At 65.5% G+C, this 53,464-nt stretch carries 59 protein-coding genes, 1 tRNA gene and 1 pseudogene (2 of these 61 running past the window's edge); 31 read left to right on the top strand and 30 right to left on the bottom strand.

All coding sequences use genetic code 11. The features are described from left to right. The 4 genes from purH to htpX all read right to left on the bottom strand — a co-directional run. On the bottom strand, positions 1–1,188 hold the 5' portion of the coding sequence (gene purH / locus AC1DWU_RS02275; RefSeq protein ID WP_477148331.1) for a bifunctional phosphoribosylaminoimidazolecarboxamide formyltransferase/IMP cyclohydrolase. Its footprint begins 402 nt before the window's first position; only the first 1,188 of its 1,590 coding nucleotides appear in the window; it begins with the start codon at positions 1,186–1,188; its stop codon lies off the left edge, out of view. Between the two features lie 69 nt (positions 1,189–1,257). Then, positions 1,258–2,892 carry a heparinase II/III family protein gene (locus AC1DWU_RS02270; protein ID WP_477148330.1) on the bottom strand — a complete coding sequence of 545 codons (1,635 nt, stop codon included), beginning with the start codon at positions 2,890–2,892 and terminating at the stop codon, positions 1,258–1,260. Between the two features lie 81 nt (positions 2,893–2,973). Next, positions 2,974–4,272: an RsmB/NOP family class I SAM-dependent RNA methyltransferase gene (locus AC1DWU_RS02265; protein ID WP_477148329.1), complete on the bottom strand. Its 1,299-nt coding sequence runs from the start codon at positions 4,270–4,272 to the stop codon at positions 2,974–2,976. Positions 4,273–4,276: 4 nt separating this feature from the next. Beyond that, a complete protein-coding gene (htpX, locus tag AC1DWU_RS02260; RefSeq protein WP_477148328.1) occupies positions 4,277–5,263 on the bottom strand; it encodes a zinc metalloprotease HtpX in 987 nt (328 codons plus the stop codon). 95 nt (positions 5,264–5,358) lie between these two features. Here htpX and AC1DWU_RS02255 point away from each other — a divergent pair, with 95 nt between their 5' ends. Genes AC1DWU_RS02255 through AC1DWU_RS02245 form a run of 3 tightly spaced genes read left to right on the top strand, consistent with a single transcriptional unit; the run spans position 5,359 to position 6,230 of the window. Continuing rightward, positions 5,359–5,550 carry a DUF1674 domain-containing protein gene (locus AC1DWU_RS02255; protein WP_477148327.1) on the top strand — a complete coding sequence of 64 codons (192 nt, stop codon included), beginning with the start codon at positions 5,359–5,361 and terminating at the stop codon, positions 5,548–5,550. Between the two features lie 55 nt (positions 5,551–5,605). Further along, on the top strand, positions 5,606–5,842 hold the full coding sequence (locus AC1DWU_RS02250; protein WP_477148326.1) for an AbrB/MazE/SpoVT family DNA-binding domain-containing protein: 237 nt from the start codon (positions 5,606–5,608) through the stop codon (positions 5,840–5,842). Beyond that, a complete protein-coding gene (locus AC1DWU_RS02245) occupies positions 5,829–6,230 on the top strand; it encodes a PIN domain-containing protein (RefSeq protein WP_477148325.1) in 402 nt (133 codons plus the stop codon). Before AC1DWU_RS02250 ends, AC1DWU_RS02245 begins: the two co-directional genes overlap by 14 nt. Here AC1DWU_RS02245 and AC1DWU_RS02240 read toward each other — a convergent pair. The 5 genes from AC1DWU_RS02240 to tsaD form a co-directional block, all read right to left on the bottom strand. Further along, positions 6,227–6,652: a DUF1761 domain-containing protein gene (locus tag AC1DWU_RS02240; RefSeq protein WP_477148324.1), complete on the bottom strand. Its 426-nt coding sequence runs from the start codon at positions 6,650–6,652 to the stop codon at positions 6,227–6,229. The genes AC1DWU_RS02245 and AC1DWU_RS02240 overlap by 4 nt on opposite strands. 103 nt (positions 6,653–6,755) lie before the next feature. Next, complete coding sequence (locus tag AC1DWU_RS02235; protein ID WP_477148323.1) at positions 6,756–7,181, bottom strand: EVE domain-containing protein; 426 nt, start codon at positions 7,179–7,181, stop codon at positions 6,756–6,758. Between the two features lie 2 nt (positions 7,182–7,183). Next, a complete protein-coding gene (locus tag AC1DWU_RS02230; RefSeq protein ID WP_477148322.1) occupies positions 7,184–7,477 on the bottom strand; it encodes a YciI family protein in 294 nt (97 codons plus the stop codon). Beyond that, entirely contained in the window at positions 7,477–8,445 is a 969-nt protein-coding gene (locus AC1DWU_RS02225) for an NAD(P)H-dependent glycerol-3-phosphate dehydrogenase (RefSeq protein ID WP_477148321.1), read from the bottom strand. Before AC1DWU_RS02225 ends, AC1DWU_RS02230 begins: the two co-directional genes overlap by 1 nt. Then, positions 8,435–9,493 (bottom strand): tRNA (adenosine(37)-N6)-threonylcarbamoyltransferase complex transferase subunit TsaD, encoded by a 1,059-nt coding sequence (gene tsaD, locus AC1DWU_RS02220; protein WP_477148320.1) that lies wholly within the window; start codon positions 9,491–9,493, stop codon positions 8,435–8,437. Before tsaD ends, AC1DWU_RS02225 begins: the two co-directional genes overlap by 11 nt. A gap of 70 nt (positions 9,494–9,563) precedes the next feature. On the opposite strand from tsaD, the gene hemC reads away from it, so the two are divergent. The 5 genes from hemC (at position 9,564) to AC1DWU_RS02195 (ending at position 14,110) form a co-directional block, all read left to right on the top strand. Further along, positions 9,564–10,499, top strand: coding sequence for a hydroxymethylbilane synthase (gene hemC / locus AC1DWU_RS02215; protein ID WP_477148319.1), 936 nt, complete (start codon positions 9,564–9,566; stop codon positions 10,497–10,499). Between the two features lie 15 nt (positions 10,500–10,514). After that, positions 10,515–11,237: a uroporphyrinogen-III synthase gene (locus AC1DWU_RS02210; protein WP_477148505.1), complete on the top strand. Its 723-nt coding sequence runs from the start codon at positions 10,515–10,517 to the stop codon at positions 11,235–11,237. Between the two features lie 27 nt (positions 11,238–11,264). Beyond that, entirely contained in the window at positions 11,265–12,557 is a 1,293-nt protein-coding gene (locus AC1DWU_RS02205; protein ID WP_477148318.1) for a COG4223 family protein, read from the top strand. Beyond that, a complete protein-coding gene (locus tag AC1DWU_RS02200) occupies positions 12,554–13,945 on the top strand; it encodes a heme biosynthesis HemY N-terminal domain-containing protein (protein WP_477148317.1) in 1,392 nt (463 codons plus the stop codon). The genes AC1DWU_RS02205 and AC1DWU_RS02200 overlap by 4 nt, the downstream gene beginning before the upstream one ends. 89 nt (positions 13,946–14,034) lie before the next feature. Continuing rightward, positions 14,035–14,110, top strand: a tRNA-Thr gene (locus tag AC1DWU_RS02195). A gap of 12 nt (positions 14,111–14,122) precedes the next feature. Here the strand turns inward: AC1DWU_RS02195 and AC1DWU_RS02190 are convergent. Both AC1DWU_RS02190 and AC1DWU_RS02185 read right to left on the bottom strand, forming a co-directional pair. Further along, entirely contained in the window at positions 14,123–14,431 is a 309-nt protein-coding gene (locus tag AC1DWU_RS02190) for a hypothetical protein (RefSeq protein ID WP_477148316.1), read from the bottom strand. 9 nt (positions 14,432–14,440) lie between these two features. Beyond that, positions 14,441–14,818: a GFA family protein gene (locus tag AC1DWU_RS02185; RefSeq protein ID WP_477148315.1), complete on the bottom strand. Its 378-nt coding sequence runs from the start codon at positions 14,816–14,818 to the stop codon at positions 14,441–14,443. A gap of 203 nt (positions 14,819–15,021) precedes the next feature. On the opposite strand from AC1DWU_RS02185, the gene AC1DWU_RS02180 reads away from it, so the two are divergent. Both AC1DWU_RS02180 and AC1DWU_RS02175 read left to right on the top strand, forming a co-directional pair. Beyond that, entirely contained in the window at positions 15,022–15,444 is a 423-nt protein-coding gene (locus tag AC1DWU_RS02180; RefSeq protein WP_477148314.1) for a DUF1236 domain-containing protein, read from the top strand. Between the two features lie 115 nt (positions 15,445–15,559). After that, positions 15,560–15,742 (top strand): hypothetical protein, encoded by a 183-nt coding sequence (locus tag AC1DWU_RS02175; RefSeq protein ID WP_477148313.1) that lies wholly within the window; start codon positions 15,560–15,562, stop codon positions 15,740–15,742. Positions 15,743–15,745: 3 nt separating this feature from the next. On the opposite strand, the gene AC1DWU_RS02170 is transcribed toward AC1DWU_RS02175, so the two are convergent. Next, positions 15,746–15,988 (bottom strand): DUF2188 domain-containing protein, encoded by a 243-nt coding sequence (locus AC1DWU_RS02170; RefSeq protein ID WP_477148312.1) that lies wholly within the window; start codon positions 15,986–15,988, stop codon positions 15,746–15,748. 99 nt (positions 15,989–16,087) lie between these two features. Further along, positions 16,088–16,834 carry a GntR family transcriptional regulator gene (locus tag AC1DWU_RS02165; RefSeq protein WP_477148311.1) on the bottom strand — a complete coding sequence of 249 codons (747 nt, stop codon included), beginning with the start codon at positions 16,832–16,834 and terminating at the stop codon, positions 16,088–16,090. Between the two features lie 185 nt (positions 16,835–17,019). On the opposite strand from AC1DWU_RS02165, the gene AC1DWU_RS02160 reads away from it, so the two are divergent. Further along, positions 17,020–17,580, top strand: a complete 561-nt coding sequence (locus AC1DWU_RS02160; RefSeq protein WP_477148310.1) for a hypothetical protein — start codon at positions 17,020–17,022, stop codon at positions 17,578–17,580. Here the strand turns inward: AC1DWU_RS02160 and AC1DWU_RS02155 are convergent. Then, positions 17,577–17,747 carry a hypothetical protein gene (locus AC1DWU_RS02155; protein ID WP_477148309.1) on the bottom strand — a complete coding sequence of 57 codons (171 nt, stop codon included), beginning with the start codon at positions 17,745–17,747 and terminating at the stop codon, positions 17,577–17,579. The genes AC1DWU_RS02160 and AC1DWU_RS02155 overlap by 4 nt on opposite strands. A gap of 311 nt (positions 17,748–18,058) precedes the next feature. On the opposite strand from AC1DWU_RS02155, the gene AC1DWU_RS02150 reads away from it, so the two are divergent. The 7 genes from AC1DWU_RS02150 (at position 18,059) to AC1DWU_RS02120 (ending at position 25,642) form a co-directional block, all read left to right on the top strand. After that, positions 18,059–18,220, top strand: a complete 162-nt coding sequence (locus tag AC1DWU_RS02150) for a hypothetical protein (RefSeq protein ID WP_477148308.1) — start codon at positions 18,059–18,061, stop codon at positions 18,218–18,220. 51 nt (positions 18,221–18,271) lie between these two features. Beyond that, complete coding sequence (locus tag AC1DWU_RS02145) at positions 18,272–19,168, top strand: phosphotransferase family protein (protein WP_477148307.1); 897 nt, start codon at positions 18,272–18,274, stop codon at positions 19,166–19,168. Between the two features lie 257 nt (positions 19,169–19,425). After that, a complete protein-coding gene (locus tag AC1DWU_RS02140) occupies positions 19,426–20,691 on the top strand; it encodes an ABC transporter substrate-binding protein (RefSeq protein WP_477148306.1) in 1,266 nt (421 codons plus the stop codon). 146 nt (positions 20,692–20,837) lie between these two features. Next, positions 20,838–21,716: a carbohydrate ABC transporter permease gene (locus AC1DWU_RS02135; protein ID WP_477148305.1), complete on the top strand. Its 879-nt coding sequence runs from the start codon at positions 20,838–20,840 to the stop codon at positions 21,714–21,716. After that, a complete protein-coding gene (locus AC1DWU_RS02130) occupies positions 21,713–22,615 on the top strand; it encodes a carbohydrate ABC transporter permease (RefSeq protein ID WP_477148304.1) in 903 nt (300 codons plus the stop codon). Before AC1DWU_RS02135 ends, AC1DWU_RS02130 begins: the two co-directional genes overlap by 4 nt. Before the next feature lie 8 nt (positions 22,616–22,623). Then, complete coding sequence (locus tag AC1DWU_RS02125) at positions 22,624–23,688, top strand: LacI family DNA-binding transcriptional regulator (protein WP_477148303.1); 1,065 nt, start codon at positions 22,624–22,626, stop codon at positions 23,686–23,688. 49 nt (positions 23,689–23,737) lie between these two features. After that, a complete protein-coding gene (locus tag AC1DWU_RS02120; protein ID WP_477148302.1) occupies positions 23,738–25,642 on the top strand; it encodes a glycoside hydrolase family 127 protein in 1,905 nt (634 codons plus the stop codon). 65 nt (positions 25,643–25,707) lie between these two features. On the opposite strand, the gene AC1DWU_RS02115 is transcribed toward AC1DWU_RS02120, so the two are convergent. The 7 genes from AC1DWU_RS02115 to AC1DWU_RS02085 all read right to left on the bottom strand — a co-directional run bounded on the left by AC1DWU_RS02115 (position 25,708) and on the right by AC1DWU_RS02085 (position 34,008). After that, a complete protein-coding gene (locus AC1DWU_RS02115) occupies positions 25,708–26,499 on the bottom strand; it encodes an N-acyl amino acid synthase FeeM domain-containing protein (RefSeq protein ID WP_477148301.1) in 792 nt (263 codons plus the stop codon). 153 nt (positions 26,500–26,652) lie between these two features. Continuing rightward, positions 26,653–28,983 carry a putative bifunctional diguanylate cyclase/phosphodiesterase gene (locus AC1DWU_RS02110; protein WP_477148300.1) on the bottom strand — a complete coding sequence of 777 codons (2,331 nt, stop codon included), beginning with the start codon at positions 28,981–28,983 and terminating at the stop codon, positions 26,653–26,655. A gap of 236 nt (positions 28,984–29,219) precedes the next feature. Continuing rightward, complete coding sequence (locus AC1DWU_RS02105) at positions 29,220–29,699, bottom strand: VOC family protein (RefSeq protein ID WP_477148299.1); 480 nt, start codon at positions 29,697–29,699, stop codon at positions 29,220–29,222. Between the two features lie 68 nt (positions 29,700–29,767). Further along, complete coding sequence (locus AC1DWU_RS02100; RefSeq protein WP_477148298.1) at positions 29,768–31,033, bottom strand: ABC transporter substrate-binding protein; 1,266 nt, start codon at positions 31,031–31,033, stop codon at positions 29,768–29,770. Between the two features lie 48 nt (positions 31,034–31,081). Further along, a complete protein-coding gene (locus AC1DWU_RS02095; protein ID WP_477148297.1) occupies positions 31,082–32,179 on the bottom strand; it encodes an ABC transporter ATP-binding protein in 1,098 nt (365 codons plus the stop codon). A gap of 3 nt (positions 32,180–32,182) precedes the next feature. Continuing rightward, a complete protein-coding gene (locus AC1DWU_RS02090) occupies positions 32,183–33,115 on the bottom strand; it encodes a carbohydrate ABC transporter permease (RefSeq protein ID WP_477148296.1) in 933 nt (310 codons plus the stop codon). After that, positions 33,112–34,008, bottom strand: coding sequence for a carbohydrate ABC transporter permease (locus AC1DWU_RS02085; RefSeq protein ID WP_477148295.1), 897 nt, complete (start codon positions 34,006–34,008; stop codon positions 33,112–33,114). The genes AC1DWU_RS02090 and AC1DWU_RS02085 overlap by 4 nt, the downstream gene beginning before the upstream one ends. Before the next feature lie 208 nt (positions 34,009–34,216). Here AC1DWU_RS02085 and AC1DWU_RS02080 point away from each other — a divergent pair, with 208 nt between their 5' ends. Then, positions 34,217–35,032 (top strand): aldo/keto reductase, encoded by an 816-nt coding sequence (locus AC1DWU_RS02080; RefSeq protein ID WP_477148294.1) that lies wholly within the window; start codon positions 34,217–34,219, stop codon positions 35,030–35,032. 174 nt (positions 35,033–35,206) lie between these two features. Then, positions 35,207–36,226: a LacI family DNA-binding transcriptional regulator gene (locus tag AC1DWU_RS02075; RefSeq protein ID WP_477148293.1), complete on the top strand. Its 1,020-nt coding sequence runs from the start codon at positions 35,207–35,209 to the stop codon at positions 36,224–36,226. Here AC1DWU_RS02075 and AC1DWU_RS02070 read toward each other — a convergent pair. Further along, the gene (locus tag AC1DWU_RS02070; protein ID WP_477148292.1) at positions 36,223–36,666 is read right to left on the bottom strand and encodes a MarR family winged helix-turn-helix transcriptional regulator; all 444 of its coding nucleotides are present in this window, start codon (positions 36,664–36,666) and stop codon (positions 36,223–36,225) included. The genes AC1DWU_RS02075 and AC1DWU_RS02070 overlap by 4 nt on opposite strands. Before the next feature lie 85 nt (positions 36,667–36,751). Here AC1DWU_RS02070 and AC1DWU_RS02065 point away from each other — a divergent pair, with 85 nt between their 5' ends. From AC1DWU_RS02065 to AC1DWU_RS02055, 3 genes are all read left to right on the top strand, one after another. Then, a complete protein-coding gene (locus AC1DWU_RS02065) occupies positions 36,752–37,072 on the top strand; it encodes a hypothetical protein (protein ID WP_477148291.1) in 321 nt (106 codons plus the stop codon). Between the two features lie 100 nt (positions 37,073–37,172). After that, positions 37,173–37,463 (top strand): 4a-hydroxytetrahydrobiopterin dehydratase, encoded by a 291-nt coding sequence (locus tag AC1DWU_RS02060; RefSeq protein WP_477148290.1) that lies wholly within the window; start codon positions 37,173–37,175, stop codon positions 37,461–37,463. A gap of 69 nt (positions 37,464–37,532) precedes the next feature. Then, positions 37,533–38,540, top strand: a complete 1,008-nt coding sequence (locus AC1DWU_RS02055) for a zinc-dependent alcohol dehydrogenase family protein (RefSeq protein WP_477148289.1) — start codon at positions 37,533–37,535, stop codon at positions 38,538–38,540. A 55-nt stretch (positions 38,541–38,595) separates the two neighbouring features. On the opposite strand, the gene AC1DWU_RS02050 is transcribed toward AC1DWU_RS02055, so the two are convergent. Next, complete coding sequence (locus AC1DWU_RS02050; protein ID WP_477148288.1) at positions 38,596–39,081, bottom strand: GFA family protein; 486 nt, start codon at positions 39,079–39,081, stop codon at positions 38,596–38,598. Positions 39,082–39,350: 269 nt separating this feature from the next. On the opposite strand from AC1DWU_RS02050, the pseudogene AC1DWU_RS02045 reads away from it, so the two are divergent. From AC1DWU_RS02045 to AC1DWU_RS02015, 7 genes and pseudogenes are all read left to right on the top strand, one after another. After that, positions 39,351–41,180, top strand: a pseudogene (locus tag AC1DWU_RS02045) (cation:proton antiporter domain-containing protein); the annotation flags it as partial. A gap of 507 nt (positions 41,181–41,687) precedes the next feature. Beyond that, positions 41,688–42,116 carry an RrF2 family transcriptional regulator gene (locus tag AC1DWU_RS02040; RefSeq protein ID WP_477148287.1) on the top strand — a complete coding sequence of 143 codons (429 nt, stop codon included), beginning with the start codon at positions 41,688–41,690 and terminating at the stop codon, positions 42,114–42,116. A gap of 299 nt (positions 42,117–42,415) precedes the next feature. Continuing rightward, entirely contained in the window at positions 42,416–43,447 is a 1,032-nt protein-coding gene (locus AC1DWU_RS02035; RefSeq protein ID WP_477148286.1) for a sulfate ABC transporter substrate-binding protein, read from the top strand. Positions 43,448–43,451: 4 nt separating this feature from the next. Continuing rightward, positions 43,452–44,405 carry a sulfate ABC transporter permease subunit CysT gene (locus AC1DWU_RS02030; RefSeq protein ID WP_477148285.1) on the top strand — a complete coding sequence of 318 codons (954 nt, stop codon included), beginning with the start codon at positions 43,452–43,454 and terminating at the stop codon, positions 44,403–44,405. Then, positions 44,398–45,291, top strand: coding sequence for a sulfate ABC transporter permease subunit CysW (cysW, locus tag AC1DWU_RS02025; protein ID WP_477148284.1), 894 nt, complete (start codon positions 44,398–44,400; stop codon positions 45,289–45,291). Before AC1DWU_RS02030 ends, cysW begins: the two co-directional genes overlap by 8 nt. A 7-nt stretch (positions 45,292–45,298) precedes the next feature. Continuing rightward, on the top strand, positions 45,299–46,354 hold the full coding sequence (locus tag AC1DWU_RS02020) for a sulfate/molybdate ABC transporter ATP-binding protein (RefSeq protein ID WP_477148283.1): 1,056 nt from the start codon (positions 45,299–45,301) through the stop codon (positions 46,352–46,354). A gap of 12 nt (positions 46,355–46,366) precedes the next feature. Then, the gene (locus AC1DWU_RS02015; RefSeq protein ID WP_477148282.1) at positions 46,367–46,645 is read left to right on the top strand and encodes a hypothetical protein; all 279 of its coding nucleotides are present in this window, start codon (positions 46,367–46,369) and stop codon (positions 46,643–46,645) included. On the opposite strand, the gene AC1DWU_RS02010 is transcribed toward AC1DWU_RS02015, so the two are convergent. Together AC1DWU_RS02010 and AC1DWU_RS02005 are read right to left on the bottom strand one after the other, a co-directional pair. Further along, positions 46,642–47,580 (bottom strand): DMT family transporter, encoded by a 939-nt coding sequence (locus tag AC1DWU_RS02010; protein ID WP_477148281.1) that lies wholly within the window; start codon positions 47,578–47,580, stop codon positions 46,642–46,644. The two genes, AC1DWU_RS02015 and AC1DWU_RS02010, sit on opposite strands and share 4 nt — an antisense overlap. A 127-nt stretch (positions 47,581–47,707) precedes the next feature. After that, positions 47,708–48,067 carry a winged helix-turn-helix transcriptional regulator gene (locus AC1DWU_RS02005; protein WP_477148504.1) on the bottom strand — a complete coding sequence of 120 codons (360 nt, stop codon included), beginning with the start codon at positions 48,065–48,067 and terminating at the stop codon, positions 47,708–47,710. A 255-nt stretch (positions 48,068–48,322) separates the two neighbouring features. Here AC1DWU_RS02005 and AC1DWU_RS02000 point away from each other — a divergent pair, with 255 nt between their 5' ends. After that, positions 48,323–49,219 carry an NAD(P)H-binding protein gene (locus AC1DWU_RS02000; protein ID WP_477148280.1) on the top strand — a complete coding sequence of 299 codons (897 nt, stop codon included), beginning with the start codon at positions 48,323–48,325 and terminating at the stop codon, positions 49,217–49,219. A gap of 39 nt (positions 49,220–49,258) precedes the next feature. Here AC1DWU_RS02000 and purU read toward each other — a convergent pair whose 3' ends face one another. The 5 genes from purU to iolD all read right to left on the bottom strand — a co-directional run. Then, positions 49,259–50,110: a formyltetrahydrofolate deformylase gene (gene purU, locus AC1DWU_RS01995; protein WP_477148279.1), complete on the bottom strand. Its 852-nt coding sequence runs from the start codon at positions 50,108–50,110 to the stop codon at positions 49,259–49,261. 77 nt (positions 50,111–50,187) lie between these two features. Next, positions 50,188–50,982, bottom strand: coding sequence for a 5-deoxy-glucuronate isomerase (gene iolB, locus AC1DWU_RS01990; RefSeq protein WP_477148278.1), 795 nt, complete (start codon positions 50,980–50,982; stop codon positions 50,188–50,190). Continuing rightward, positions 50,963–51,205 carry a hypothetical protein gene (locus tag AC1DWU_RS01985; protein WP_477148277.1) on the bottom strand — a complete coding sequence of 81 codons (243 nt, stop codon included), beginning with the start codon at positions 51,203–51,205 and terminating at the stop codon, positions 50,963–50,965. The genes iolB and AC1DWU_RS01985 overlap by 20 nt, the downstream gene beginning before the upstream one ends. A 60-nt stretch (positions 51,206–51,265) precedes the next feature. Next, complete coding sequence (gene iolE, locus AC1DWU_RS01980) at positions 51,266–52,183, bottom strand: myo-inosose-2 dehydratase (protein ID WP_477148276.1); 918 nt, start codon at positions 52,181–52,183, stop codon at positions 51,266–51,268. Positions 52,184–52,197: 14 nt separating this feature from the next. Continuing rightward, positions 52,198–53,464: the 3' portion of a 3D-(3,5/4)-trihydroxycyclohexane-1,2-dione acylhydrolase (decyclizing) gene (gene iolD / locus AC1DWU_RS01975; RefSeq protein WP_477148275.1), read on the bottom strand. It continues 578 nt past the right edge of the window; only the last 1,267 of its 1,845 coding nucleotides appear in the window; its start codon lies off the right edge, out of view; its stop codon occupies positions 52,198–52,200.

Genomic DNA, 53,464 nt, shown 5'->3' with positions numbered 1-53,464 from the left:
CACGCGGAACTCGGTGTCGTCGACGTTGCGATCGTCGCGACCCTGGACGAGTAGGCCGCCGGCCAGCGATTTCACCGTCAGGCCGCCGGCCTTGGGGTCGGCAAGCGCACCTGTGAGCAAGAGGCGCAGGTTCTTCTTCGCGGCGACGATCTTGATCGCCTCCTCGGTGGCGTCGGGGGCGACGATCACCTCGGTGAACACCTTGACGATCTCGGTGGCGGTGGCTGCGTCGATGGTCTGGTTCAGCGCCACGATGCCGCCAAAGGCGCTGACCGGATCGGTGCGCAGCGCCAGGTGATAGGCCTCGATCAGCGAGGCGCCGGTGGCGAAGCCGCATGGATTGGCGTGCTTGATGATGGCGACGGCGGGAACCTTGGGGTCGAACTCCGAGACCAGCTCGAAGGCGGCATCGGTGTCGTTGAGGTTGTTGTAGCTCAGCGACTTGCCCTGCACCTGGCGGGCGGTGGCGACGCCGGGGCGCTGCTCGCCGGTGGTGTAGAAGGCGGCCCACTGGTGCGGGTTTTCGCCGTAGCGCATCACTTCCTTCAAACGCCCGGCAAAGCTGCGATAGGGCATCTCGGCATAGTCGAGGGTCTTGGCGAACCAGCTCGAGATCACCGAGTCGTAGGCGGCGGTGCGGGCATAGGCCTTGGCGGCCAGGCGCTGGCGCATGTCGTAGGGCACGCCGCCGGTCTGGCGGATCTGCTCCAGCACCGCGTCATAGTCGCTGGGGTCGACGATGACAGTGACATAGGCATGGTTCTTGGCTGCCGAGCGGATCATCGCCGGGCCGCCGATATCGATGTTCTCGATGGTCTCGTCGTAGGAGGCGCCCTTGGCGATGGTTTCCTCGAACGGGTAGAGGTTCACCACCACAAGATCGATGGCGCCGATCTGGTGCTCGTCCATCGAGGCCTTGTGGGTGGGGTTGTCGCGCACCGATAGCAGGCCGCCATGCACCTTGGGGTGCAGCGTCTTCACCCGGCCGTCCATCATCTCGGGAAAGCCGGTGAGATCGGAGATGTCGCGGACAGCGGCGCCGGTCGAGGCGATCAGCTTGTGGGTGCCGCCGGTCGACACCAGCTCGACGCCGAGCCCGGCCAGCGCCTTGGCGAAATCGGCCATGCCGGTCTTGTCGAAAACAGAAAGCAGCGCGCGTTTGACCGGAACCACCTTGCCGTCGGACATGCCTTGATTTCCCGCGATGTGTTGAGTTGGCGGCTCGCTAGCACGGGAGGCGGCAGAAGGGAACCGGCGTCAGTTCTCTTCGAGGGTAAAAATCCAGCTGACCTCGTTGGCGTCGGCAACCAGCGTCTCCAGCACCAACTGCTTGGTGCGGTGGAAGCCGAAATAGGCCGACTGGCGGACGCTATCCTCAACGCGCATGTCGGCGCCCTCCCAGAGGAAGGTCCAGACCGCGCCGGAGTTGAGGCGGAGGCGGACGAGATCGTCGGTCACTTGCACCTCGGTCTGGTGGGCGAGGTGGAAGCGGATGGCGGCGGCGCCCGAGACGCGGTTGCGGTGGCGCACGAAGCGGTCCTGGCCGACCAGCGTCTTACCCTCAGCGAGCAGCGTCAGGTGGCGCTCCAGCGTCACGCCGAAGCGCTCGGCATAGCCGTGGGCGGTGATGATCAGCGTGTCGTCGGCGCTGCGGGCTTCGATCTCGCTGGGGCGGCCGAGCGGCAGCAGGCGCCCGGCGAGCGGGCCTGACGGCGCGATCGCGGCGGCCGACAACGCGTTGATGGTGGGCGCCGAGTGCGCGATGCCCTGCCGGAACAGCAGCGCGTCGTCATAGTCGGACGGGGCCGGGCCACAATTGCAGACGACGAGGTCGCGGCCGTGGCTGAACTCGAAGGCGAGCGCGCTGGCATGGGCGTGCGCGGTGAACTCCGGATCGGCGACGAGGCCGGAATCGGCGACGACGATGGAGCGGCCGGCGATCAGCCGGCCATAGCCGCCGGCGGTGCCGGTCTGACGAGCGCGGGCGGCACTCTGCGCCTGTACGGCAACGATCAGGTCGTGCGCCATCTGGCCCGTGCCGTTGAAATAGGCGGGTTCGCCCGTGCCGAGCGAGATGGCATCGAGCGCCCGGTGCATGCTCTCGGTCAGTTCGTCGAGATCGTTCGAGGCCTGCTCGTGGTCGCGGCGCAGCGCCTGCTTGATGGTGATTAGCTCGACCAGCAACTGAATCTGGATCTTGGCAGAGCGGCTCCGATGCAGCCCGTCCTCGTCGATCTGGGCGTCGACGTGGTCGAGCACGTTGCGGACGCGGGCCTCGACCTCGGCATTGGGCCGGTCCGAGCAAAGCGCCACCCCGACCAGCGCGATGGCGACGAGCAGCGCGTCTACCGGATCGGTGGCGAGCAGGCTGCGGACTTTCAGCGACGAGATCTGGGTGGAGAGCGAGCGGCTGATCTGCTGGGTCTGCTCCAGCGTCGCGCCCTCGATGAGGATGTTGTAGTGCCGCAGCCAGTTGAGAACGCGACGGGCGGTGAGCGCCGGACCCCAGGCCTCACGGTTGAAATGGCCGTCGCGGCCGATCCAGTCGAGCGTCAGGGTGCGGGCGAAGCGGCGTTCCTCATCGGTGCGCGCATCGCGGAAGTGGCGGAGCCAGGCGAAGGCCTGCAGGTCGTATTGCCAGTCGTCGTGATCGACATCGAGCGAGAAGGGTGAAACGCCGTGCGTGTCGACGAGCTTGGACGCCAGCAGGTAGCGGCCCTGCATCATCTCGAGAACGGTTTCGCGGTCGGTCGGCCGGAACTCGGCGAGCGCGCCGATCAGGTCGTCATTGCTCGGGCCGGTCCAGGTCCAGCGGATGAGCGGATTGGTGACGATATGGTCGGCCGCGGACAACAACGTGCGGCGTGCGAGGAAACGCAGCGAATGTGCCAAGTCTACGTCCTCACATACGTTTTGGCCGGCGGGCTCTGATAGGCCCGCGCGGAGAGCTTGCCAAGGGCCGGTGACACTATCCTAGCGGCGCCGGACGCGCGCAACGAAGAACCCGTCGAGCGTGCCGCCCTTATCCCCAGGAACAAGCATGCCCGGCGCAATTCGTACGAAGCCGTCAGGGGTGACGGCATCCGGCAGCCCGACCAGTTCGTCGGCGCCGATCGGCTCGGCCACGACATCGTCGCGATCAAGCAGCCAGCGCGCCTGCTCCTCGCCTTCCGCCGGCTCGAGCGAGCAGACGCAATAAACGAGCAGGCCGCCCGGATTGAGCCAGGTTAGGGCGCGCTCGATGAACCGGCGCTGAAGTGCCACGCGACCTGCGATATCGGACGCATCGCGATGCCAGATGACTTCGGGGTGGCGGCGGAACGTGCCGGTGGCCGAACAGGGCGCATCGAGCAGGATGCCGTCGAACTTCTGCGCCGGCTCCCAGGCCAGCGCGTCGGCGGTGACGGTTTCGGCCGTCATGCTCAGGCGAGCGAGGTTCTGCGCCATACGGGCCACGCGATCGGGCTCGCTATCGATGGCGGTGACGGCGTAGCCGGCATTCACCAGCTGCGCGGTCTTGCCGCCGGGGGCAGCGCAGAGATCGAGCACGCGGGCGCCGGGAGCAAGCTTGAGCAGCCGGGCGGGGATGGCTGCGGCGGCGTCCTGCACCCACCAGCGGCCGGTGTCGAAGCCGGGCAGGGCCTCCACCGGCTTGTCGCGTTCGCCGATACGCACGGTGTCGGCGATGACGGCGGAGGCGCCAAGGCTGTCGATCAGCTCCGGATCGATGGCCTTGAGCGTCAGGTCCAGCGGGGCACCGTCGAGCAGCGCGTCGGCAAAGTCCTCAAGCGCGTCCTCGCCATAGGTGTCGCGCCAGAGCGGGCCGAGAGTGGCGGGGAACAGCGCCTGATGCGGCAGGTGGCGGAGCGAATGGGCTTCGCCCTGGGCGCGGCGCAGCACGGCGTTCATCAGCTTGGACAGATGCTGGCTCTTGGTGTCGCGCTTGCTGGCTTCCACTGCGAGGAAGATGGCGCTGTGGTCTCCCAGTTCGGGCAGGAACACCAGATGCGCGAGGCTCAGCCGCAGGATGGCCTCGAACGGGCCGGACTTCTTCGGAATGCCGCGATCGAGGAAGCGGGCGATCATCAGGTCGATCTGGCCATGGCGACGCAGCGCCGTGGTGACCAGCCGGTTGGCCAGCGCGCGATCGCGACCATCTTCGATCTCGGCAACTGAAAAGGGGGCGAAGTTCGCCCCCTTGAGCACCTTATCGAGCCGCTCGGCTGCGAGAAGCCGGAGCTTCAGCCCCGGCGGATTTTTCTGTTTCTTCAAGCGCTCAGCCCCACGGTCCGCGGCTGCTATTGCCATTCTCGCTCGAGCCTGTCGAGGGGACGCGCCAACCGCCGCCGGTATTGCGGGGGATGGCATCGGCCGGCGTGACCTGCGGCGCGGCGCGGCGGCCGGTGCGATCGACCTGCATATCGGAGGCGATGCGCTGCAGCTTCGCGATGCGGTTTTCGACTGCCGGGTGGGTCGAGAACAGGTTGTCGATGCGCTTCCCGCTGAGCGGATTGAAGATGTACATGTGGGCTTGGGCCGGGTTGCGTTCGGCCGCGACGTTGACGGTGCGCTGCGCCAACTGGCTGATCTTGTTCAGCGCCGAGGCCAGCGCCAGCGGGTCGCCGGAGATCTCGGCGCCATCCTTGTCGGCCTCGTATTCGCGGGTGCGGCTGACCGCCATCTGCACCAGCGCGGCCGCGATCGGGGCGACGATCACGGCAATCAGCACGCCGATCGGGCCCAGTGGATTGTCGCGGGAGTTGCCGCGACCGAAGAACAGCCCGAACTGCGCCAGCATCGAGATGGCGCCGGCAACGGTCGCGGTGATGGTCATGGTGAGCGTGTCGCGGCTTCGGATATGCCCCAGCTCGTGCGCCACCACCGCCGCGACTTCACGCGGCTCGAGATAGCGCAGCAGGCCGGCCGACACGGCAACCGCGGCATTCTGCGGGTTGCGGCCGGTGGCGAAGGCGTTGGGCTGCTCGGTATTGATCACGTAGAGCCTGGGCATGGGGATGCCGGCGCGCTGCGCCAGTGCCTCCACCGTGCTGTAGAGGTCAGGCTGGGTGCGCGGGTCGACTTCGACGGCGTTCTGCATGCGCAGCACCATCTTGTCCGAATTCCAGTAGGCGAAGAGGTTGGTGACGACGGCAAAACCCAAGGCGATCAACATGCCGCTCTGGCCGCCGACGAAGTACCCCACCGCCATGAAGATGGCGGTGAGCGCCGCGAGCAGCACGGAAGTGCGGAGGAAGTTGAGCATTGCGGTTAAGTCTTGTACCTCGGTTGGTTATCCTGGCCCAATAAATGGGACGGCTGAAGGTTCCCGGCAAGGGAACCTCACCAAACGGTAATGCGATGAGCGACGAAACCAGTGCACAAAAGCCCCTGACTCCAGCCGCCGAACGCGCCCTCGCGGAAGCCGAAGCGCGGCGCAAGGCGATCGACGACAAGGCAGCCGCCAGCAAAGCGGAAAAAGGCGGCCGCGGCGGCCTCGACCCCGCCCGCTACGGCGACTGGGAGATCAAGGGACTAACGGCGGACTTTTGATCTTCGGCGGCAGCTATGATATACAGGATCTATGTGTGTATCATAAAGGTGCCAAATGAAGATTTCGAAATGGGGAAACAGCCTTGCGGTCCGCATTCCCATGGATGTGGCCAGCAGGCTCGGTCTCAAGGAGGGCGACGAGGTTGACTTTCGGCCTTCCGATATCAACGGGATCGAACTGCTGCGGCTTGCCTCGCGCCGCGAGCGCGTTGAGCGACTACGGGAGATCCTGAAGGATCGTCTGCCAGAGGACTATCGGTTCAATCGCGAAGAAGCGAATGCCAGGCGCTAGCTTCCTCGATACCAATATCCTCGTCTACTTCTCGATACAGGCTTCCACGCGGTCGGGCCGAGCTGCAGAAATCGTGGAAGCGGGCGGAAACGTCAGCGTCCAGGTGCTCAACGAGTTTGCCAACGTCGCGCGCTCGAAGATGCGGATGGACTGGGACGAGATTTCCGAAGCAGTGGACTTCATAAGCAACCTGCTTCAGGTACATCCGCTGACCGTCGACACTCACCGTCGGGCGCTGGCCTTGGCCGAGCGCTATATGCTGCATTTTTATGATGCCACGATCGTTGCATCAGCCCTCGAAGCCGGTTGCACCACCCTCTATTCCGAAGACATGCAGCACGGCCAGTTGATCGCTGGCCGCCTGCACATCGTGAATCCGTTCAGTTAGGCCGCGACCGGTGCCGGGCCGCCGAACAGGCCGATGACAATGCCCTGGACGATCAGCACGCCGAGCAGGTAGCCGCCGTCGATCAGGGTGAGGCTCCATTTGGCGCCCTGGTAACGGTGGTTGAGGATCATCGAGGTGATGACAAAGCCCAGCCACATGTGGACGCCGCAGAGAATGCCGGTGGTGACATTGGTGGCGTCGAAGATCACCGGGGTGAGCAGGGCGATGAAGTAGGCCATCACCAGTTGCACCACGACCGACCAGGCATAGGGCGTCCAGTCGGCCTGGTTGATGTCTTCGCGGCGCTTGCCCTGGGCGGCGAGCCACTGCTTGGACAGCGCCATGTACCAGACGAAGCCGAGCGCCATGCTGGCGACCATGGCGACGACCACCGCCAGCCAGTTCACTGCGAAATGCGTCATATGTTCCCCCTCAGCCGCCAGGTGCGGCGAGGGTGATTCTACGGTGATTTGCCTGCGTTCGCCAACGAAGCCGGGGGGCGGCACGCACCAGGTGTAACGGCGCCTACAACCCACCCATCTTGCAGATCAGCTTCCACTCGGCCTCGGTGACCGGGCCGACGGAGAGGCGGGAGAGCTTCACCAGCGCCATGTTGGCGAGCTCGGGGGTCTTCTTGATGGTTTCGAGCGTCACGGGTTTTGGCAGCTTCTTCACCGGCAGCACGTCGACGCACTCCCAGACGATGTTGCCCTTCTCGTTCGGCTCGGCGGTCGAATCCTTGTGGGCGAGAGCCACGACCTTGATGATGCCGACGATCTCCTTGCCGATGTTGGAATGGTAGAAGAACGCCTCGTCGCCGAGCTGCATCGCCTTCATGTTGTTGCGCGCGGTGTAGTTGCGCACCCCATGCCATTCCTCGGGGACGCCGCGATTCACTACGTCATCGTAGGAATTGACGTCCGGCTCGGATTTCATCAGCCAGTAGGCCATTTTCAGCGTCCCGCACTCTTGTTGATGGTCAGCGCCCAGCGGCTGATCTCGTAGCTCTGGAACACGCCCTCCTTGATAAACGGATCCTGCTCGTAGAGCGAGGTGGCGGTGGCGAGATCCGGGGCCTCGATGACCATGAAGCTGCCGGTGGCCTTGCCTTCCTCGGTCTGGAACGGCCCCGCGATCACCAGCTTGTCGCCGAGGTTGTCGAGGTGCTTCAGGTGCTCGGGGCGGACCGCCATGCGGTGCTCGAGGCCATCGGGCTTATCGGTGGCGACGATCGAGTAGAACGGCATCAGTCTTCTTCCCTCTTGAGCGGCCGCGACATGAGGCCGGCGACGATAGCGGTGATCGAGGTGTTGCCCTCGATCAGCAGGTTTACCGCATCGATCAGCGGGGCGTCGATGCGCAGTTGGTCGGCGAGCGCCTTCGCCACAGGGGCGGTCAATACGCCTTCGGCGAGGTCGGTGCCGGCCGGTTCGCCGCGGCCGAGGCTGACGCCGTAGCGGTAGTTGCGCGACTGGGTCGAGGTGCAGCTCAACGTCAGGTCGCCGAGGCCGGCAAGGCCCGTCAATGTCGAGGCGCTGCCGCCCATGCGGACGACCAGCCGGGTGAGTTCGGCAAAGGCGCGAGCAAGCAGCGCCGAGCGGGCCGAAGCCCCGAGACCGGCGCCGKCGACGGCGCCGCAGCCCAGCGCGTAGACATTCTTCAGCGCCCCTGCCAGCTCGACGCCGAGGCGGTCGTCGGCGGCATAGAGACGGAAGGTGGGGCCTGCGAGTGCGGCCGCCACGGCGGAGGTGGCTTCAGGGTCGTCGCCGGCGAGGGTGACGGCGGTGGGACGACCGGCGGCAACGTCGGCGGCAAAGCTCGGGCCGCTCAGCACATAGGGAATGGCGGTGGGGGAGACTTCGGCGAGGACTTCGCTCTGGCGTTTCAGCGTGCCGTGCTCGAGTCCCTTGGCGGTAAGGACGACAGGCAGATGGGCCAATGCCGCGGCGATCGGCTTAAGGGCGGCGCGGCTCGCCTGCGCGGGGACCGCCAGGATGACCAGGTCGGCGTCGGGCAAGATCAGCGATCCGGTGACGCGGCTGGACAGGGTTTGCGCACCGAGATGGGCGCTGTTGCGATGGTTGCGGTTGATGTCGTCGATCACCGCCGGATCGCGGCCGACCAGCGTCACCTGCCGGCCGGCGATGGCTGCGGCTTGTGCGAGGGCGGTGCCCCAGGCACCGGCGCCGACGATGGCGACGCGGTCAAGCCGCATGGGTCAGGCCCATGTCGGCGCTGTCGAGCGGCCAACGGGCCTTGGCAGAGAAATCCAGTCGATCGGCGGCTCCTAGCGCCAGCCGTTCCGCGCCGGCCCAGGCGACCATGGCGCCGTTGTCGGTGCAGAGTGGGATCGGTGGGATGACGAGGGTGGCGCCGGCCGCGTCGGCGGCCCCGCGCAGGGCCGTGCCGATCGCCTTGTTGGCGGCGACACCGCCGGCGACGACGAGGCGGGGCGGCTGGCCGGGCAGCTCGATCGCATATTTCGCGAGGGCGGAGCGGGCGCGGGTAGCGACGATTTCGGCGACGGTGCGCTGGAAGCTGGCGCAGATGTCGGCGACGTCCTGGTCGGTCAGCGGCGCATGCTGCTCGGCGGCGAGGCGGACGGCGGTCTTGAGGCCGGAGAAGGAGAAATCGAGCCGGTCCTCCTTCAGCAGCGGGCGCGGGAAGTTGAAGCGGCGTGGGTCGCCCTTTGCCGCCATCTTCTCGACTTCCGGGCCGCCGGGGTTACCGAGACCGAGCAGCTTTGCCACCTTGTCGAAGGCTTCGCCCAGCGCATCGTCGATGGTGGTGCCCCAGCGCTCGTAGTCGCCGACGCCGCGGACGAGGACAAACTGGCTGTGCCCGCCGGAGACCAGCAGCATCAGGTAGGGGAAGGCGAGACCATCGGTCAGCCGCGCGGTGAGCGCGTGCGCCTCGAGGTGGTTCACCGCAATCAGCGGCTTGCCGAGCGCCGCGGCGATCGCCTTGGCCGTGGTAAGGCCGACCAGCACGCCACCGATCAGCCCGGGACCGGCCGTGGCGGCGATGGCGTCGACCTCGCTCAGTTTCATCCCGGCGGCCTTGGCGGCGCGTTCGATGATGTGGTCGAGGTAGCTGACATGGGCGCGGGCGGCGAGTTCGGGGACGACACCGCCGTAGGGCGCGTGCTCTTCGAACTGGCTACGGACGATGTTCGAGAGGATCGTCGCGTGCCCTCCGGCATCGCGCTCGACAATCGAGGCGGCGGTTTCGTCGCAGCTGGTTTCGATGCCGAGCACTCTCATCAAACTTGTCCGCTACCTATCTAAGGGGTAAGCCCAGCCCGGCTTTGGCCTACAATAGGTATGAACTGAAATGCAATCGGCCGCGTTCCTTCGCATCGGGACCAGGGGCTCGCCGCTGGCGCTGGCCCAGGCACAGTTGACGCAGCGGCTGCTGGCCGAGGCGCATGACGTGGCGCCCGAGCGGATCGAGATCCGCGTCATCACTACCAGCGGCGACAAGCTCACCGACCGGCCGCTCAGCGAAGCCGGCGGCAAAGGGCTGTTCTCGCGCGAGATCGAGGCGGCGCTTGACGCCGGCGAAGTGGATCTCGGCGTGCACTCGAGCAAGGACCTGGCGTCGTTCCTGCCCGAAGGGCTGATGCTTGCCGCGTTTCTCGAACGTGAGGATGTGCGCGATGCGTTCGTGTCGCTGCAATACGGGAGCGTTGCCGAACTGCCCGAGGGAGCCAAGTTCGGTTCCTCGTCCATCCGACGGGCGGCGCAGATGCTGCGAGTGCGGCCAGGCCTCGAAGTCGTGCCGTTCCGCGGCAATGTCGACACGCGGCTTGCCAAGCTCGCGGCGGGCGTGGCGGATGCGACGCTGCTCGCGGTGGCCGGGCTCAACCGGCTGGGCAAGGCGGACAAGATCACCGCCTATCTCGACCCGCTGGAGTTCCTGCCGGCGCCGGCGCAGGGCGCCATCGGCATCGAAATCCGCGAGAGCGACACGCGGACGGCGGAGCTGGTGACCGTGCTGAACCACGCCGCCACGGCAACCACCATCGCGGCCGAACGTTCGCTGCTCGCAACGCTCGACGGATCCTGTCGAACCCCGATCGGCGCGTTTACCGAATTGAATGGGGTTTCGTGCAGGTTGACCGCCGAAATCCTCAGCCCGGATGGACGCGAGTTCTATCGCGGCACGGTGGAGGGTGCGGCGGCCGATGCCGCCAAACTCGGAACGCAACTGGGTGCGAGGCTGCTGGAACAGGCCGGGCCGGAATTCCAGCGGCAATTCAAAGGATAGGCGCGTAACTTGAAGATGCTCGTGACCCGGCCAGACCCCGACGCGAGCGATACCGCCGCAAGGCTGGGTGCGCTCGGTATCGAGGGCGTGGCGTGCCCGCTGCTGGTGCACCAGACGCTCGAGGTGGGCCTGCCGGATCCCAAGGGTTTTGCCGCGATCGCAGTGACCAGCGCCAATGCGCTGCGGGCGCTCGATGAGCGCGGGGTGCTCGCCCGATATCTCGAGCTACCGCTCTACGCCGTAGGCAACCGCACCGCGGCGATGGCGCGCGAACTCGGCTTTGCCGAGGTGACCAGCGCGCAGGGCGCCTTCGCCGATCTCGCAGAGCTTTTGGTGCATGTGCCGCTCGCCGGGCCGATCTTCTATCCGGCGGCGCGCGATATGTCGGCCGATCTCGGCAAATCGCTGGCCCCGTTCGGGCGGATGGTGATCACTGCAGAAGTTTACGCGATGAACCCGGTAGTGACGCTGCCCGAGGGCATGGTGGGACGGCTGGGTGACGGCGAGATCGAGGCGGCGCTGTTCTATTCGAAACGCACGGCGCAAACCTTCGTGCGCCTGGTGGAGCGCGATCTCGACAGGTCGCTGCGCGCGCAGTTCGGCGTGCTTTGCCTGTCCGAGGCAGTTGCCGCACCGCTGCTCGATGCCCATTTCGTGCGGGTCGGGCTCGCCGACCATCCCAGCGAAGAGGCGATGATGGGGCTTGCCTTGTCGTTTGCGCGCGACCAAAACCCATGATGACCGGAACAATCGAGGAATTGCCGCATGGCTGAACGCAAGTCGGGGCCCGTCAAGCCGCCGGTCATCGAGCTGAAGGCGCGGGAGGCCGAGAAGCCGGCCGCCGCAACGACGGCGCGCGGCAAGGCGGCCGAGGCTGCGGTAGAAGCCGCGGCGGAGGCGATCCCTGAGGCGGCTGAAGAGCCGGTGCGTCCGGCGCCCCCACCGCCCCCACGTCCGCAGGCGCGACTGGCCATGCCGTGGAGCGCCATATCGATCGCGGCTGTGGCTGGCGGGCTGCTTGGTGCGGGCCTGGTCTATGGGCTCGGCAACTGGCTGCCGCTGCCCGACCAGCGGCCGGTGATCGCCGATCCCGCGGCGCGGCTCGATGCGACGGACAGCAGCCTCAGCGAGATCGAGACGCGCCTTGCGGCGCTGGAAGAGCAGGGCAAGCGCACCCAGGTCAGCCTTGACGCGACCATCACACAGCTCGATGGCGGGCTGAACGAGGTGCGGCAGTCGATCGCGGCGTTGCCCGCCGCTGCCGCGCCGGTGGACCTGGCGCCGATCGAGGCGCAGCTGAAGGGTCTCGAGGACCGGGTGACGGCGATCGGCGCAGGCGCGTCGACAGCCGATGCGACCGCGCTGGCCGAGACCATCCGCACGATCGAAGCGGGGATCGCCGAGTTGCGCACGCTGCTGACGACGCTGGACCAGCGGGTTGGTGCCACCGACGCGGCGATCACCACGCTCAAGGGCGAGGTCGACGCGACGCAGGCGGCGATTTCGACACAGAACCAGACGCTGGGCGGAGCGGAGATCGGTCCGGCGGTGCGGCTGCCGCTGGTCGTGTCGGGGCTCGAAAACGCCATCGGCAACGGCCGGCCGTTTGCAGCCGAGCTCGCAGGATTGAAGGCGCTGCTGCCGGACCTGACGGTGCCGGGGGCGGTCGAGGCGGCCGCCGCTGACGGGCTGCCGCGCCCCGACGCTGTGGCGGCGCGGTTTACCGCCGAAGTGCCGAACGTGCTCGCCGGTCGTGCCGCAGTCAGCAGCGGCGACATGGGTGAGGATGCGCTCGAGTGGATGAAGGGGCTTCTGGCCCTGCGTCCGGTGGGCGAGGTGCCGGGGGATAGTCCGGAGGCGATCGTTTCGCGGCTCGAAGGCGCAGTCGGACGGCATGATTTCAAGGCCGCGGCTGAACTGCTCGGGCAATTGCCGCCGGCCATGCAGGCCGGCGCCGCGACTGCCGGACCGGATATCGTCAAGCTTGCCGCAGCGGAAGACTTCATGACCGAGTTGCGTAGCCGGGCCCTTGCTCCGACGGCGGAGGCCACTCCGTGATACGGCTCGCCTACTGGCTCATCGTCAGCCTGCTGGTCACCGCGGGCATTGCCTGGCTGATCGGCCTGCCGGGGACGCTCACCATCGAGTTCCTGGATTTCCGCATGCAGCCGCGGCTGGGCGTCGCCGCCTTCCTCGCAGTGGCGGCAGTGGTGCTGATCATCCTCATCTGGGGCATCGTCAAGCGCATCATCGCGGCGCCCTACTACATCGCTCGGCAATCGCGGGAGCGGCGGAAGGATGCCGGCTACATGGCGCTGTCGGACGGGTTCATTGCGCTGCAGGCCGGCGACGCCAACCGGGCGCGGCAGCTGGCGCGCGACGCTCGCGGAAACCTGCCGCGCAACGCGGCGGCCCAGCTGCTCGAAGCCCGCGCCGACCTGGCGCTGGGCGACATGCATTCGGCGCGCGAGCACTACCGGGCGCTGATCACCAATCGCAAGACCGCCCTCGCGGCCCTCTCGGGGCTCTACGACCAGGCGCGGCAGCAGGGGCGGCCCGACGCTGCGCTGACCTTCGCGCAGAAGGCCATCGACATCTCGCCGCAGGCGCCGTGGGCGCGCGAGGCGGTTTTCGACGACCTCACCCGCAATGGCCGCTGGGACGATGCCTACCGGATGATCGCCGATGAGCAGGCCGTGACGCGCGAGGAGAAGACGCGCAAGCGCCGTCGCCAGGCCGTAGTCGAAGCGGCGCGTGCCCAGCTGGCCGAAGGCACCGACCCGCATGCGGCGCTGGAGCACGCGCTGTCGGCGCTGAAGCTGCAGCCGGATTTCGTGCCGGCGGCGCTGATAGCGGCGCGCATCTACTCCAATCGCGGCGAGGCACGGCGGGCGATGAGCCTGCTCCGGCGGGTATGGCGGGCCACGTCGCACCCCGATATCGCGACGCTGTTCGCCAACTCGGTGCCCGGTGTGTCCGCGGTCGACCGGCTGAAGCGGGTCAACGAACTGATCGACACCCCGCCGCCCAACAAGGCCAGCGCGCTGGTGCTGGCGCGGGCCGCGATCGATGCCTTCGACTGGGTGGTCGCCAGGCAGGCCCTGGCCGGCTACTCGAACGCCAACCCGTCGCAGGCGGTGTGCCTGCTGATGGCCGAGATCGAGGACGGACAGTCCGGCGACAAGGGCAAGGCGCGCGACTGGCTGAACCGGGCGGTGCGGGCGCCGCGCGATCCGGTGTGGACCGCCGACGGCATTACCGCCGAGGAGTGGGAACCGCTGTCACCGGTGACCGGCAAGCTCGATGCGTTCGAGTGGCGGGTGCCGACCAGTGCCGTGGCGACGCGCACCGGGACGACACCGGCGCTGCCCGAGAGCGCGCCTGCACCGGCGCCGGCTGAGCCCGAAAAGCCACAGGGCGGGCCGCTCGCGCTCCCTGAGGGGTAAGCGGCGAAAGAGCGTGTCTGTGCTCTCTTGCGCGTGACAGCGCTCGCTTGTATTAGACCCCGCATCGGCGCGTCGCTCGCGCCGATGAAGCCGCTTTAGCTCAGTTGGTAGAGCACATCATTCGTAATGATGGGGTCAGGTGTTCGAGTCACCTAAGCGGCACCACTTCCCCTCCAGCTACAGCACCGTGACCTGGAACAACCGGACTAGGATTTGCTCCTGATCGAGCTCGTCTTCCAGGCGATCGCGGTACTCGCGCCACCAGACCGTATCCACGTCGCGCACCATCACCTCGAAAATGGCGATGCGATCATGCACGGCTTCGCCTTCGGACGGTTTCCAGGCTCCATCGGCGGGCGACTGCAAGAAGGCCGTGACACCGCCGAAATGGTCGGTGAGTTCAGCCTTGGTCCGTTCGAAAACACTTGCGGGCACTGCCGATCCATCCGGCATCTCGAGCGGCAGGTAGATTTGAACGACGAACATCGGGCCACCTCACGGGTCTCGTTGGGCCTGCCGAGCGTCATCGACACTCTTCAGCCAGTGCTCGCGCCGGATCGTCCAGCCCTCGCGCGAAGGGCGCAGGTCGCTGGGGGCGGCGTCGAGCGAGCCGATGCAGATCTCTGCATGATCGGCGCCAAGATGAAACAGCCGCGAGCCGCAGACCGAGCAGAAGCTCCTTCCCTCGAAGGTGACGAAGTCCCCGGCGACGCTGAACTGGTCGCGTGGCCAATCCGCGTAAGCAAGAAAGGCCGAACCGGTCTCTTTCCGGCAGTCGGTGCAGTGGCATAGCCCGACCACCTCGGGCTCGCCCCGGACTTCGTACCTCACCGCGCCACAGCGGCATCCGCCAAATCTGATTGCTGCGTCCATCTCTGCTTCCTCACCGAGGCACAACACCGGACGGTGCATCGGGTTCATTATGCTCGCGGGCGCTGTCGATCGGCATTCGTCAGGGCAGGACCACGCCCGCCCGATAGTCGCCGGGGCATCCCGATTGGCGGATCTGTCGCAGGAACCCATCTGGGGCTCGCGACTTCTCCTCCTGGGCACACCAAAGCTTAGGAGCTAGAAAAATGAAAAGACTTCTCCTTGCCTCAGTGGCAGTTCTCGCGCTCGGCACAGGCTCGGTCCTGGCGCAAAGCGATGCCGGTGCAGCAGTCGGCGGCACGGCCGGCGGCGTCAGCGGCGCTATTGCCGGCGGGCTGATTTTCGGACCGATCGGTGCCGTCATCGGCGGCTTCACTGGCGCTGTGATCGGCGCCAGCGTGGTCAGCGACGCTTCGGTCGACTACGTGCGGCTGCATCCCACCGAGCCGGTGGTGATCCAGGGCGATATCGAGGTCGGCTACGTCGTGCCGGATGATATCGAGCTGCACGTGATCGAGGGTGATCCCGATCACGGCTATTTCTACACCAACGACCGCGTGTGGTTCGTCGATCTGGGCGATCGCACCGTCGTCTATTCGCCAGGCGTAGTCGTCGCGGCCAAGGAATAGTCCGCTGTCATCGGCTGACGAACGAAGCCCGCCCGGTACATCCGGGCGGGCTTATTGCTGCTTGCGGCGATGGCCGCGATCGGGCGACAAGACGCGGGTCAAGGAGAGTCACCCAATGGTAGCGACCAGCGAGATTGCCAAACTGAAGCGCGAGATCGCGACGTTGCGGGATATCGTGGGGCAGAGCCGGCCGGGGACCAAGAACCCGATGAGCCCGGCCGAGCGCCGGACGCTCAAATCGGAGATCGAACGCTGCATCCTCGAGCTCGACGAGCTCAGGGGAAAGCTGGCGCAGTAGGGTTCAGTCGTCTTCGACGACGGTATCGGGCCGGTCCGTGCCCTCGGCGACCTCCTGGTGCCAGGTGCCGCGCGAATCCTCGTACTCGATGCCGTCAGTGGTGCCGGCGACCCGCTGGCGGCGTGCGGCCGACTCGGCTGCCTCGTGTGCAGCGGCATGCGTCTGGAACGTCTCGGAGAGGACGTCCCCGACCTTGTATGCCCAGCCGCCATCATGCTGGACGACTTCGTATTTCACGGTGCTCATGGCGGCCGCTCCTTGGTTGCACTGGATATGTAGGGTGCGCCCGCCATTATGGCGAGAGCGTGCCGCACTCGATCGCAAGGAGCTGTCGGTTGGCGAGGCTCAGCCCTTGGGCTGCGGGCCGGGGCCGCGGCGATAGACCCTGAGCTCGATCACCGAGGGCACGTGCCACTCGAGCGACAGCATGACCGGGCGGCCGGCGGTGTCGTGATCGACCTGCCGCAAATGCTGCAGCGGGGTGCCGACGGGAACGTCGAGGATCTGCGACAGCTCGGCATCGGCAATCACCGGAGCGAGCACCGCACGCGCGTGATCGACGTCGTGGCCTCGGTCGGCCAGCAACTGGTAGAGCGAACGGCCGAACGCCTTGAGGTCCCTTTTGGCGTCGGCGATATCGGTCGGCAGGCTGTCGACCGAGTAGATGGCGGCCTTGCCGTCGGCGCTGCGCACACGGCGCACCACCACCACTTCGGCGCCCGCGGCGAGGTTGAGCGCGGTGGCGACGGCCTCGTCGGCTGGGACGCGCACGGCGTCGAGTACCCGCTTGGTGACGCTGAGGCCGGTGCTTTCGAGGTATTCGGTGTAGCTGAAATTGGTGTCGAGCGAATTGCGCAGCTTCGGCCCCGCCGTGACGAACGTGCCGGAGCCCTGGCGCCGGATGACATAGCCGTCCTCGATCAGCCCGCGAACCGCCTCGCGCAGGGTGATGCGGCTCACCGCGTAGCGGGTGCAGAGCGCATCCTCGTTGGGCAGTTTCGAGCCGGGGGGGAACTCGCCCTCGATGATGGCGCGCCGCAGTTCGGAGCGGACAACGTCGGGCAGCAGCGGGCGCGTTCTGGTTTGCGTCATGTGCGTCCTGGGGGATCTCGGCGCGGCGATGCTGGCAGTAGATAAGGGTTGGGCGTCGCATGTCCACTGGGGCTTTGGGCGCAGGACGGGTATCCCCAAGGGAAGTTGAACGGCTGGCAACGTTGCGGTGCAGCGCATAAATCCGGCATGGTGGCAGCGACGTGACGCGGCGAGTGGAGCCGGGAATGAACTACGATGCGGTGGTGTGGTTGCTGGTTGGGCTCGGGGTCGGCGTGGCCGCCAGCCTGATGCTGTTGATCGGCTATTCGGCGCTCGAGCGCGGGCGGCTCAGCCGCCGCCTCCGCCGGGCACGCGCCGCGGCGCCGGTGGCGGCAGCTGCGGTAACGTCGATGCCGGTACGGGTGGCGAGGCCGCCGATGGCCAGGCCTCAGGCGGCGAAGGCCGAAGCCGAGAAGGTGGAGCCGAAGCGCGAGGAGCCGGCAAAGCCCGAAGCGAAACCAGCGCCGAAGCCGGAGGTCGCGACACCGGCGGCAGTGGCAACGGAGCCGGCGGAGCCCAGCGGCGTAGTGGTGCCGTTCGCGGCGCCAAAGCCGGTCGAGCCGAAGCCGCCGGCGGTTCAGATGGCGCCGCCTGGCGCGGCCGAGAAGCCCGCAGTCAAGGCGCCGCTGCCGGTCACACCTCCTGCGCCGCGCAAGGTGCAAAGCGTCGAGGCGATGTTCGCGGAGGCGTTCGCCAACGACAAGCTGCCGGGATCGAAGCCCGAGGAAAGCCCGTCGAAGGACTAGCGGTTGCGGTAGATGATCAGCGTCAGCGCGCCGACGGCGAGGGAGAGGCCGCCGAGCAGCCGGCTGTCACCGATGCTGAGGCGCAGGTAGGGCAGCCACTGGTGATACCACGGGAACAGAAAGATCAGGACAGCGAGCAGGATCGCTGCCAGGCCGACGGACCGCATGTTGCCCCTCCGCTGTTTGGCGGAAACACATCTGATACAGCCGGTGACGCCTCTTATGTTCCGGTTCGGACAGTATCCGCCGGAATTGTTAACGGAAATTGATGGCACTTCCGGGAGCAGTTGGGAGCCGATTCGGAGATCAAGGCCTTGATCCACGCGAAGTAATCGCGTTCGGCCCAGCGCGTCGTGCTGTTGACCTGCCGCCGATCACTAGAAACTGAACTCTGCGACAGGCAACCCGGCCGCCGGCCGGGCGTTTCTTCTCCAAATGGCGCGGGGCACGACTTCGCGCGGCCAAAGGAGACGTCATCATGCACAAGGCAGAACTCGATCGCCTGCTGGAAAAAACCGTCGCCGACGCGCTCGGCGTGCGGCTCCCGGCACACCGTCGCGCGCAGGCTCCCAAGGCACGCCACCATGCCAAGGCGCCCCGCCGCCACAAGGAAAACGTGCGGGAACTGCATCCTGCATGATTGGACTTTCCCCCGGCCTCGTCTAGATTCCCCACCGCTTGATGGGGAGTCATGACGATGGAGGGGGTGCCGGCGGCGGAGATCGCGCGCTTTCGCGCACTCGTCATCGGAACGCTGCCGCAGTTCGCGGGCGGCAATTTCGTAACTCTCACCGGCGGCTGGGACAGCGTTGCGCTCGAGTGCGACGGCTGGATCTTCAAGTTTGCCCGCAATCCGGAAGCGGAAGCGCGGCTAAGGCGCGAAGTGGCGCTATTGGCGTTCCTCAAGCCGCGGGTCACCATGCCGCTGCCGCAGATGGTGCTGCATGAAGGGCCGGTGCCGTTCTCGCAGCATCTGAAGCTACCAGGCTCATCGCTAGAAACCGCAGAATACCTGGCGCTCGACGAAGGACGGCGGAACGCTTTGGCCACGCGCATGGCGCAGCTCTATGCCGAGTTGCACGTGCTGCCGCTCAACCGCATGCAAGCGGTGGGGGCAACTGGCGTCGATCCGTGGATGGGGCCCGACGAGATCGTCGCCGGGGCCGAACCGAAGCTGCCACGCGGCTACAAGGGGTTTCTGAAGCGCACCGTCGCGGCGTACCGGAAGCTCAGCATCGAAGGCGACGAACTGATCTACGGCTATTTCGACGGTCATGGCTGGAACATGGCCTTCGATCACCAGACCGGTCTGCTCAACGGCGTTTACGACTTTGCCGATTCCGGCTTCGGCTCCCGCCACCGCGACCTCAGCTATTCGAACTGGATTTCGGCCGACCTCACGCTCCGGATCATCGAGCGCTACGAGGAGTTGGCGCGCTTCCCGGTCAAGCGTGAACTGGTGATGCTCTACACCTCGGCCCTGCGACTGGCCGAGCTTGCCGAGGGGTTCCTGCCCGAGGAGAAGGCCATCGCCAACGTCACTGACTGGGTGGCGGAGCTGAAGCGGATCGGTTTTGCGAGCCACTAGACCGGCATTTCCGGCCACGTAGCAGGCAACGATGCGCGCCACTCGAGTGTAAATCGAGAAAAGCTTTTCCTGATCCCTTGCGCATGACATCAAAACGTGCGACCAAGCCGCGAGAAAAGCTTTTCCTGATCCGTAAGCCCGCCAGCAAGTGCGGGTTGCGGAGACAACAGGTGAACAGCTTTTCCTCGCCGTTTCCGGGAGGAGCCCTGCGTGTCGCGGGGACCGGAGGGCGTTGTCGGCAGAGGGAGGAAACCGATATGAATTTCAAGAAACTAGCTATGGGTGCGGTGGCTGCAGCCGCCTTGCTCGCGGCGATGCCGGTGTCGGCATGGGCGGCAGACCTACAGATGTGGGAGCGCACCGGCGGCAACGCGTCGATGGTGGACGAGCTCGTTCGCGCATGGAACGAGAAAAATCCAGATCGCAAGATCGTGCTGACCTACATCGACCATGCTGAAATGGTCCCCAAGCTCGCCCAGGCCATTGCCTCCGGCGAGGTTCCGGACCTAATGGGCATGGACCTCATCTATGGCCCGCAATTCGAAGCGGCCGGCCAACTCGAGGACATCACCGAGCTCACCAAGGACTGGACGGAACTGAAGACCGCCAGCCCTGGCCACGTTCAGGTGTCGACCTATGACGGGCACCTGTACGGTGTGCCACTCTACGCCGACGTGTCGGTGCTCTACTGGAACAAGCTGCTGTTCAAGCAGGCTGGCCTCGACCCTGAAGTCGGTCCCAAGAGCCTGCAGGACATTCACGACATGGCCGCCAAGGTTACCGCGCTCGGTAACGGTAATTACGGCTACTACCTCGCGGGCAACTGCGCGGGCTGCAACATCTTCACCTTCGGCCCGCTGATCTGGGCTTCGGGTGGTACGATTGAGCCCAAGGATGCCGCCGATGAGCCGCTGACCGGCGAAAACCTGCCCAAGGTGCTCGAATGGGCCCGCATGATGCACAAGGAAGGGCTGATCAACCCGGCCAACCAGTCCGAGAACGGCAGCACCTTTGCCGAGCAGTTCGGCACCGGCAAGGTGGGCATCATGGGCACGGGTAACTTCAATCTGTATCTGCTGAAGGAGCAGAACCCCGAGCTGTTCAACGGCAACGTGGGCATCACCTTCCTGCCGGGCATCGAGCCCGGGACCACGGCATCGTTCGCTGGTGGCGACATCGTGACGATCCCCAAGGGATCGAAGCGCGTCCAGGACGCGGTGGACTTCATGAAGTTCATCCTCAGCGACGAAGTGCAGGTCGAGAGCTATGCCAAGCTCCTCAACCTCACGACACGCGGCGACATGGCCAAGAACAAGTATTTCGACGAGAACCCGCTGGTGCAGAAGATGGCAACGGCGCTCGACGTGGCGCGTACCCCGTACACGCTCAAGTTCTTCGAGCTGATCAACTCGCCGCAGGGCCCGTGGCTGCAGATGCTGCAGCGCGTCTACTACACTGACGATCCGATCGACACCATCATCGCCGACGCCAAGGCGCAGATGAAGGCGATTGCAGCGGAATAGGCCTTCCGGTCGTCCCTCCCGGGGCGGTGTGGGTCGCGACGCTCCCGGTGGGGGCGTCGCGGTTCCCTCAGAGGTCGTTTCCCGGACGGGTTACTCTATGATGTTGGCCGCCCCTCGGGCGCGGTTCAGACTTCGAAAGCGGTTCCATGTATTCATCGTCACGCGGCAAATGGGTGGGTTTGCTCTATCTGGCGCCGGCTTTGCTGTTCGTCGCGGCCTTCACGGTCTATCCGTTCGGGCAGATGGTCTGGGTGTCGTTCCAGTCGTGGTCGCTGATCACGCCGCCCAAGTTTGTCGGCACAGCGAACTTCACCAAGGCGTTCGCTGACAAGCAGTTCTGGATCTCGCTGGGCTTCACGCTCAAATACACCCTGCTGATCACCCCGATCCTGATGATCGGGGGCTATGCGATCGCCCTGCTGGTGGCGGGCAATTCGAAGCTGCAGCGCACGGCGCGCACCATCGTCTTTATTCCCGTCGTCATCGGCCTCGGGGCCTCGAGCCTGCTCTGGTACTGGCTGTTCTCGCCGGACTCGGGGTTCATCAACACGATACTGCGCGACCTCGGCCTGATCCAGGAGCCGGTTCTCTGGCTCGGCGTCCATGCCGATCTCTCGAACTGGGCGATCATCATCTCCGTCACCTGGAAGGTCATCGGGTTTGGGATGATCCTGTTCGTCGGCGCCATCCAGGCGATCCCGGTCGAGGTCAACGAGGCCGCGCTGGTTGATGGCGCTTCGTTCTGGCAGCGGCTGGGGAGCATCACGCTGCCGCTGACGCTGAGGACCGTGCTGCTGGTAACCCTGATCTCGGTGATCGGCTCGCTGCTGGCGTTCGACCAGTTCTACATCATGACGGCCGGCCAGCCGCAGAACCTCACCGCAACGTCGGTGTTCTACGTCTATCTCAACGCCTTCCCGTATTTGAAACTCGGCTATGGCGCTGCGCTGTCGCTGATCCTTGCCGCCTTCGTGCTGTTGTTCACGCTGCTGCAGATGGTGCTAACCCGCAGGAGCCACGCATGAGTACCACTTGGACAGACCAGCGCATGGCAAGCGCGCCGGCGCGCTTCGGGTTCATCACGGCGCTTTGGCAGGGGCGCGGCAAATACCTCGCGGGCGCCGTGCTGATCGCACTGTCGCTGATCATGCTGCTGCCGATCTACGCGGCGGTCACCGCCTCGGTGAAGCTGCCGTCGGAAGCGGCGGCCATCCCGCCGACGTATTTCCCCCAGAGCTTCACCTTCGAGAGCTATCTCAAGCTCTGGGAGTATCAGGCCGGTCTGCCAGTCTACTTGCTCAATTCGTTCGGCACGGCATTCCTGACCATTGCGCTCACGCTACTGCTCACGATCCCGGCGGGGTTCGCCCTGGCGCGGTTTCCGATACCGGGCAAGGAAGCCCTGTTCGTCTTCCTGCTGATGGCGCTGATCATCCCCTACCAGGCTCTGCTCACCCCGATCTTCCTGATGTTCGCGCAACTGAAGCTCACCAATTCCCTGTTCGGGCTGGCGATCATCCACACCGCCATCCAGCTTCCCTTCAGCCTCTATGTGATGCGAAACAGTTTTGAGGCCATTCCCAAGGAGCTCGAGGAGGCCGCCGTCATCGATGGCTGCAACACGTTCCAGGTGCTGGTGCGCATCTGCCTGCCCTCGGTGGTGCCCTCCATCGTCACCGTTGCGCTGTTCGCCTTCATCACCTCGTGGAACGAGTTCCTCGGGGCGCTGGTGATGATGAACCGCGGCGAGACTTTTACCCTGCCGCTTATTCTCGCGGCGGCGCGCACGCGCACGATGCTCGGCGGCACCGACTGGGGCATGTTGCAGGCAGGGGTGACCGTCTCGATCATTCCTTGCATCGTCATCTACCTGCTGTTGCAGAAGTACTATGTTTCGGGCCTCCTCGCGGGAGCCGTGAAGTAGGACCCGCGATGACCGACGCGCCACGCCCATTGCCAAGCCCCCCGCCAACCGAACGCACCGGCCGCCATGGCCCGACCATCCGTGACGTAGCGCGGATCGCCGGGGTGTCGATCGGCACGGCGTCGAAGGCGCTGAACTCGAACGGGCGGCTCAGGCAGGAGACGCGCGACAAGGTGACGGCGGTGGCGCGGGAGATCGGCTACCGGCCCAACGACATGGCGCAGAGCCTGCACCGGACGCGCTCGATGACCGTGGGGGTGCTCTCCACCGACTCGTTCGGCCGCTTCACCTTGCCGATCTTCCAGGCGCTGGAGGAGCAGTTTGCTGACCAGGGCATCGCCATCTTCATGTGCAACGCGACCGACGATCCGGAGCGCGAGCGGCAGCATCTCGACCAGTTGCTGGGCAAACGCATCGACGGGCTGGTGGTCACCGCCCGCCGCGCCGACAAGCGCCCGCCGGTCGGCCCGCTGCCGGCCGGGCTGCCGGTGATCTACGTATTCTCGCAGGCCGATGATCGCGATGCGCTGTGCCTCTTGCCCGACGACGAGGGCGGAGCGCGGCTGGCGGTGAAGCACCTGGGCGAGATCGGCAAGACGCGGATCGCGCATGTCACCGGGCCCGAGCATTTCGAGGCCGTGCAGTTGCGGCACCGCGGCTACCTGTCGGCATTGGCGGAACTCGGGCTCGCCGCGCATCCCGAGTTCTATCTCTCGGGCAAGTGGACCGAGGCATGGGGCCGCGACGCGGTGGCGGTGCTGTTCGATGGCCAGGCCGAACGACCCGACGCGATCTTTTGCGGCAACGACCTGATTGCCCGCGGCGTGGTCGATGCGCTGCGCGAGCGCCACATCGCCGTACCACAGGACGTAGCTGTGGTCGGCTTCGACAATTGGGAAGTCATGACCAACGCGGCGCGGCCGCCGCTCACAAGTGTCGACATGAATCTCTCGGCGCTCGGCCACGAGGCCGGGCGGCTGCTGATCGACATGATCGGCGGTGAGAAGGCGCGGGGCATCCGCAGGCTGCCCTGCACGCTGATGGTGCGCGAATCCACCAGCGGACAGGATTGAATCTAGTCGCCCGGCCGCTTGCTCGGCGGTGGGGCCAAGAGGAGTTGCAATGAGCCAGTATCATCCGGTGCGTTTTGTCGATGTCCGCCTCGAGGGCGACTTCTGGAAGGAACGGCTCGACACCGTGCTCGCCCGCACTATCCCCAGCCAGCACAAGAAGCTGGTCGAATACGGCTATCTCGACTCGCTCAAGCTGCCGAGCCCGCCGCCGCCGCTGCGCTTTCCGCGCCATGCCAACGGCTTCACCGTGCAGGTGTTCTGGGACAGCGACGTGGGCAAGTGGATCGAGGCCGCGGCTTACGCGCTGAGCCACAAGCGCGATGCGGATATCGAGGCCAAGATCGAGGCGATCGTCGACGATTTCGAGAAGGCGCAGGCGCCGGACGGCTATCTCAACTGCTGGTATCTCGGCCGCGAGCCCGAGAAGCGCTGGTCGAACATGCGCGACAATCACGAACTCTACAACGCCGGCCACATGCTCGAAGGCGCCATCGCCTACTACGAGACCACCGGCCGGCGGCGCTGGCTCGATGTCATGGAGCGCTACGTCGAACACATCCGCCAGAACTTCGGCACCGGGCCGGGGCAGAAGCGCGGCTATTGTGGCCACCAGGAGATCGAGCTGGCGCTGATCAAGCTCTATCACCTGACCAAGGAGAAAAAACACCTCGACCTCGCCGCCTATTTCATCAACGAGCGCGGCAACCCGAACCCCCACTATTTCGACGTCGAGCGCGAGGAGCGCGAGAAGAAGGGCTGGGAGTGGCAGCGCTACGTGCAGGGAACGTACGAGTACTCGCAGTCGCACAAGCCGGTGCGCCAGCAGGACAAGGTGGTCGGGCACGCGGTGCGCGCCATGTACATGTACACGGCGATGGCCGACCTCGCGGTGGAGCTCAACGACGCGGGCCTCAAGGCGGCGTGCGAGACGCTGTGGAAGGACGTGATGGAGACCAAGATGTATGTGACGGCGGGCCTCGGACCGTCGGCGCATAACGAGGGCTTCACCTTCGATTACGACCTGCCAAACCAGACCGCCTACGCCGAAACCTGCGCCTCGGTGGCGCTGATCTTCTGGGCGCAGCGCATGCTGCACCTCGATCTCGACGGCAAGTACGCCGACGTGCTGGAGACGGCGCTGTTCAACGGCGCGCTTTCGGGCCTGAGCCGTGACGGCGAGCACTATTTCTACATGAACCCGCTGGAGAGCAACGGCACGCCGACCCGCTGGGACTGGCACACCTGCCCATGCTGTACGATGAACGTGTCACGGCTGGTCGCCTCGGTCGGCGGCTACTTCGTCTCGACCGCACCGGACGGCATTGCCTTCCACCTCTATGGCGGCATCTCGACCAAGCTCGACGTCGGCGCCACCGAAGTGGCGGTGCGCGAGGTCTCGAACTATCCGTGGTCGGGCGATATCGCCATCGAGATCGATCCGGCGGCGGAAAAGGCGTTCGACGTGAAGCTGCGCGTCCCCGGCTGGTGCAAGGGAGCGACTGCCAGGGTCAACGGCGAGGCGGTGACGCTGTCGCCGGTGAACGGCTACGCTACCCTCCACCGCACCTGGAAGAAGGGCGATAAGATCAGCCTCGAGCTGCCGATGCCGGTCGAGCGCGTCTACGCCAACCCGCATGTGGTGATGGATGTCGGCCGCGTAGCGCTGACCCGCGGCCCGCTGGTCTACTGCCTCGAGGAGGCCGACAATCCGGGCGGCACGGTGCAGCGTTTCAAGCTGCCGCGGCAGAGCGAGATCGCGGTAAAGCAGTCGAACCTGTTCGACGGCATCATCCAACTGACGGCCGGCGGCAAGGCGGTGGACGAGGGCGAGTTCAAGCCGCTCTACCGCACCAGCCCACCCAAGGACGCACCGGCGACGCTCACGGCGCTGCCGTATTACCTCTGGGCCAACCGCGGGCAGGGCTCGATGGTAGTGTGGATCCCGGAGGCTTGAGCCTTCTGCCACTGATGACGCAGGTGTGTACCTTCTCCCCTTGTGGGAGAAGGGAAGAGGGACGCCTACTCCGCCGCCTGCCCGCCAAACTGCGATTCCAGCAGCGCCCGCTCATAGGCCAGGCGCGAGCTCGCCCGCTGCGGCACCTCGAAGTGCTCGTCCATGGCGCGGGCGAACAGTTTTTCGCGCTCTTCCTCGGTCGACATGAAGAACGGATAGCGGCGCAGCGTTGCCGGCAGCTTGGTGTTCACATAGGCGCCGTAGAGCGCCACCGGGAAGGCGAGGCCGGGGTAGACGCGGACATCCGACATCTCCTCGGAACCGAACACCCGGCGGTAGAAGGCGGTGTGCTCGGGGCGGACCAGCGCCAGGCAGGCGTCGGCCTTGAAGAACAGCGAAGCCATCACGGCGATCCTGAGCGTCAGGAACGGCAGCGCGGGGTAGGCCAGCGATGCTTCGTAGTCGGCGGTGAAGCGCGAGGGATCGATGAAAGTTTCGCCCCGCGCGAGCAGCGGCTCGAGCACATCAGGGCAACTTTTCATCGACGGCCCGAACGGGTGCTTGGCACTTACGTGATGCAGACGAATAGAACTGACCAGCTCGCCGTCAATATGGACCCCAAAGCTCATGCCGTTGGGAGCAGTGTCGAGGTCGTCGACGACTATTCCGGCGTCGTTGAACGGCACGGACTCTTCGCGGCGATAAGCTTCGTAGCGCAACCGGTAGATCGGATTGTCGGTTACATCCATGCGAACGCGCGAGTATTCAACGCGATCGAGTATTTCCATGAGCGTGCCGGCGAAGCGAGACACCGGGGCAGCTGACGCCGCTGCCGAACCTTCCACGTCCGAACGCATAGAGAACTCCGCAAACTTCGATAAGAGTTTAACCTTTCGTTAGGCATAATAAAATTGCCAAATGCGCACAGAGGCCGCGCCATTTACGCATAAGCACGCAATGCGCCGTGCGTTGCGCCGAATTCTATTGATTTCAGAAGATGTTAAGCGGTCTTAACCACGTTTGCGGTTAGTCGCACCAACCGTCATGACCCGCTCGACGGTGGCCCGGGCGGCCATGCGGGCAATCAGCTCCGCCACTTCGCGACGCGGCAGCGGCACGCCGAACAGATAACCCTGAATCTGGTCGACCTTCGAGTGCTCGGCGATCAGGTTCAGCTGCTCTTCGGTCTCGACGCCCTCGGCCGTGACCGTCAGGTTGATGTCCTTGCCGAGCTGGGCGACGTTCGAAAGCAGTTTCAGCGACCGCGGGTTCTCGGCGATGTCCATGACGAATGAGCGGTCGATCTTCAGCTTGGTGAAGGGCAACGCCTGCAGGTAGCTCAGCGAGGAGTAGCCGGTGCCGAAATCGTCGAGGGCGATGCCGATGCCCTGCTTGGCGAGCTTGGCGAGGATCTTGGTGGCGGCGGCGCGCTCCTCGATGACGGCGGTCTCGGTGACCTCGATCTCGAGGCGCTGCGGGTCGAGGCCGGAGCCGGCGAGCGCGCTCTTGACCATCCCGGCCACGTCGGCGTTGCGGAAATCGCGGGCGGAGATGTTGACCGACACCGAGACTTCCTCGGGCCAGTTGCGGCATTCGGCAGTTGCGGTAGCCAGCACCCAGCGGCTGATCTCGGAGATGAGGCCGGTTTCCTCGGCGATCGGAATGAACAGCGACGGCGGAATCGAGCCCAGTTCGGGGTGGTGCCAGCGGGCCAGGGCCTCGCAGCTCACCACACGCCTGGTCTTCAGGTCGACGATCGGCTGGAACACCAGCGATAGGTTGCCTGCTGCGACGGTGGCCTTGAGCTCGGCCTTGAGGCGCTGGCGGTAGCGGTAGTCGGTGTCCATCTCGTCGTGGAACACCTGGCTGCGTCCCTTGCCCAGCGCCTTGGCCTTGTAGAGCGCCAGGTCGGCCTTGGTCATCAGCGCGTCCATGTCGTCACTGCCGTCGGTGAGCGTGACCACGCCGACCGAGACATTGACCGAGAACACTTCGCCCTCGACCTCGAACGGGCCGCGGAAGCCGCCGAGGATAGCCTCGGGATCGGTGACGGTGTCGGAAAGCTGCACCCCGCCGGAGCGGTAGACGACGTACTCATCGCCGCCCAGGCGCGCGACGAGGCTGTCCTTGCCGAGTACCCGGTTCAGCCGCTCGGAGGTCTCGATCAGCACGCGGTCGCCGATCAGGTGGCCCATGGTGTCGTTGACATGCTTGAAGTCATCGATATCGACGATCATCAGCATGGCCATGTCGTTGGGGCGCTTGTCGCCATGGTGGCGCCGGCGTTCGAGGTCGGCCTCGACCTGCTCGGTGAAGTAGGCGCGGTTGGGCAGGCCGGTCAGCGTGTCGTAATGCGCCATGTAGTTGATGCGCTCTTCGGCCTTCACGCGCTCGGTGATGTCTTCGAACAGCAGCACGGTCTTGTCGAGGCGCGACGACACGGTGACTTCGCAGAACTGCCCGTCGGAGAGGCGCAGCACTACCTTGCCGCCGTCGCCGGCAGTGACGGTGTCCATCAGCTGGGTGGCGGAGCGCTGCGGAATGCTGCCGCGCGTGGCTGCGGCGGAGATCATTGCGGCAAACGGCCGACCGGCCCAGTTGCCGGGCATGAAGCTCGAAAACACCAGCTCGGCGCGATCGTTGGCGACAGCGATCAGGCCGTTCTCGTCGAGCATGCAGAGGCCATGCTGCATGGTTTCGAGCGCGGCATCGAGTTCGGAGGCGAGGCGGGTGGCCTCGATACGGCCGTGCACGGCGCGCAACAGGATGGCGCGGATATTGGCCGAAACCTTGCGCAGCGACACGACGAAGGCGATCAGCACCACGCTGAGCATGGCGGTGTGCAATGCGCCATCGAACAGCATGGCGATGGCCATGCCGGCGCCGATCAGGATCACCTGGCTGGTGACGAGGCGATCGATGGCGAAGTTGCGGCCGGCGACGCCGACCAGCACCGCGACGGTGACCGAGAGCGAGCTCATCTCGGCGAACGCGGTGTTCACGACGAGGAAGCTGTAGCTCATCCAGAAGCCGTAGAGCGCCGCAATGGCCGCGGCGCCGACGGTGGCGCGCAGTTCCCAGCGGGTGGCAGTGGCGACATCGTCGTCCGCCAGGTCGGATTTCTCGAAGGCGCGCATGTCGATGTCGCGGGCGACGCCGACAATGGCAAATCCGATGGCGACGGCGAGCAGCACCCAGGAGTTGCCTTCGAGGCCGGCAACGGCGGCAACAAGCGCAGACGACAAGGCGCCAAGCATCATGACGCGCCGGTCCGCGTAAAGCGACCGGATCATCGAGACGTAATCGACAGGCGGCAGTGACTTGTGCGCTGGCTCGAACATAGACCTCACCAAGGTCCGGTGATCTTGCCCGGTTAGGCGTTAATGCCTGCTTTCAGGCCAGCGTAAGCCAGCACCCAAGCGCGACGCAGGGGCGGTGTTCAGGGGCCCAATTGCTTCGGATGGTTTATGCTTCGTTTGGCCAATTGGTACCAGTCGCCCGGATTGGGGCATCTCGGCACAGTCCCCGCCCTTCGCCGGGGTGGCGCAGTGGGTAGGAGAGAGGACGAAGACAGCTCCTAGGGCTGCGCTTCCTTGTCCCCGTCGAACTCCAGCAGTTCGATCATGGCGCCCAGTTGCGGCACCGTGTCGTAGTAGGCGTAGCGCCCGTGGCTGCCGTCGAATTCGCCGCGCTGCAGCAGGCGGTGGCCCTTGCCCTCGAGATAGGCGTCGCGCTTGGTGAGGTTCCGGGTCCTGAACGCGATGTGGTGGCAGCCCGGGCCGCGCTCATCGAGCAGGTCGCGCCAGGCGCTCTTTTCCGGCCCGGGTTCGAGGAACTCAAAATCGATGTTGCCGAACTTGAACATGATGATCTTGCAGCCGACCGCGGCCGGGCGGCCGTTGTAGATCGCCTTCGCCTCGTCGGGCTCGGCGGCCTTGCCCATCTCGGGCACCGGCTTGCCGGTCAGCTCGGAGAACCAGTTCGCCGATTTGACCACGTCATCGGTGACGAAGCAGATCTGCATGATCTCGTCCTCGTCGAGCAGGCGCTTGTCCATTTCGAAGTCCTCACGATGGTGGGGCCGGCGACCCTCTGGGAAGGAAGGGGCCGCCGGCCAGGAGGAGATCAGCCGAGGATGGTCTCGTAGTTCTCCTTCATCTTGGCGATCGCATCGTCGACCGTCATTGCCGGGTCGCTCCAGAAGCCGAACACCACGTCCCAGATCGAGTTCTGCCAGTCCGCATCTGCGGTGTTGTGCGGGTTAGGCACCTGGTGGGTGGGGTCCTTCAGCACCTCGAGGACGTTCTTGGAGCAGAGGTCGAGCGCCTCGGCCGGAGCGTCGAGGCGGGTCGGGGTCGAGCCCTTTACCTTGGCGAACTCGCCCTGGATTGCCGGATCGAGTACCACCGAGGCGAAATCCAGCTCGGCCTTGTCGATGTCAGCAGCCTGGTTGCCGAGCAGGCCCCAGGCATCGACCGTCACGACGACGGCCTTCGCACCGGGCACTGGCACGCAACCGTAGTCGGTACCGGCGACTTTGCCGGCGGCTGTCCACTCGCCCTTCATCCAGTCGCCGTGCAGCTGCATCAGCGCCTTGCCGGTGATCACCATGTTGGTGGTGACGTTCCAGTCGCGGTTGGGCGAGCCCTCATCGGCCGCCTGCTGGAACTTGCGGATGGTCTCGAGCAGGGTCTTCATTTCGGGCGTGTCGAGCACCGCCGGATCGGGGGTTTCGCCATAGATCTTGGTGTAGAACTCGGGCCCGCCGATGGCGCCGGCGAGGGCGTGGGTCAGGTAGCCGATCTGCCATTGCTGCGCGCCGATGGCGATCGGGATGTAGCCCGCCGCTTTGATCTTGTCGAAATCGGCGAACATGGCGTCGAGCGAAGTCCAGGCGGCCGGATCGACCCCTGCGGCCTTCGCCACCTCCATGTTGTAGTAGACCATGCCGTCGATATGGATGGCGGTCGGCACCTTGACGATTTCGCCGTCGACGGTGATCGATTTCTTCACCGAGTCCGGCAGCTTATCGAGATAGCCATTCTCGGTGTACCAGGCGGTCAGGTCCTTCGCGAGGCCGAGGCCGCGCAGGTCGCGATAGACGCCGGGGCTCGATTCCATGAACAGGTTCGGCGGGTTGCCGCCGGTGACCAGCCCCATCAGGGTGACGTTGGAGCCGGTGTCATGCGGCACGGCGAAATCGGTCCAGGTGTCGCCCTTCGCCTCGAGCCCTTTCTTCAGGACATTGAGCGCGCCGACTTCGGCCGGCGACGACCAGCCGTGATAGACGGTGACGTCGGTGGCGTGTGCGGCGAGTGGCAGGGCGGTGAGCATGAGGGCGGCGGCAAGGCCGGCCAGAGTCTTCTTCGGCATCACGTTTTTGTTCAGCATCGTCAATCCTCCTCGTTGATGCGTCGGCACGTCTGAAACTGCTGTTGGCTAGAGGCGCTGCCCGCTGCGGGCATCGAACACGTTGGCCTTGCCGCGGGCGAAGGGCACGGAGACCGCGTCGCCCTGCCTGAGGCCGGCGGTTCTCGAGGGTTCGACGCGGATGGCGAGTAGGTTCTCGCCATGCTTGAGATAAGCCGTGGCGTCGCTGCCGGTGCGCTCGGTGTACTGGACCGGCAGGGTGAAGGTGGCAGCCGCGCCGGGCAGCGTTTCGCCTGGGGCGCCGAAGTGCTCCGGCCGCAGCCCGAGGATGACTGGCGCGCCATCGGTGGGGGCGGTCTTGAACGGATAGCTGCCGAGATCGAAGCGGATGCCGTCGAGTTCGGCGGCAACGGTGCCATCGGATTTGCGCAGCGTGGCAGGCCTCAGGTTCATCGACGGTGCGCCGATGAAGCCGGCGACGAACAGGTTGGCCGGGTGCTCGTAGATCTGGTCGGGGGTGCCGAACTGCTGGATCACCCCACCATCCATCACCGCGATCTTGGTGGCCATGGTCATGGCCTCGATCTGGTCGTGGGTGACGTAGACGATGGTGGATTTCAGCTCGTCGTGGAGCTTCTTGATCTCGAGCCGCATCTCGGTGCGGAGCTTGGCGTCGAGGTTCGAGAGCGGCTCGTCGAACAGGAAGACGCCGACATTCTTCACCAGTGCCCGCCCGATGGCGACGCGCTGGCGCTGGCCGCCCGACAACTGCGCGGGCTTCCTGTCGAGGAGCGGCTCGATCTGCAGCAGCTTTGCCGCCCAGGCGATGCGCTTGTCGATCTCGGCCGCCGGGAGCTTCGACGCTGCGAGGCCGAACTTGAGGTTTCCACGTGCCGTCTTGGTCGGATAGAGCGCGTAGGACTGGAACACCATGGCGAGGCCGCGATCCTTAGGATCGAGGTCGGTGACGTCGCGCTCACCGATCATGATCCGGCCATCGGTGACGTCGAGCAGCCCGGCGAGGAGGTTCAGCAGCGTGGTCTTGCCGCAGCCGGAGGGGCCGAGCAGCACGAGGAAGTCGCCGTCGTCGACCTCGAGGTTGAGATCCCTGAGGACGGTCACCGCGCCGTAGTTCTTGTGGATGTGTTCGAACGAAACGCGTGGCATGAGCTAACCCTTGATCGCCCCGGCGGTGATGCCCTGGACGAAGAACTTTCCAAGCAAGAAGTAGATGACGAGCGGCGGGATGGCGGTGAGCAGCGCCGCCGCCATGTCCTCGTTGTAGGAAGCCGTGCCGGTTGAAACGACCACGGTATTGGCGAGGATGACGGTCATCGGCTGGTTGTTGATGCCGCCGAAGGTGACGCCGATCAGATAGTCGTTCCAGATCGAGGTGATCTGCAGGATCAGCACCACGATCAGGATGTTGCCGCTCATCGGCAGGATGATCTCGAAGAACACCCGCCAGAACGAGCCGGAATCCATCATCGCCGCGCTGATGATCTCCTGCGGCACGTCCTGGTAGTAATTGCGGAAAATCAGCGTCAGCACCGGCATGGCGAGCACGGCGTGCACGATCGCGATGCCCCAGAGCGTCGAGTAGATCTGGAGGTTCGCCGAGAGCACGATCAGCGGGTACATGAGGATCTGGAACGGCACGAAAGCGCACATGAAGAGCAAGAACAGGAAGCTGTTGGCCCACTTCACGTTCCACAGCGCCAGCGCATAGCCGGTGATGCAGCTGAGCCCGATCGACAGGATCAGCGAGGGGAACAGGATCATCACCGAGTTGAAGAACCCGACCTTCAGCCCGTTGCACTTGATGCCCGAGCAGGCGTGGTTCCAGGCGAGATCCCAGGCCTCGAAGGTGATGGTGGTCGGCAGCGAGAAGATCTCGCCCAACCGGATCTGGTCCATAGTCTTCAGTGACGTGACCAGCACCACGTAGAGCGGCACGCAGAAGAACAGCGCGCAAATGGTGAGAAAGCCGAGCACCGCGATGGAGCGGGCCGAGATCGCCTTCTTCTTCCGCGGGAAGTACGGCGCCTGCGATACGACGATCTCGGCGCCGAGCGCCTGCTGCGGGGCGGTGAGGGAACTCATTTTGCGGTCTCCTCACGACGGCGGCGACTGAGTGCGGTGATCGCCACCAGCGGCAGGAAGATCACCAGCGTGATCGCCAGCATCATGGTGGCGGCGGCCGAGGCGTAGCCGAGATTGCCCTTGGGCCCGAGCGCATTGATGGTGAAATAGGCCGGCACCCAGGTCGACTGGCCGGGCCCGCCATTAGTCATGGCGATGACGATGTCGTAGGCCTTGACCACGCCGAGCGAGAGCAGGATGGCGCAGGTGAGGAAGGTGAACTTCATCATCGGCACGATAATCTCGAGATAGAGCCGCCACAGGCTCACGCCATCGAGGCGCGCGGCACTCCAGATCTCGGTGTTGATGCCTTTGAGCCCGGCCAGCATCAGGGCCATGTAGAAGCCCGAGCTCTGCCAGATCGAGGCGAGGATGATGGCGTACATCGCGGTATCGCCATTCGCCAGCCAGTTGAAATCGACCCAGGTGAAGCCGAGGCCGTGGAGGAAATGCTCGAGCCCCAGCGTCGGGTTGAGGATCCAGCGCCAGGCGACGCCGGTGACGATCAGCGACACCGCGAGCGGATAGAGGAAGAGCGTGCGGAAGAAGCCTTCACCGCGGCGCTCGCGCTCGATCATGGCGGCAAGGATGAAGCCGAAGACGATGGCGAGCGCGCTGCCGAGCCCGAGGACGATCAGGTTGCTGAGCGAGATCTGCCAGCCTTCGTCCTTGAAGATGCGATCGTAGTTCCGCGACCACTCTTCCCAGTTGATGGTGTACTCGGGGAGCCGCCGGCTGCGGGTCAGCGACAGGTATATGGTCCAGACGATGCCGCCGATGAACACCACCGCGGTCACCGCGACAGCTGGGATCAGCGCAAGCTGCGGCGACCATCGGCTCCACCGAATGACCATTCGCTCCCTCCCCGGCATTCTTCGGCAATCCCCACTGCCGTCGAACGCTCCCGCTGGCGGCTTGTCAGCCAACCTGTATTATCGTTAAACTAAGCGAATGAGAGGCGTCAACCGGGAATCTGCGGCTGGTGCAAAAGTGGCATCCGGGCGACAAGACACCGGGGGATGCCGTGGGTGACGAACGCTCCGCTGTCTAGGAGGCAAGTGATTGACGACGAATAGCAATATTCCGCCGATGGGGTTCGGAACCTATGGCCGGACCGGGGCGGAGGGGATCGAGGCGCTGCTGTTCGCGCTTGAGCTCGGCTACCGGCACCTCGACACCGCGCAGGGCTACGACACCGAGCACGAATGCGGCGTAGCGCTGAAGCGCTCCGGCCTCAAGCGCGATGAGGTGTTCCTCACCACCAAGATCGATGGCCGCAACTCAGCCCCCGGACGGCTGATCCCATCACTGGAAGAGAGCCGCGACACGCTCGGCGTCGAGAGCCTCGACCTGACGCTGATCCATTGGCCGGTGGGGCCGGGCGGTCGGCTCGATATGGCAGGTTACCTCCCCGAACTGCTCGAGGCGCAGGCGCGTGGGCTGACCCGGCTGATCGGCGGCTCCAACTTCACCATCGCCGACCTGCAGGAGGCTGAACGCATCGCCGGGCCCGGCAAGATCGATAACAACCAGTTCGAGCGACACCCGCTGTTGCAGAACCAGAAGCTGGTAAACTACTGCAACGCCAACGGAATCTCCGTGACCTGCTACCTGCCGCTGGCGCGCGGCGCCTGCGCCGGCGTGCCGGAGATCGAGGCGATCGCGGCGCGGCACGGCGCAACCGTGCACCAGGTGGCACTGGCCTTTTCGCTCCAGCAGGGGCTGATCGTCATCCCGACCTCCGGCAAGCATGAACGGATCGCCGAGAATTTTGCCGCACGCGAGCTGAAGCTCACCGATGACGAGATGGCCACCATTGCAGGCGTGGATCGGGGCGCGCGGCAAATCGATCCGTCATGGAGCCCGAAATGGGACTGAGGGACGCGATGGTACAGCTGTCCTGTCGTATTAGCGTTCGTATGAAATCGTACGGGATCTCGCGGAAGTCGCGGAAGAATCTGCTTTTCCTTGGTAATACGACGCTGAAATGCGCTAATGCCTCGCCATTGCAGGGCGCTGCTGCGCACGCGGGATAAGGGGTCGGCTCGTCGCATGGGCAAGTCCATCGTTCGACTGAAGGACATCGCCGACAAGACCGGGTTCTCGACCAACACGGTGTCGCTGGCCTTGCGCGAAAGCCCGCGCATCCCGGAGCCCACTCGGCTGCTGATCCGCAACGCCGCTGCCGAGCTCAACTACCTGCCCAACCAGATCGCCAAGTCGTTGGTCAGCCGCGAGACCAAGACCATCGGCCTGGTGCTGACCGACATCAACAACCCGACGCTGACCCACACCGCGCAGGCGATCGAGAAGGCGCTGGCCGCGCGCGGCTACGGCACGCTGTTCGCCACGTCGAACAATAATCTCAACGACGAGCTGCGGGCGATCGAGCTGGTCCGCGCCCGCCAGGTCGACGGCATCCTGATCTATCCGACGACGCACCGAAAGCTCGACCACCTGCGCGTGCTACGTCGCGCCAACTATCCGATCGTGCTGCTGGTGGGAGATCCCGATGCCGGGATCGATGCGGTGTGCATGGACGAGCGGCGCGGCGCCTACAAGGCGACGCGGCACCTGATCGATATCGGCCACACCGAGATCGGCATCATCGACAGCGCCGACCCCAACGGCAACCTCGAAAAGCGCGAGGGCTACCGGCAGGCGATGGAGGAGGCGGGCATCCGCCCGAAGCCGGAGTTCCACATCGACCCCTTGGGCAACTCGGTAGAGCGCGGCTATTGGGCGGTGGATACGCTGATGACCAATGCCAAGCGCCCGACGGCGGTCTTCGCCTCCAACGATTCCCTTGCCATCGGGGTGCTGCGCTGGTGCCTCAAGCACGGGCTGAAAGTGCCCGAGGACCTGGCCATCGTCGGCATGGACAATATCGAATACGCCGAATACGCCTCGGTGCCGCTCTCGAGCGTCAACTACGCCGTCGAGACGGTCACCCGCATGGCGGTCGAGCGGCTGATGCGCCTGATCGCCGCCGGCGATGAACTTCCGGAGCCGCGGGTGACGCAGATCGACCCGGACCTCGTGGTGCGGGAATCGACGCAGCCGGAGCGCTAATCGGCCAGCTTCGCCAGCGCCGCCTCCAACGCCGCGAATGCCTCCGGCCCCAGCTTCTCGCGGTATTGCGCCTCGATCAGCCGCTTTACCCGGTTACGTTCGGCAAAGTCCCGCAGCCCCAGTTCGGTGAGCACGATGCGCTTGGCGCGGCCGTCATTGGGGTCCGGCGCCCGGCCGACCACCCCCTGTGCCTCCAACTGGTCGACCAGCTGCTGCACCGCCTGCTTGGTCAGCCCCATGCGCTCGGTCAGCAGCGCCTGCGAGATGCCCGAAGGTCCCAGGTGCGCCAGCACTTCGCCCGCGGCGCTCTGGTGCCAGGGATAGCCGCGCGCCGCCAGTTCCGCCCGCATCCGGTTGCGCCAGTCATGCGCCGCCCGCCACAGGGCAACGCCGATGTGGTTGATGCTCTTCAGATCATTATCGTCAAGGGACTTGACCACATTCGTTTCCGCGGATAGATCGTCAAGCCGCTTGACTAGCACGGCGCGCCGCCGATCGCCAGCAGGCCCAGGAAAGGATGCACAGATGATCGTAAGGGATCGCAACACGCTGAGCGCGCTGCTGGTCGGCAGCACGCATTATATCGGGATGGGGCCGGGCAAGGAGGCGGCGGTCTACTATCGCACCGCCGATGAAGCCCATATGGGACTGCCAGACGGCACCCGGCGCAGCGGCACCTGGCGGCTCACCGACACCGGCTACCATGTCGACTGGACCGATGGTCCGAGCGCCGACTGGCAGATCGATGTCGAGCCGGGCCGCATTGCCTATGTCGATTCCGGTGGCGAAGAGCGCGGGCTGGTGTCGCGCATCGTACCGGGCGATGCGGCGGGGCTCGCGGCGTGACCCGATCCGGCGCCTTCCACGGAGGGCGCCGGATCGCTTGCCACGGATCGGGCGTTATGCGGCCGCAGTCTTGCGACTCATACACCCGAGGAAATTGATAATGGTCGATAAGCTTGAGCCTGCCGCCCGCGAAGCCGCCCTCCAGAAGCTCAATGGCTGGATCTACGACCCGACGACCGACGCCATCAGCCACGATTTCAAGTTCAAGAATTTCTCCGAGGCCTTCTCGTTCATGACCCGCGTGGCGCTGGCCGCCGAGAAGATGGACCATCACCCGGAATGGTCGAACGTCTACAACAAGGTGCGGATCACGCTCACCACGCACTCGGCGGGCGGGCTGACCGAAAAGGACATGAAGCTCGCCGAAAAGGTCGACCGGCTGATGATCTGACGGCGCCCGCGTCCACCCTTTGCATCCGCCCAGGCTTGCCGCATGATGGCGCGAGGGCGGAGGTATGAGATGCGGGCAGCGCGGCTCCATGCAGCAGGTCGGATGATCGTCGAGGACCTACCGCGGCCGGTGCCGGGGCCGCACGACCTGCTGGTGAAGGTCGAGGCCTGCGGCATCTGCGGCTCGGATCGGCACATGTACCGCGGTGAGTTTCCCACCGCCAAACCGGTGACGCTGGGCCATGAGTTCTCCGGCCTCGTGGAGGAGGCGGGAGCCGAAGTCGAGGGCTTCCGCATCGGCACGCGGATCACCGGCGATCCGAACATCGCCTGCGGCGCGTGCGACGATTGCCTCGGCGGGCGCCCCAATCTCTGCCACGAGCTGAGCGCCATCGGGGTGCACCGTGATGGTGGCTTCGCCGAGTATGTACTGGTGCCGCAGAGCCAGGCGGTGGCGTTGCCGCCGAGCCTCGATCCGCTGCACGGCGCATTCTGCGAGCCGGTGTCGTGCTGTCTCCACGCCATCGACGTGGCCCGCATCCCGTCCGGTGGCTCCGTCGTGATCCTCGGCGGTGGGGTGATCGGGCTGCTGATGGTCGAGCTGGCGCTGCTCGCCGGAGCCGGCACGGTGGTGCTCTCCACCCGGCAGGCGCCGCGGCGGGCGCTGGCGCTGGAACTGGGCGCACATCACGTGGTCGATGCCGGGGCCGATCCGGTAGCGGCGGTCGCGGCGATCCTGCCGCGAGGTGCCGATGTGGTGCTCGAATGCGCCGGGGTGGGCGAGACATTCGTACAGTCGATCGCCATGGCGAGGCGCGGCGGCACGGCGGTGTTTTTCGGCGTGGTGCCCGAGGGCGAGAAGGTGGCCGTGGCGCCGTTCGAGCTCCTGACCAAGGAATTGCGGCTCGAGAGCGCCTGGCTCAATCCGCTGACCCATCCCCGCGCCGCCGAGCTGATCGCGCAGGGGGCATTGTCGGTCGACCGGCTGATCACCCGTACCGTCAGGCTCGACGAGGTGCCTGCGGCTATCGGCGAGGCGCCACGGTTCGGCGAGATCAAGCTGATCATGGTGGGGTGAGTAGGGACGGCGCGGAGGCGATGGGCGGATATCCCGGCCACGCCACACCCCATCATCAGCCGTGGGGCTTCTCTGCCTGGGCAAAACCTCGCCGCAATCGCTCCATTGAAGCGGCGGGCCAGAGGTCGTCCTCGTAGTAGATGTCGAAGGCGGGAACGTCGGGCGATAGGGTGATCCACGGCTGCTTGGATCGGGCGAAGACGTGGGCTTGTGGTAGGAGCGCGGTGGGATCGTCTAGTGTCCCGACGCGGACAAACCGACGCCAACCTTTGTTCCCGTAGTCGCTCCAGACCGCAACCTGGCAAATTGGACAGCGGAAGACGATGTGAGGCTCGCCACTAGGCGCCGGCACGGGCACCGCTACGGGATCGGCCCCTGTGGTCCTCATGCGATCTGCCTCGATGATCGCGTTGATGACGAACGCCCCGCCCGTCTGCCGCTGGCAGTCAAGGCAGTGGCAGCACTGGACGAACATCGGCGTATCCAGCAACTCGTAGCGGACGTGCCCACACGCGCACCCACCTCTCAGCGGATAGGTCATCGCTTTCTCCCTCGTCAGCCGATCATAGCCTCGGGTCGGCGCTTCTCAAGCACATCGCGGGGCACCCCCACGCCATCACCCTCGGGTGTCTGGGCTGGCATCTCAGGCCGCATCCGCGACGAAAGTCGGCCCCCAATCTCCGGCACACCCATGATTTTGCCGCAGTTTTCCCGGCCTCATTGGCTTGCGGAGGGGCGCGCGATGGCCCATCTTCGCTCTCTCACTCACTTCAACCAGTTTCAGGGTAATTCCCGCCGGAGGTTCCGCTTATGCCGCACAGTACACCCCTGATCTCGACGATCGTTGTGGGTCTGGTGCTGGCATTCATCCTCGGCGCGATCGCCAATCGGTTCCGCATGCCGCCGCTGGTGGGCTACCTCGTCGCCGGCGTGCTGGTGGGGCCGTTCACCCCCGGCTTCGTCGCCGACGCCTCGCTCGCCAACGAACTGAGCGAGATTGGCGTGATCCTCCTGATGTTCGGGGTGGGGCTGCATTTCTCGCTGAAGGACCTGCTGTCGGTACGGGCCATCGCCATCCCTGGCGCCATCGTGCAGATCGGCGGCGCCAGCATCATGGGGCTTGGCCTCGCGATGCTGCTCGGCTGGGGGCTGGGTGCCGGGCTGATCTTCGGCCTGGCGCTGTCGGTTGCCTCCACCGTCGTGCTGCTCAAGGCGCTGCAGGACCGGCACATGGTCGACAGCGAGAAGGGCCGCATCGCGGTCGGCTGGCTGATCGTCGAAGATCTCGCCATGGTGCTGGCGCTGGTGCTGATCCCGGCCATTGCCAGCCTCAACGGCGTGGAAGCTGCGACACTGCACGATCCGTTCGTCGATTTCGTGGAGCGCATCTTCAATACCGAGCTCGGCATTGTCGGCATCCTGGCGGTGACGGTGGTCAAGCTTGCGGCATTTGTCGGCTTCATGCTGGTGGTCGGCCGCCGGGTGATCCCGTCCATCCTCCACTACACCGCGCATACCGGCAGCCGCGAACTGTTCCGGCTTGCCGTGCTGGCCATCGCGCTCGGCGTTGCGGCCGGCGCGGCCTATCTCTTCGGCGTGTCACTGGCGCTGGGCGCCTTCTTTGCCGGGATGATCCTATCGGAAAGCGAGCTGTCGCATCGCGCGGCGCAGGAAAGCCTGCCGCTGCGCGACGCCTTCGCGGTGCTGTTCTTCGTCGCTGTCGGCATGCTGTTCGACCCGACGATCCTGCTGCGCGATCCGCTGCCGGTGCTGGCGACGGTGCTGATCATCATCTTCGGCAAGTCGATCCTCGCCTTCCTCATCGTCGTGGCGTTCCGCCGTCCGGTGGGCACGGCGCTCACCATTTCGGCGAGCCTCGCGCAGATCGGCGAGTTCTCGTTCATCCTCGCGGCGCTCGGCGTCGGGCTGGGCATCCTGCCGCCCGAAGGACGTGACCTGGTGCTCGCCGGTTCCATCATCTCGATCATCCTCAACCCGGTGATCTTCGTCGTGCTTGACCTGCTGCGGCCGGCGCTGGAGCACCGCTTCGGCCGGCCGGCCGAGGCAATGGGCGGGGCTGCCGCCGAGCGTACCGAGCCGGACCTCGTGACTGCGGCGCCGCGGGCGGCGGCCGCCGAGGCACCGACCGAGACAGAGCCGACGGAAGTGCCGACGGCGCAGACGGGCCACGTCATCATCGTCGGCTTCGGCCGGGTCGGCTCCGTGGTCGGCGAGGCACTGCTCGAAGCGAAGACGCCGTTCCTCGTGGTCGAGGATGCGGAGGGCAGGGCCAATGCGGCCCGTGCGCTCGGCATCGAAGTGGTGGTCGGCAACGCCGCCGCCTCGAAGGTGCTCACGCTCGCCAATGTCGCCGGCGCCACTACGGTGGTGATCGCCATCCCCAATGCGTTCGAGGCCGGGCAGGCGGTGGAGCAGGCGCGCAAGCAGAACCCCAAGCTGCTGATCGTGGCGCGGGCGCATTCGGACGAGGAAGAGACGCACCTGAAGACGCTCGGCGCCGATGTGGTGATCCTCGGCGAACGCGAGATCGGCCTCGGCATGGTCGATGTGATCAACCGCGACAGCAAGGCCGTGGCGGAGATAACCGCCTCCGATGCCGTCGAGTCGGTGCTGGCGCCGCTGGCTGCCGCCGGCCTGACGACGAAGCTGCCGTCGGATCCGAACCTCCTCGCCGAGGCGATAGAGGCGGCGCAGGCCGAAGCTCAGCACCCGGATGCCGGGCCGGCGGAGCCGCCGGCCGTGGTGCCGGCTTATGGCCAAGAGCCTGATGCCGAACCTGAACTGTCGGCTGAGATTGAAGCGCCGGCCGAACCGGATGAGGAAGCGGTCGAGCCCGAGGACATCGCCGAACTCGAGGCTCTGGATGGCGCGGCAGTCGCAGTTGTCGAGTCCGCAGTCGAGACAGAGCCGGCCATACCCGCAGCGGTCGACGACGCGCCGGTCGTGCCGGTGGTGCGCCCGAACCGGCCTGCGACGACCCCCGGCGTGCCGTTCAATCCCGAGGTGCCACCGCCGGTCGCCGACGAGGAGAAGGCTTGAGCCTTCCGGGCAATGGTTTGTTCACGCCGGACTCGGTATATCCTAGCGTGGCGGTCGAGTTAGCGGCCGCATCGGACAAAGCCCGCGATGATTTCGCAAAAGGCAAAATACGCGCTGCGGGCGCTGGTGGCACTGTGCAAGGTGCCCGCCGGCGAGTCGGTGATGATCTCCGAGATCTCGCGCGGTCAGGCGATCCCCAAGAAGTTCCTCGAGCAGATCCTGCTCGAGCTGAAGCGCGCCGGCATCGTCATGAGCCGCCGCGGCCGGCTCGGCGGCTACGTGCTGCTGCGGGCGCCCGAGCAGGTGACGTTCGGTGAGGTGCTGCGACTGATCGATGGGCCGATCGCGCCGCTGCCGTGCCTTTCTAAGATCGCCTATCGCAAATGCGTCGACTGCGCCGAGGAAGCGAGCTGCGAGATCCGCCACGTCTTCGCCCGGGTGACGATCGCCACCCGCGAAGTGCTCGACCAGACGACGCTGGCCGACGCGGTGATGGCCAAGGACGAACTGGTTTAGCGCTAGGGTCCCCTCGATCACCGGCCCGGTTGGTGGGCGATGGTGGCGTGGCAACTCCTGCAACCCGCTGCCAGCCCTGAGCGTTTGCACCCAACCCGCGGCTGAACGCGGTTTCACTCTCGCGCAAAGCCATGCTCATCCAGAGGGGTGAATTCGAGGTTTGCGCAATGGCGATGCTGCTGCTAGCCTTCCCAGAGAAAGCTATTCCGCTTCGCTGTGCCACCGCAACCTGCGGCTTCCTTGAGAATGCCGACTAACCAGGTAGAGTTACGGTAGTTAATCTTCACCAGGAGGACATGATGAAGAGAACGGCCCAGATTCTCGCGCTTGGCGGCCTTGCCGTAGCGCTCGCCTTCACCGGCGCCGTCACGGCTCGCGCCGCGGACCAGACCCTGCTCAACGTTTCGTATGACCCGACCCGTGAGCTCTACGAGCAGTTCAACGAGGCGTTCGCCAAGCATTGGAAAGAGACCAATGGCGGCAACGTCACCATCGAACAGAGCCATGGCGGTTCGGGCAAGCAGGCCCAGGCGGTGATCGACGGCCTCGCGGCCGATGTCGTCACCCTGGCGCTCGAAGGCGATATCAACGCCATCGTCAAGAAGTCCGGGCTGATCGACGAGAACTGGCGTGCCGAGTTCCCGAACAACTCGACGCCCTACACCTCGACAATCGTGTTCCTCGTCCGCAAGGGCAACCCCAAGGCGATCGCCGACTGGGGTGACCTGATCAAGGACGGGGTCGAAGTGATCACGCCGAACCCCAAGACCTCGGGTGGTGCGCGCTGGAACTACCTCGCGGCCTGGGCCTACGCCAACAAGACCTTCGGCGGCGACGAAGCCAAGGACGCCGATTTCATCAAGCAGCTCTACAGCCACGTGCCGGTGCTCGATACCGGCGCCCGCGGCTCGACCGTGACCTTCGCGCAGAAGGAACTGGGCGACGTGCTGCTGGCCTGGGAGAACGAGGCCTACCTCGTGCAGGACGAATTCGGCGCCGACAATTTCGACATCGTCTATCCGCCGTCCTCGATCCTCGCCGAGCCGCCGGTCGCCATTGTCGACAAGAACGTCGAAGCGCATGGCACCGCCGATCTCGCCAAGGCCTATATCGAATATCTCTACTCGCCCGAGGGCCAGACGCTGGCGGCCAAGAACCACTATCGCCCGTCCGACCCGTCGATCGTTACCGACCAGGCGCTCGTCGCGGCCTTCCCAAAGATCGATCTGATCTCTATTGATGATCCGCTTTTTGGCGGCTGGAAGACGGCGCAGCCCAAGCATTTCGGGGACGGGGGCATCTTTGACCAGGTCTACACCCCTGCGCAGTAATGCAGTGGCAGGGGCGCCTCGCGGCGCCGCCGGAAATTCATCCCACCCCGCGCGAGCGGGGTGGAGTTTTGTAAAGCCCAGCGTCATCCCGGGTTTCGGGCTGACCTTCGGCTACACCATCCTCTATCTCAGCCTGATCGTCCTGATCCCGATCGCCGGGCTGTTCCTCAAGGCGGCAACCACCCCGCTCGAGCAGATCATCAAGATCGCCACCTCGCCGCGCACCCTCAAGGCGCTCGAGGTGAGCTTCGGCTCGTCGCTGGTCGCGGCGCTGGTCAACGTGGTGTTCGGCATCATCGTTGCCTGGGTGCTGGTGCGCTACAAGTTCCCCGGCCGCCGGCTGCTCGATGCCATCGTCGACCTGCCGTTCGCCCTGCCGACGGCAGTGGCGGGCATTGCGCTCTCGTCCCTCTACGCGCCCAAGGGCTGGATCGGCTCACTGTTCTCGGACAAGTCGCCGCTCTGGCAGTGGTGGCACGGCCAGACCTGGCTGCCGTTCGGGCTCAGCGAATTCTCGCTCAACTTCAAGATCGCCTACACCCCCACCGGTATCGTCATCGCGCTGATCTTCATCGGCCTGCCATTCGTGGTGCGCACGGTGCAGCCGGTGCTCGAAGAGTTCGAGCAGGAGCTGGAAGAGGCCGCCGCGACGCTCGGCGCGAATCGCTGGCAAACCATCACTGCGGTGATCCTGCCCCGCCTTACACCGGCGCTGCTCACCGGCTTCGCCTTGGCCTTCGCCCGCGCCGTCGGCGAATACGGCTCGGTGATCTTCATCGCCGGTAACCTCCCCAATATCTCGGAGATCGCGCCGGTGCTGATCGTCATCAAGCTCGAAGAATTCGACCAGGCGGGTGCCGCTGTCATCGCCGGCATCATGCTGATCATCGCCTTCGTCATGCTGCTGGTCATCAACCTGATCCAGGCCTGGGCTCGGCGGAGGTTCGGCAATGTTTGAGCCAGATGTCGTCTATGACAGCCGGCGGGTCATCCTACCGGAAGAGCACACTCGCCCGACGACCGAGCGGCCATGGGTGCGCTACACGCTGATCGGCATCGCCGTGGCGTTCATGGCGTTCGTCCTGGTGTTGCCGCTGGTGCTGGTATTCGTCGAGGCGTTCCGCAAAGGCGCCGAGACCTATTTCGAGGCGTTCTCGGATCGCAACTCGCAGACCGCGATCGTGCTGACGCTGATCGTCGCGGCCATCGCCGTGCCGCTCAACCTGGTGTTCGGCATCGCTGCCGCCTGGTGCGTGGCCAAGTACGAGTTCTGGGGCAAGAGCTTCCTCACTACGCTGATCGACCTGCCGTTCTCGGTGTCGCCGGTGGTTTCGGGCATGGTCTACGTGCTGCTGTTCGGGGCGCAGAGCGCGCTCCATCCGCTGCTCAAGGCCTACAATATCGAGATCATCTTTGCGGTGCCGGGCATCGTGCTCGCGACGATCTTCGTCACCTTCCCGTTCATTGCCCGCGAACTGATCCCGCTGATGCAAGACCAGGGCAATACCGACGAGGAAGCGGCGCTGTCGCTCGGCGCCACCGGCTGGCAGACTTTCCGCCGGGTGACGCTGCCCAATATCAAGTGGGGCCTGCTCTACGGCGTGCTGCTCTGCAACGCCCGCGCCATGGGCGAGTTCGGTGCGGTGTCCGTCGTCTCCGGCCATATCCGCGGCAAGACGACAACGATGCCGCTCGACATCGAAATCCTCTACAACGAGTACAATTTCACCGCGGCCTTCGCCATCGCCTCGCTGCTGGCGATGCTGGCGCTGGTGACGCTGGTGTTCAAAACCATCCTCGAGTACCGCTTCGGCGACGAACTCGCAGGCACACGCCGACACTGAAAGGCCCATGAGTTTGGATATTCGCGTCGACACCGTCCGCAAGGAATTCTCGCACTACCCGGCGCTCAACGACGTGTCGCTCGAGGTGAAATCGAGTGAACTGATCGCGCTGCTCGGCCCCTCCGGCTCGGGCAAGACCACGCTGCTGCGGCTGATCGCCGGGCTCGAGATGCCGACCGCTGGCCGCATCTTCTTCGGCGACGAGGACGCATCGTCGAAGACCGTGCAGCAGCGCAATGTCGGCTTCGTGTTCCAGGCCTACGCCCTGTTCCGCAACATGACGGTGCTCGACAACATCTCGTTCGGGCTGAAAGTGCGGCCGCGCGCGACCCGCCCACCCAGGGCGGAAATCCGGCGTCGAGCCATGGAACTGCTCGACCTGGTGCAGTTGAGCGGGCTCGAGAAGCGCTTCCCGCAGCAGCTGTCGGGCGGCCAGCGGCAGCGCGTGGCGCTCGCCCGGGCGCTCGCCATCGAGCCGCGCGTGCTGCTGCTCGACGAGCCGTTCGGTGCGCTCGACGCGCAGGTGCGCAAGGAACTGCGCAAGTGGCTGCGCGAAATCCACGATCGCACGGGGCACACCACGGTGTTCGTGACGCACGACCAGGAAGAGGCGCTGGAGCTGGCCGACCGGCTGGTGGTGATGAGCCAGGGCAAGATTGAGCAGGTCGGCACGCCCGACGAGGTCTACGACCGGCCGAACTCGCCCTTCGTCTTCTCGTTCATCGGCGAATCGAGCTCGATCCCCGTAGCGGTCGAGAACCATGAGCTGTGGGTTGGTGGTCGCGCCATCGGCCTGCCGGCGCCGGCCGACGCACCGGGCGAGGCGAAGCTGTTCTTCCGCCCACACGATGTGGAACTGGTCGAGGACGGAGTGGGTGCGGCGCTGGCCGGCGTCGTCGTTGCCTCGCGCCGGGTTGGCGGCACGCGCCGGGTCGAACTCGAAATCGGCGGCCTGCCCGAGCGGGTCGAAATCGACCTGCCGTTCGACCATCCGGCGGGGGAACGGACGCGCATCGCGTTCAGGCCGAAGCGCTGGCGGGTGTTCCCGGCGGCCAATGCCTGAGACGGTTCACTGATGGAAGAGCGCAACGGCATCGACCTGCTTGTCATCGGTGCCATCTGCCCCGTGGTCTTGGTGATCCTGGCAGCGCCGTCGATCGATTGGGCGCCAATTATCGTCGGCGGCGCGGTCGTCATGTTCATCCTGATGCGGATCTTTCTGCCAATGCCATGGCAATCTGGCATCCGTTTGCGCAAGGAAGACAAGGAGTGGAACACATGGATCGGCCCGGGACGGAAGGAGGGGTCTCGACCAAAGGACGACCCTCAGGGGAAGGACGAGCCCAACTCCTAAGCGTTGGTCTTGCTCTGCCTAAGACTGATCGCCGTTACCAGCCAGATACCCACGCTCACCAGCACCAGCGCCGCCAAGTTCTTCCACTCGAGGATCGATTCCCCGAGGAACAGCCCCGACAGCAGCACGCCGAAGATCGGGATGGCGCAGTTGAAGATCGCCACGGCGCCAACCGGGTTGTGCTTCATCAGGACGCTCCACAGGGCGAAAGCGGCAGCGGACAGCGCCGCCAGATAGACCAGCAGCAGGCTTGCCTGCCAGCCAAAACCGGTGAAATGGCCGCCTCCGGCAAAGCCCGCAGCGGTCAGCATCAGCCCGCCGAGCAGCAGCTGCCAGCCGGTCATCGTCGCCGGCTCCATGTCGGCGCTGAGGCGCTTGCCGTAGATCGCGCCCAGCGAGAACATCAGCGCCGCTATGATGATGAAACCCTCGCCGAGCAGCGTCAGGTGCAAGTCGAACCCAGCGGCCGAGAGGTTCACCGTGACGACACCGGCAAAACCGACAAGGCAGCCGAGGATCCGCCGGCCGGTCAGCTTGTCGTTCTTGTAGAGCCAGTGGGCCATCAGCACCGAAAAGAAGGTGCTGGTCGAGGTGATGATCGAGACCTTGGTGCCGGTCGTGTGGGCGAGGCCGACATAGTAGAACAGGTATTGCGCGGCCGTCAGGATCAGACCCAGCAGCGCCAGCTCGCTCAGTCGCCGCGGCGATGGCAGCAGCGGCTTCCTGCTGGCGGCCGTGTAGGCCAGCAGCAGCAACCCGGCGAGGCTGAAACGAAGTCCCGCGAAGAGCAGCAGCGACGGGGTGTCGGCGGGCACGATGCCGAGCAGCGTGTAGCCGATCTTCACCGCGGGCACGGCGCTGCCCCACAGCAGGCAGCACAGCAGCGCTATGGCGACGACGACGCGGCGGTCGGAAAAGATCGAGGGGGCGGACACGCCACGCTTGTGGTGGATTTGGCGGAACAGGGCAAGGACAACAGATAGAGACGGCCGCCTCCCGGCCTCCCACGTCATGGGGGAGGATGGGAGGGGGCCGTCTGCTTCAGTCAGTTGGCTGCGGCACTCACGCCGCCTTGGCGAACTCCGCCCGGGCTTCCCGGATCGCCGGGTGATGCGTGAACGCCCAATCCACCAGCGCGCTCAGCGGCACCAGGAAGCTCCTGCCCATGGGGGAGAGCCGATACTCGACGCTCGGAGGCGTGGTCGGAAACACCTCGCGCTCGATCAGCCCATCGGCCTGCAGGTCGCGCAGCGTCTGGGTCAGCATGCGCTGCGAAATGTCGCCGATGGCCCGCTTCAGCTCGCCGAACCGATAGGGCCGTTCGGCTAGCTGGGTGACGATCAGCACGCTCCACTTGTCAGCCAGCTGGTCGAGCACGTTGCGCACCGGGCATTGCGAAGGATCCGGGAAGTCTCCCTTCATCTTTTCGAAGTGCGGGGCAAGATCGGTAGGAGAGAGGCCAGGCATCAGGTGGTTCCTTCGAGGTAACCAGGGGCGGCAAAACTGCCGTCTTGTGCGGTTCAGGGTAGTTCCTATTGTATACGTAGTCTCAAAAAGAGACAAGCCAGGGGGCTGTTCGAATGCCCTCCGGTTCCCCGCTTTCGCGATCGAAAGAGTCCCGTCCTCGCTTCCAGCGAGGGCAGGCAGCTGTCGGTTGTGCCCATTGGAGACCCGATCATGACTACCTCTTCTCCCAAACTCCTCGTCACTGGCGCCAACGGCAATCTCGGCCGCCTGGTGCTCGATCACCTGCTCGACACTCTGCAGGTCGCGCCCGGTCGCATCATCGCCACCACCCGTGATCCGGCGAAGCTCGCTGATATCGCAGCGCGCGGCGTTGCTGTCCGCGCGGCAGACTTTGCCAGGCCCGAGACACTGCCGGCGGCTTTCGCCGGAGCGGATCGCCTGCTGCTGATCAGCACGGGGACGTTCGGAAACCGCGTTACCGAGCATAAGGCGGCAATCGACGCGGCAGTTGCGGCGGGGGTCCAGCACGTGCTCTACACCTCGATCCCCAACCCGGTAGAGCCCGAGCTGGCGATCGTGCACGACCATGCCAAAACTGAGGATGTGCTGGCGGCCAGCAGCCTCCCGGGTTGGACGGCGCTGCGCAACAACTGGTATTTCGAGAACCTCAACCACACCATCCCGGGGCTGCTCGCGTCGGGCCAGTGGTTCACAGCGAACGGCGACGGCCGCATCGCCTATGTCGCCCGCGGCGACCTCGCCCACGCGGCGGCAGCCGCACTCGCCAATGGCGGTGACGGCAAGCGCGCACTGACGCTGGGCGGCTCCAAGGCCTATACGACGGCCGAACTGGCTGTCCTGATCGGCGGCGCCTTCGGCAAGACCATCGAGGTGGTGCCGGTCACCGCGGAGCAGGTGGAGCAGGGCATGGTGGGGCACGGCGTGCCGGCGCCGGTGGCCGCGGTCCTCGCATCGGCGGACGTCAATATCGCCAAGGGCCGCCTGGGCGACGTGACCGGGGACGTGGAGAACCTGATCGGTGGCAAGCCGCAGTCGTTCGAGGACTGGCTGGCGGCCAACAAGGCGGCATTCTCGCAGGCGGCTTAAGCGCCGCCGCCCGGTCCGGCTGGGGCGGCGCCTGCTGCCTCAGCCAAACACCACCGTCTTCTTGCCGTTCAGCATCACCCGGTTCTCGAGGTGAAGCTTCACCGCCCGGGCCAGCACCCGGCTTTCGATATCGCGCCCCGCGGCCACCAGGTCGTCGGGGCTTAGCGCGTGGGTCACGCGCGCCGTTTCCTGCTCGATGATCGGGCCTTCGTCGAGCTCCGGGGTCACGTAATGCGCCGTGGCGCCGATGATCTTCACACCGCGCTCGTGCGCCTGGTGATAGGGCTTGGCGCCCTTGAAGCTGGGCAGGAACGAGTGGTGGATGTTGATGATCTGGCCGTAGAGCCGGGTCGCGAACTTGTCCGACAGGATCTGCATATAGCGGGCCAACACCACGAGGTCCGCGCCGGTCTCCTTGAACAGGGCGATCACCTGCTCCTCCTGCTCGGCCTTGTTGTTCTTGCCGACCGGCAGCACGTGATAGGGGATGCCCTCGTAGTCGGCGGTCTTGCGGCTATCCTCGTGGTTGGAAACGATCGCCACCACCTCGGCATCAAGCCAGCCAACCCGGATCTGGTAGAGCAGGTGCAGCAGGGTGTGGTCGAACTTACTGACCATCACCAGGATCTTCTTCTTCTTCGCCTCGTCCACCAGCGTGGTGCGCATGCCGAAGCGCTCCACCGCCGGCTTCAGCCCGCGCTCCAGCGCATCGCGATCGACACCAGCCGGCGTGGTGAAGGCCAGCCGCATGAAGAACTGGCCGGTCTCCTTGTCCCAGAACTGGTTGGACTCCGCGATGTTGCAACCGAGGCCCGCCAGTTCCGTGGTCACCGCAGCAACAATCCCCGGCCGATCGGCACAGGAGAGGGTGAGAACGAAATTGGACGACATGTTAGGCGCTCCGGAAACAAAGTCGCGGAGCGATGCACGCAGGGGCGCGGCGGGTCAAGGGGGAGGCGGGCGTAGGGTTACGCCAACATCCACTCATGCTCCGGCGCGTTGTAGAACTTCCACGTCCGCGTCGGCCCGGCCATGACGTTGAGGTAATAGATGTCGTACCCCGCCACCGCCGCCACCGGGTGATAGCCCTTGGGCACCATCACCACGTCGCCGTCCTCGATCAGCATCGTTTCATCCAGCGACCGGTCGTCCGTGTAGACGCGCTGGAAGCCAAACCCCTGCGGCTTCGAGAAGCGGTGGTAGTAGGTCTCTTCGAGGAAGCTCTGCCGCGGCAGGTCGTCTTCGTCATGCCGGTGTGGCGGATAGCTCGAGGTGTGGCCGCCGGGAGTGATCACCTCGACTACCAGCAGCGAATCCGCCGCTGCCGTCTCGGGCAGGATGTTGGTGGGGTAGCGGGTATTGGTGCCCTTGCCGCGGGTCAGTTGTTCGACATCATCAGGCCCGATCACCCGCGGCGGTCGCGCACCGCGGACGCCGGGGGCCGAGCAGACCGCAACCTCGAGCGGCGTCAGTGCCTCGATGCGCCAGTTCGCGCCGGCCGGCGCATAGACCGAATAGCCCGGGCCTTCGAACGGGCTCATGCGGCCGCCGACGAGGAAGTCCTGCCCGTCGATGTTCACGTTGGCCCGGCCCGAGATCAGCACGATGCAGACCTCGCGGTCGTCGCCGCCGCCCCGCGCGATGTCGCCGGCATTGGGCAGCTTGTGCAGGTCAAACCCGACATAGGTCCAGCCGGCATTCTCAGGCGTGATGTGGTGGACGTGGCCCTGTTCGGCAGTGGGCCTAGCTTTTAGGTTTGCCATCGATCTTCTTGAGCTCGTTCTCGAAGTTGATGAAGAAGGTCCAGACCCCGTAGGCCAGCGCCGCCAGCGTGATCAGGCCCCAGAACTGGTCGTGGTTGTAGAGCCACTCCCAGCCGCACCAAACCGCGATGATCGCAATCAGGATCACCCGCCGGTAGAGCGGCTTGAACCAGGGCAGGGTGAAGAGCCCGGGTTTCTTTCCTTCGTTGTTGTCGTCCGTCACGCCGATCCTCCTGAAAGACGTCAAACTAGTCGATCAGGCGACCGTGCGAAACGCCCGCATTCAGCGATTGGGAAAACCCTGCGTCTCGACGGTGTAGCCGGCCAGCGTCATCACCCGCATCAGCTCCTTGTGGCCCACCTGCGCCATCCGGAGCGGCGGGTTCTTCTTGGGGTCCTGTTCAGCCTCGACGACGAACCAGCCCTCGTAGCCATAGTCGGCGAGCTTCTGGACGATCGCGGCGAAATCCAGCGAACCGTCGCCCGGCACGGTGAAGGCGCCGAGCGCCACCGCATCGAGGAAACTCTGCCTGGTGCGATCGAGCCCATCGACCACGGCCTGGCGAATGTCCTTCACGTGCACGTGGCTGATCCGCGCATGGTGGTTGTCGATGGCCCGCAGCACGTCGCCGCCGGCAAAAGCCAGGTGGCCCGCATCGAGCAGCAGCGGGATGCCGGGGCCGGAGTTCTGCATGAAGGCATCGAGCTCCGGCTCAGTCTCCACCACCGCCGCCATGTGGTGGTGGTAGGCCAGCGGCATGCCCTGCTCGGCGCACCATTCGCCGAACTGCGTCACCTTCTTGGCATAGGCCCGCATCTCGTCGTCCGAGAGCTTCGGCTTCGTTGCCAGCGGCTTGCTCCGGTCGCCCTGGATCGAGCGGCCGACTTCGCCGTAGACGATGCAGGGCGCGTCCACCGCCTTGAACAGCTCGATCATCGGGGCGATGCGCGCCTGGTTGGCGGCAATGTCCTCGTTGACCAGCGTGCCCGAGAACCAGCCACCGCAGAGCGTCACGTCGGCGGCGCGGAGGATCGGCAGCATGACGTCCGGATCATCGGGAAAGCGGCGGCCCTTCTCCATGCCGGTAAACCCGGCCGAGCGCGACTGGCGCAGGCATTCCTCCAGCGACACGTCATCGCTGAGCTCCACCAGATCGTCGTTCCACCACGCAATGGGGGACATGCCGAGTTTGGCCTTCACGTCATATGCTCCGATTAGTGCCGCTGACCCTTCAGCGCTTCCTCATATTCCTTGCGTGCCGCGTTCACCTGCGGCCGCACGCTCACTTCCGGCACCGCCACGTCCCACCAATGCCCACCGGCATCGGTGGTGATCAGCGGGTCGGTGTCGATCACCAGCACGGTGGTGCGCTCCACCTTCTCGGCGTCCGCGAGTGCGCTTTCCAGCTCCGCAATTGACGCAGCCTTCCGCACCCAGGCCCCCATCGAGGCCGCGTGCGCGGCGAAGTCGATCTCGGGCAGCGTCTCGTGGAAGGTGTCCTTCAGCAGGTTGTTGAAGTTCGCCCCACCGGTGGCCATCTGCAGCCGGTTGATACAGCCGAAGCCGCGGTTGTCGAGCACCACGATGGTCAGCTTCTTGCCCAGCATCACCGAGGTGGCGATCTCGGAGTTCATCATCATGTAGCTGCCGTCGCCGAGCATCACGATCACGTCGTCATGCGGCTTCGCCAGCTTCACGCCCAGCCCGCCGGCGATCTCGTAGCCCATGGTCGAGTAGCCGTATTCCATGTGGTAGGTGCCCGGCGCGCCGGCTGGCCACAGCTTGTGCAGTTCTCCCGGCAGCCCGCCTGAGGCGCAGACCAGCGTCGCGCCCGAACCGCGGGCCCGGTGCACAGCACCGATCACCTGCGCGTCCGACGGTAGCGCGTTGGTCGGATCGGTGACGGCCTTTGCGGCGGTCAGCCATTTGGTCTTGGCCTCCTTGGCGGTGGAGACCCAGGCATCCGGCGATTTCCAGCCACCGAGCTTCGCTTCCAGCGCCGCCAGCCCAGCCTTCGCGTCGGCAACAAGCGGTAGCGCCCGGTGTTTTCCCGCGTCGAACGGCTGCGCGTTGAGCCCGACGATCTGCACGCCCTCGGCCTTGAACAGCGCCCACGAGCCGGTGGTGAAATCCTGCAGTCGCGAGCCGACTGCGAGCACGACATCGGCCTGTTCGGCCAGCAGGTTCGAGGCCGACGAGCCGGTCACGCCGACCGATCCCATGTTGAGCGGATGGTCGTGCGGCAACGACGATTTACCGGAATTGGTTTCCATCACCGGGATGCCGTGCGCCTCGGCGAAAGCCTTCAGCGCCCCAGCCGCCTCCGAATACAGCACGCCGCCGCCAGCGATGATCACCGGCTTCTTCGCGGCCTTCAGCGCCGTCACGGCCTGCTCGAGTTCGTTGCGATCCGGCTCCGGCCGGCGCGGCGTCCGCACTCGCTCGGCAAAGAAGCTCTCGGGATAGTCGAACGCTTCGGCC

It is taken from the genome of Devosia sp. P2_G7 (assembly GCF_056403495.1).
Note: the sequence above shows the minus strand (reverse complement) of the source record. Positions and strands in the feature narration are given on the sequence as shown.

What these genes read in the sequence shown, in the direction of transcription:
- htpX (WP_477148328.1), bottom strand. Translation starts at nt 5,263, where the DNA reads ATGCTCAACTTCCTCCGCACTTCCGTGCTGCTCGCGGCGCTCACCGCC.
- AC1DWU_RS02255 (WP_477148327.1), top strand. Translation starts at nt 5,359, where the DNA reads ATGAGCGACGAAACCAGTGCACAAAAGCCCCTGACTCCAGCCGCCGAA.
- AC1DWU_RS02250 (WP_477148326.1), top strand. Translation starts at nt 5,606, where the DNA reads ATGAAGATTTCGAAATGGGGAAACAGCCTTGCGGTCCGCATTCCCATG.
- AC1DWU_RS02245 (WP_477148325.1), top strand. Translation starts at nt 5,829, where the DNA reads ATGCCAGGCGCTAGCTTCCTCGATACCAATATCCTCGTCTACTTCTCG.
- AC1DWU_RS02240 (WP_477148324.1), bottom strand. Translation starts at nt 6,652, where the DNA reads ATGACGCATTTCGCAGTGAACTGGCTGGCGGTGGTCGTCGCCATGGTC.
- AC1DWU_RS02235 (WP_477148323.1), bottom strand. Translation starts at nt 7,181, where the DNA reads ATGGCCTACTGGCTGATGAAATCCGAGCCGGACGTCAATTCCTACGAT.
- AC1DWU_RS02230 (WP_477148322.1), bottom strand. Translation starts at nt 7,477, where the DNA reads ATGCCGTTCTACTCGATCGTCGCCACCGATAAGCCCGATGGCCTCGAG.
- tsaD (WP_477148320.1), bottom strand. Translation starts at nt 9,493, where the DNA reads ATGAGAGTGCTCGGCATCGAAACCAGCTGCGACGAAACCGCCGCCTCG.
- hemC (WP_477148319.1), top strand. Translation starts at nt 9,564, where the DNA reads ATGCAATCGGCCGCGTTCCTTCGCATCGGGACCAGGGGCTCGCCGCTG.
- AC1DWU_RS02210 (WP_477148505.1), top strand. Translation starts at nt 10,515, where the DNA reads ATGCTCGTGACCCGGCCAGACCCCGACGCGAGCGATACCGCCGCAAGG.
- AC1DWU_RS02205 (WP_477148318.1), top strand. Translation starts at nt 11,265, where the DNA reads ATGGCTGAACGCAAGTCGGGGCCCGTCAAGCCGCCGGTCATCGAGCTG.
- AC1DWU_RS02190 (WP_477148316.1), bottom strand. Translation starts at nt 14,431, where the DNA reads ATGTTCGTCGTTCAAATCTACCTGCCGCTCGAGATGCCGGATGGATCG.
- AC1DWU_RS02185 (WP_477148315.1), bottom strand. Translation starts at nt 14,818, where the DNA reads ATGGACGCAGCAATCAGATTTGGCGGATGCCGCTGTGGCGCGGTGAGG.
- AC1DWU_RS02180 (WP_477148314.1), top strand. Translation starts at nt 15,022, where the DNA reads ATGAAAAGACTTCTCCTTGCCTCAGTGGCAGTTCTCGCGCTCGGCACA.
- AC1DWU_RS02175 (WP_477148313.1), top strand. Translation starts at nt 15,560, where the DNA reads ATGGTAGCGACCAGCGAGATTGCCAAACTGAAGCGCGAGATCGCGACG.
- AC1DWU_RS02170 (WP_477148312.1), bottom strand. Translation starts at nt 15,988, where the DNA reads ATGAGCACCGTGAAATACGAAGTCGTCCAGCATGATGGCGGCTGGGCA.
- AC1DWU_RS02165 (WP_477148311.1), bottom strand. Translation starts at nt 16,834, where the DNA reads ATGACGCAAACCAGAACGCGCCCGCTGCTGCCCGACGTTGTCCGCTCC.
- AC1DWU_RS02160 (WP_477148310.1), top strand. Translation starts at nt 17,020, where the DNA reads ATGAACTACGATGCGGTGGTGTGGTTGCTGGTTGGGCTCGGGGTCGGC.
- AC1DWU_RS02155 (WP_477148309.1), bottom strand. Translation starts at nt 17,747, where the DNA reads ATGCGGTCCGTCGGCCTGGCAGCGATCCTGCTCGCTGTCCTGATCTTT.
- AC1DWU_RS02150 (WP_477148308.1), top strand. Translation starts at nt 18,059, where the DNA reads ATGCACAAGGCAGAACTCGATCGCCTGCTGGAAAAAACCGTCGCCGAC.
- AC1DWU_RS02145 (WP_477148307.1), top strand. Translation starts at nt 18,272, where the DNA reads ATGACGATGGAGGGGGTGCCGGCGGCGGAGATCGCGCGCTTTCGCGCA.
- AC1DWU_RS02140 (WP_477148306.1), top strand. Translation starts at nt 19,426, where the DNA reads ATGAATTTCAAGAAACTAGCTATGGGTGCGGTGGCTGCAGCCGCCTTG.
- AC1DWU_RS02135 (WP_477148305.1), top strand. Translation starts at nt 20,838, where the DNA reads ATGTATTCATCGTCACGCGGCAAATGGGTGGGTTTGCTCTATCTGGCG.
- AC1DWU_RS02130 (WP_477148304.1), top strand. Translation starts at nt 21,713, where the DNA reads ATGAGTACCACTTGGACAGACCAGCGCATGGCAAGCGCGCCGGCGCGC.
- AC1DWU_RS02125 (WP_477148303.1), top strand. Translation starts at nt 22,624, where the DNA reads ATGACCGACGCGCCACGCCCATTGCCAAGCCCCCCGCCAACCGAACGC.
- AC1DWU_RS02120 (WP_477148302.1), top strand. Translation starts at nt 23,738, where the DNA reads ATGAGCCAGTATCATCCGGTGCGTTTTGTCGATGTCCGCCTCGAGGGC.
- AC1DWU_RS02115 (WP_477148301.1), bottom strand. Translation starts at nt 26,499, where the DNA reads ATGCGTTCGGACGTGGAAGGTTCGGCAGCGGCGTCAGCTGCCCCGGTG.
- AC1DWU_RS02110 (WP_477148300.1), bottom strand. Translation starts at nt 28,983, where the DNA reads ATGTTCGAGCCAGCGCACAAGTCACTGCCGCCTGTCGATTACGTCTCG.
- AC1DWU_RS02105 (WP_477148299.1), bottom strand. Translation starts at nt 29,699, where the DNA reads ATGGACAAGCGCCTGCTCGACGAGGACGAGATCATGCAGATCTGCTTC.
- AC1DWU_RS02100 (WP_477148298.1), bottom strand. Translation starts at nt 31,033, where the DNA reads ATGCTGAACAAAAACGTGATGCCGAAGAAGACTCTGGCCGGCCTTGCC.
- AC1DWU_RS02095 (WP_477148297.1), bottom strand. Translation starts at nt 32,179, where the DNA reads ATGCCACGCGTTTCGTTCGAACACATCCACAAGAACTACGGCGCGGTG.
- AC1DWU_RS02090 (WP_477148296.1), bottom strand. Translation starts at nt 33,115, where the DNA reads ATGAGTTCCCTCACCGCCCCGCAGCAGGCGCTCGGCGCCGAGATCGTC.
- AC1DWU_RS02085 (WP_477148295.1), bottom strand. Translation starts at nt 34,008, where the DNA reads ATGGTCATTCGGTGGAGCCGATGGTCGCCGCAGCTTGCGCTGATCCCA.
- AC1DWU_RS02075 (WP_477148293.1), top strand. Translation starts at nt 35,207, where the DNA reads ATGGGCAAGTCCATCGTTCGACTGAAGGACATCGCCGACAAGACCGGG.
- AC1DWU_RS02065 (WP_477148291.1), top strand. Translation starts at nt 36,752, where the DNA reads ATGATCGTAAGGGATCGCAACACGCTGAGCGCGCTGCTGGTCGGCAGC.
- AC1DWU_RS02060 (WP_477148290.1), top strand. Translation starts at nt 37,173, where the DNA reads ATGGTCGATAAGCTTGAGCCTGCCGCCCGCGAAGCCGCCCTCCAGAAG.
- AC1DWU_RS02055 (WP_477148289.1), top strand. Translation starts at nt 37,533, where the DNA reads ATGCGGGCAGCGCGGCTCCATGCAGCAGGTCGGATGATCGTCGAGGAC.
- AC1DWU_RS02050 (WP_477148288.1), bottom strand. Translation starts at nt 39,081, where the DNA reads ATGACCTATCCGCTGAGAGGTGGGTGCGCGTGTGGGCACGTCCGCTAC.
- AC1DWU_RS02040 (WP_477148287.1), top strand. Translation starts at nt 41,688, where the DNA reads ATGATTTCGCAAAAGGCAAAATACGCGCTGCGGGCGCTGGTGGCACTG.
- AC1DWU_RS02035 (WP_477148286.1), top strand. Translation starts at nt 42,416, where the DNA reads ATGAAGAGAACGGCCCAGATTCTCGCGCTTGGCGGCCTTGCCGTAGCG.
- cysW (WP_477148284.1), top strand. Translation starts at nt 44,398, where the DNA reads ATGTTTGAGCCAGATGTCGTCTATGACAGCCGGCGGGTCATCCTACCG.
- AC1DWU_RS02020 (WP_477148283.1), top strand. Translation starts at nt 45,299, where the DNA reads ATGAGTTTGGATATTCGCGTCGACACCGTCCGCAAGGAATTCTCGCAC.
- AC1DWU_RS02015 (WP_477148282.1), top strand. Translation starts at nt 46,367, where the DNA reads ATGGAAGAGCGCAACGGCATCGACCTGCTTGTCATCGGTGCCATCTGC.
- AC1DWU_RS02005 (WP_477148504.1), bottom strand. Translation starts at nt 48,067, where the DNA reads ATGAAGGGAGACTTCCCGGATCCTTCGCAATGCCCGGTGCGCAACGTG.
- AC1DWU_RS02000 (WP_477148280.1), top strand. Translation starts at nt 48,323, where the DNA reads ATGACTACCTCTTCTCCCAAACTCCTCGTCACTGGCGCCAACGGCAAT.
- purU (WP_477148279.1), bottom strand. Translation starts at nt 50,110, where the DNA reads ATGTCGTCCAATTTCGTTCTCACCCTCTCCTGTGCCGATCGGCCGGGG.
- iolB (WP_477148278.1), bottom strand. Translation starts at nt 50,982, where the DNA reads ATGGCAAACCTAAAAGCTAGGCCCACTGCCGAACAGGGCCACGTCCAC.